Annotated in this window: 53 protein-coding genes (1 of these 53 running past the window's edge); 26 read left to right on the top strand and 27 right to left on the bottom strand. The window is 56.7% G+C overall.

The genetic code is table 11. The features are described 5' to 3' along the window. Nucleotides 1-277 precede the first annotated feature (277 nt). From fadB to ACEN8Q_RS13870, 6 genes are all read left to right on the top strand, one after another. Complete coding sequence (gene fadB, locus ACEN8Q_RS13895) at nt 278-2425, top strand: fatty acid oxidation complex subunit alpha FadB (RefSeq protein WP_413421409.1); 2148 nt, start codon at nt 278-280, stop codon at nt 2423-2425. A gap of 29 nt (nt 2426-2454) precedes the next feature. Beyond that, the gene (gene fadA, locus ACEN8Q_RS13890; protein ID WP_008023006.1) at nt 2455-3630 is read left to right on the top strand and encodes an acetyl-CoA C-acyltransferase FadA; all 1176 of its coding nucleotides are present in this window, start codon (nt 2455-2457) and stop codon (nt 3628-3630) included. 98 nt (nt 3631-3728) lie between these two features. After that, nucleotides 3729-3965, top strand: coding sequence for a DUF1653 domain-containing protein (locus ACEN8Q_RS13885; RefSeq protein ID WP_007986363.1), 237 nt, complete (start codon nt 3729-3731; stop codon nt 3963-3965). A 114-nt stretch (nt 3966-4079) separates the two neighbouring features. Further along, a complete protein-coding gene (topA, locus tag ACEN8Q_RS13880) occupies nt 4080-6707 on the top strand; it encodes a type I DNA topoisomerase (RefSeq protein ID WP_413705359.1) in 2628 nt (875 codons plus the stop codon). A 261-nt stretch (nt 6708-6968) separates the two neighbouring features. After that, nucleotides 6969-7493 carry a DUF6586 family protein gene (locus ACEN8Q_RS13875; RefSeq protein WP_085716758.1) on the top strand — a complete coding sequence of 175 codons (525 nt, stop codon included), beginning with the start codon at nt 6969-6971 and terminating at the stop codon, nt 7491-7493. A gap of 94 nt (nt 7494-7587) precedes the next feature. Continuing rightward, on the top strand, nt 7588-7821 hold the full coding sequence (locus tag ACEN8Q_RS13870) for a hypothetical protein (RefSeq protein ID WP_008023011.1): 234 nt from the start codon (nt 7588-7590) through the stop codon (nt 7819-7821). A 93-nt stretch (nt 7822-7914) separates the two neighbouring features. Here ACEN8Q_RS13870 and sulA read toward each other — a convergent pair whose 3' ends face one another. Together sulA and lexA are read right to left on the bottom strand one after the other, a co-directional pair. Then, nucleotides 7915-8391 (bottom strand): SOS-induced cell division inhibitor SulA, encoded by a 477-nt coding sequence (gene sulA, locus ACEN8Q_RS13865; RefSeq protein WP_413421412.1) that lies wholly within the window; start codon nt 8389-8391, stop codon nt 7915-7917. Between the two features lie 10 nt (nt 8392-8401). Continuing rightward, nucleotides 8402-9010, bottom strand: coding sequence for a transcriptional repressor LexA (gene lexA, locus ACEN8Q_RS13860; RefSeq protein ID WP_007974043.1), 609 nt, complete (start codon nt 9008-9010; stop codon nt 8402-8404). Between the two features lie 229 nt (nt 9011-9239). Between lexA and ACEN8Q_RS13855 the strand changes: the two genes are divergently transcribed. The 3 genes from ACEN8Q_RS13855 to ACEN8Q_RS13845 all read left to right on the top strand — a co-directional run bounded on the left by ACEN8Q_RS13855 (nt 9240) and on the right by ACEN8Q_RS13845 (nt 11866). Continuing rightward, on the top strand, nt 9240-9947 hold the full coding sequence (locus ACEN8Q_RS13855; protein ID WP_413421414.1) for a TetR/AcrR family transcriptional regulator: 708 nt from the start codon (nt 9240-9242) through the stop codon (nt 9945-9947). A 170-nt stretch (nt 9948-10117) separates the two neighbouring features. Beyond that, on the top strand, nt 10118-11116 hold the full coding sequence (nagZ, locus tag ACEN8Q_RS13850) for a beta-N-acetylhexosaminidase (protein ID WP_413705500.1): 999 nt from the start codon (nt 10118-10120) through the stop codon (nt 11114-11116). 12 nt (nt 11117-11128) lie between these two features. After that, the gene (locus ACEN8Q_RS13845) at nt 11129-11866 is read left to right on the top strand and encodes an S-methyl-5'-thioinosine phosphorylase (RefSeq protein WP_057400208.1); all 738 of its coding nucleotides are present in this window, start codon (nt 11129-11131) and stop codon (nt 11864-11866) included. A 144-nt stretch (nt 11867-12010) separates the two neighbouring features. On the opposite strand, the gene ACEN8Q_RS13840 is transcribed toward ACEN8Q_RS13845, so the two are convergent. From ACEN8Q_RS13840 to mfd, 3 genes are read right to left on the bottom strand one after another with little or no spacing between them, the layout of a single operon-like run. Continuing rightward, on the bottom strand, nt 12011-14704 hold the full coding sequence (locus tag ACEN8Q_RS13840; RefSeq protein ID WP_413421417.1) for an SNF2-related protein: 2694 nt from the start codon (nt 14702-14704) through the stop codon (nt 12011-12013). Nucleotides 14705-14715: 11 nt separating this feature from the next. After that, on the bottom strand, nt 14716-15294 hold the full coding sequence (locus ACEN8Q_RS13835) for a CsiV family protein (protein ID WP_413421419.1): 579 nt from the start codon (nt 15292-15294) through the stop codon (nt 14716-14718). Nucleotides 15295-15304: 10 nt separating this feature from the next. Next, nucleotides 15305-18754, bottom strand: a complete 3450-nt coding sequence (mfd, locus tag ACEN8Q_RS13830) for a transcription-repair coupling factor (RefSeq protein WP_413705358.1) — start codon at nt 18752-18754, stop codon at nt 15305-15307. 363 nt (nt 18755-19117) lie between these two features. Here mfd and ACEN8Q_RS13825 point away from each other — a divergent pair, with 363 nt between their 5' ends. From ACEN8Q_RS13825 to sthA, 7 genes are all read left to right on the top strand, one after another. Next, complete coding sequence (locus tag ACEN8Q_RS13825) at nt 19118-20581, top strand: glyceraldehyde-3-phosphate dehydrogenase (RefSeq protein ID WP_413705357.1); 1464 nt, start codon at nt 19118-19120, stop codon at nt 20579-20581. A gap of 301 nt (nt 20582-20882) precedes the next feature. Further along, entirely contained in the window at nt 20883-21029 is a 147-nt protein-coding gene (locus ACEN8Q_RS13820; RefSeq protein ID WP_413705356.1) for a PAAR domain-containing protein, read from the top strand. A 24-nt stretch (nt 21030-21053) separates the two neighbouring features. Beyond that, nucleotides 21054-21974, top strand: coding sequence for a polymorphic toxin type 44 domain-containing protein (locus tag ACEN8Q_RS13815; RefSeq protein ID WP_413705355.1), 921 nt, complete (start codon nt 21054-21056; stop codon nt 21972-21974). 594 nt (nt 21975-22568) lie between these two features. Beyond that, complete coding sequence (locus ACEN8Q_RS13810) at nt 22569-22979, top strand: hypothetical protein (RefSeq protein WP_413421427.1); 411 nt, start codon at nt 22569-22571, stop codon at nt 22977-22979. 122 nt (nt 22980-23101) lie between these two features. Continuing rightward, complete coding sequence (locus ACEN8Q_RS13805; protein ID WP_413421431.1) at nt 23102-23458, top strand: hypothetical protein; 357 nt, start codon at nt 23102-23104, stop codon at nt 23456-23458. Nucleotides 23459-24197: 739 nt separating this feature from the next. Beyond that, nucleotides 24198-25220, top strand: a complete 1023-nt coding sequence (locus ACEN8Q_RS13800) for an FAD:protein FMN transferase (RefSeq protein ID WP_413705354.1) — start codon at nt 24198-24200, stop codon at nt 25218-25220. A 207-nt stretch (nt 25221-25427) separates the two neighbouring features. After that, nucleotides 25428-26822: a Si-specific NAD(P)(+) transhydrogenase gene (sthA, locus tag ACEN8Q_RS13795; protein WP_007984277.1), complete on the top strand. Its 1395-nt coding sequence runs from the start codon at nt 25428-25430 to the stop codon at nt 26820-26822. Nucleotides 26823-26864: 42 nt separating this feature from the next. Here sthA and ACEN8Q_RS13790 read toward each other — a convergent pair whose 3' ends face one another. Both ACEN8Q_RS13790 and ACEN8Q_RS13785 read right to left on the bottom strand, forming a co-directional pair. Continuing rightward, nucleotides 26865-27587 carry a glycerophosphodiester phosphodiesterase gene (locus tag ACEN8Q_RS13790; RefSeq protein WP_007984279.1) on the bottom strand — a complete coding sequence of 241 codons (723 nt, stop codon included), beginning with the start codon at nt 27585-27587 and terminating at the stop codon, nt 26865-26867. A gap of 14 nt (nt 27588-27601) precedes the next feature. Beyond that, entirely contained in the window at nt 27602-28183 is a 582-nt protein-coding gene (locus ACEN8Q_RS13785) for a PilZ domain-containing protein (RefSeq protein WP_413421435.1), read from the bottom strand. Between the two features lie 94 nt (nt 28184-28277). On the opposite strand from ACEN8Q_RS13785, the gene ACEN8Q_RS13780 reads away from it, so the two are divergent. The 3 genes from ACEN8Q_RS13780 (at nt 28278) to ACEN8Q_RS13770 (ending at nt 31527) form a co-directional block, all read left to right on the top strand. Further along, complete coding sequence (locus ACEN8Q_RS13780; protein ID WP_413421437.1) at nt 28278-29528, top strand: lipoprotein-releasing ABC transporter permease subunit; 1251 nt, start codon at nt 28278-28280, stop codon at nt 29526-29528. A 7-nt stretch (nt 29529-29535) separates the two neighbouring features. After that, nucleotides 29536-30219, top strand: coding sequence for a lipoprotein-releasing ABC transporter ATP-binding protein LolD (gene lolD / locus ACEN8Q_RS13775; protein ID WP_178076692.1), 684 nt, complete (start codon nt 29536-29538; stop codon nt 30217-30219). A 63-nt stretch (nt 30220-30282) separates the two neighbouring features. Further along, nucleotides 30283-31527, top strand: a complete 1245-nt coding sequence (locus tag ACEN8Q_RS13770; RefSeq protein WP_413705353.1) for a lipoprotein-releasing ABC transporter permease subunit — start codon at nt 30283-30285, stop codon at nt 31525-31527. Between the two features lie 138 nt (nt 31528-31665). Here the strand turns inward: ACEN8Q_RS13770 and ACEN8Q_RS13765 are convergent, their stop codons facing one another. Then, entirely contained in the window at nt 31666-33015 is a 1350-nt protein-coding gene (locus ACEN8Q_RS13765) for a heavy metal sensor histidine kinase (RefSeq protein WP_413705352.1), read from the bottom strand. Further along, nucleotides 33015-33695, bottom strand: coding sequence for a heavy metal response regulator transcription factor (locus ACEN8Q_RS13760; RefSeq protein WP_413705351.1), 681 nt, complete (start codon nt 33693-33695; stop codon nt 33015-33017). The genes ACEN8Q_RS13765 and ACEN8Q_RS13760 overlap by 1 nt, the downstream gene beginning before the upstream one ends. A gap of 155 nt (nt 33696-33850) precedes the next feature. Here ACEN8Q_RS13760 and ACEN8Q_RS13755 point away from each other — a divergent pair, with 155 nt between their 5' ends. Together ACEN8Q_RS13755 and queF are read left to right on the top strand one after the other, a co-directional pair. After that, on the top strand, nt 33851-34387 hold the full coding sequence (locus ACEN8Q_RS13755) for a plastocyanin/azurin family copper-binding protein (protein WP_413705350.1): 537 nt from the start codon (nt 33851-33853) through the stop codon (nt 34385-34387). A 61-nt stretch (nt 34388-34448) separates the two neighbouring features. Next, nucleotides 34449-35279 carry an NADPH-dependent 7-cyano-7-deazaguanine reductase QueF gene (queF, locus tag ACEN8Q_RS13750; protein WP_413705349.1) on the top strand — a complete coding sequence of 277 codons (831 nt, stop codon included), beginning with the start codon at nt 34449-34451 and terminating at the stop codon, nt 35277-35279. A 178-nt stretch (nt 35280-35457) separates the two neighbouring features. Here queF and ACEN8Q_RS13745 read toward each other — a convergent pair whose 3' ends face one another. Continuing rightward, the gene (locus tag ACEN8Q_RS13745) at nt 35458-35721 is read right to left on the bottom strand and encodes a DUF4404 family protein (RefSeq protein WP_413421449.1); all 264 of its coding nucleotides are present in this window, start codon (nt 35719-35721) and stop codon (nt 35458-35460) included. A gap of 122 nt (nt 35722-35843) precedes the next feature. Then, nucleotides 35844-36464, bottom strand: coding sequence for an HAD family phosphatase (locus tag ACEN8Q_RS13740; protein ID WP_413421451.1), 621 nt, complete (start codon nt 36462-36464; stop codon nt 35844-35846). Between the two features lie 201 nt (nt 36465-36665). On the opposite strand from ACEN8Q_RS13740, the gene ACEN8Q_RS13735 reads away from it, so the two are divergent. The 3 genes from ACEN8Q_RS13735 (at nt 36666) to rssC (ending at nt 39427) form a co-directional block, all read left to right on the top strand. Then, nucleotides 36666-37355: a VacJ family lipoprotein gene (locus tag ACEN8Q_RS13735; protein ID WP_085716738.1), complete on the top strand. Its 690-nt coding sequence runs from the start codon at nt 36666-36668 to the stop codon at nt 37353-37355. Between the two features lie 408 nt (nt 37356-37763). Beyond that, entirely contained in the window at nt 37764-38945 is a 1182-nt protein-coding gene (gene rssB, locus ACEN8Q_RS13730; RefSeq protein ID WP_043302549.1) for a two-component system response regulator RssB, read from the top strand. Beyond that, complete coding sequence (rssC, locus tag ACEN8Q_RS13725; protein ID WP_085716736.1) at nt 38945-39427, top strand: anti-sigma factor antagonist RssC; 483 nt, start codon at nt 38945-38947, stop codon at nt 39425-39427. Before rssB ends, rssC begins: the two co-directional genes overlap by 1 nt. A 112-nt stretch (nt 39428-39539) precedes the next feature. Here the strand turns inward: rssC and tal are convergent, their stop codons facing one another. Then, nucleotides 39540-40466, bottom strand: a complete 927-nt coding sequence (gene tal / locus ACEN8Q_RS13720; protein ID WP_413705348.1) for a transaldolase — start codon at nt 40464-40466, stop codon at nt 39540-39542. Nucleotides 40467-40943: 477 nt separating this feature from the next. Here tal and ACEN8Q_RS13715 point away from each other — a divergent pair, with 477 nt between their 5' ends. Then, nucleotides 40944-41312, top strand: coding sequence for a hypothetical protein (locus ACEN8Q_RS13715; protein WP_085717054.1), 369 nt, complete (start codon nt 40944-40946; stop codon nt 41310-41312). A gap of 71 nt (nt 41313-41383) precedes the next feature. Continuing rightward, nucleotides 41384-42013: a hypothetical protein gene (locus ACEN8Q_RS13710; RefSeq protein ID WP_413705347.1), complete on the top strand. Its 630-nt coding sequence runs from the start codon at nt 41384-41386 to the stop codon at nt 42011-42013. Between the two features lie 35 nt (nt 42014-42048). Here the strand turns inward: ACEN8Q_RS13710 and ACEN8Q_RS13705 are convergent, their stop codons facing one another. The 15 genes from ACEN8Q_RS13705 to wecB form a co-directional block, all read right to left on the bottom strand. Continuing rightward, nucleotides 42049-42507 (bottom strand): mannose-1-phosphate guanylyltransferase, encoded by a 459-nt coding sequence (locus ACEN8Q_RS13705; RefSeq protein ID WP_413705346.1) that lies wholly within the window; start codon nt 42505-42507, stop codon nt 42049-42051. A 219-nt stretch (nt 42508-42726) separates the two neighbouring features. Further along, the gene (locus ACEN8Q_RS13700) at nt 42727-43146 is read right to left on the bottom strand and encodes a VanZ family protein (RefSeq protein ID WP_413421463.1); all 420 of its coding nucleotides are present in this window, start codon (nt 43144-43146) and stop codon (nt 42727-42729) included. Continuing rightward, nucleotides 43143-45227, bottom strand: coding sequence for a YjbH domain-containing protein (locus ACEN8Q_RS13695; RefSeq protein ID WP_413421465.1), 2085 nt, complete (start codon nt 45225-45227; stop codon nt 43143-43145). Before ACEN8Q_RS13695 ends, ACEN8Q_RS13700 begins: the two co-directional genes overlap by 4 nt. Next, nucleotides 45224-45991 carry a capsule biosynthesis GfcC family protein gene (locus ACEN8Q_RS13690; protein WP_413421467.1) on the bottom strand — a complete coding sequence of 256 codons (768 nt, stop codon included), beginning with the start codon at nt 45989-45991 and terminating at the stop codon, nt 45224-45226. Before ACEN8Q_RS13690 ends, ACEN8Q_RS13695 begins: the two co-directional genes overlap by 4 nt. After that, complete coding sequence (locus ACEN8Q_RS13685) at nt 45988-46647, bottom strand: YjbF family lipoprotein (protein WP_413705345.1); 660 nt, start codon at nt 46645-46647, stop codon at nt 45988-45990. The genes ACEN8Q_RS13690 and ACEN8Q_RS13685 overlap by 4 nt, the downstream gene beginning before the upstream one ends. 13 nt (nt 46648-46660) lie before the next feature. Beyond that, nucleotides 46661-47773, bottom strand: a complete 1113-nt coding sequence (locus ACEN8Q_RS13680; RefSeq protein ID WP_413421471.1) for a polysaccharide biosynthesis/export family protein — start codon at nt 47771-47773, stop codon at nt 46661-46663. Nucleotides 47774-47861: 88 nt separating this feature from the next. Further along, nucleotides 47862-48026 carry a hypothetical protein gene (locus ACEN8Q_RS13675; protein ID WP_413421473.1) on the bottom strand — a complete coding sequence of 55 codons (165 nt, stop codon included), beginning with the start codon at nt 48024-48026 and terminating at the stop codon, nt 47862-47864. 392 nt (nt 48027-48418) lie between these two features. Beyond that, nucleotides 48419-49108, bottom strand: coding sequence for a WecB/TagA/CpsF family glycosyltransferase (locus tag ACEN8Q_RS13670; protein ID WP_413421475.1), 690 nt, complete (start codon nt 49106-49108; stop codon nt 48419-48421). 59 nt (nt 49109-49167) lie between these two features. Continuing rightward, complete coding sequence (locus tag ACEN8Q_RS13665; RefSeq protein WP_413705344.1) at nt 49168-50400, bottom strand: DUF6369 family protein; 1233 nt, start codon at nt 50398-50400, stop codon at nt 49168-49170. Between the two features lie 496 nt (nt 50401-50896). Further along, entirely contained in the window at nt 50897-51769 is an 873-nt protein-coding gene (locus tag ACEN8Q_RS13660; protein WP_413705343.1) for a hypothetical protein, read from the bottom strand. A 41-nt stretch (nt 51770-51810) separates the two neighbouring features. After that, on the bottom strand, nt 51811-53007 hold the full coding sequence (locus tag ACEN8Q_RS13655) for a glycosyltransferase family 4 protein (protein ID WP_413705342.1): 1197 nt from the start codon (nt 53005-53007) through the stop codon (nt 51811-51813). 258 nt (nt 53008-53265) lie between these two features. Further along, nucleotides 53266-53760, bottom strand: coding sequence for a DapH/DapD/GlmU-related protein (locus ACEN8Q_RS13650; protein ID WP_413705341.1), 495 nt, complete (start codon nt 53758-53760; stop codon nt 53266-53268). Then, nucleotides 53753-55012: a hypothetical protein gene (locus tag ACEN8Q_RS13645; RefSeq protein WP_413705340.1), complete on the bottom strand. Its 1260-nt coding sequence runs from the start codon at nt 55010-55012 to the stop codon at nt 53753-53755. The genes ACEN8Q_RS13650 and ACEN8Q_RS13645 overlap by 8 nt, the downstream gene beginning before the upstream one ends. Nucleotides 55013-55393: 381 nt before the next feature. Further along, a complete protein-coding gene (wecC, locus tag ACEN8Q_RS13640) occupies nt 55394-56656 on the bottom strand; it encodes a UDP-N-acetyl-D-mannosamine dehydrogenase (protein ID WP_413705339.1) in 1263 nt (420 codons plus the stop codon). Nucleotides 56657-56744: 88 nt separating this feature from the next. Next, nucleotides 56745-57501 carry the 3' portion of a non-hydrolyzing UDP-N-acetylglucosamine 2-epimerase gene (gene wecB / locus ACEN8Q_RS13635; protein ID WP_413705338.1) on the bottom strand. Its footprint extends 362 nt past the window's final position, so the window shows 757 of its 1119 coding nt (coding positions 363-1119); the start codon falls outside the window, past its right edge; it ends in the stop codon at nt 56745-56747.

Genomic DNA, 57501 nt, shown 5'->3' with positions numbered 1-57501 from the left:
TGCAGGCCTTCGTCTTACAGAAATGACCGCAAAGTCGCTTTTCAACCCGCATTCTGGGCGATTGACAATTGGCGGAAATTCCGTGAAGGTGGCGTACCCAAATCAAACGGGCGTATGAATTGAGCGTTTGTTTTCAGATCGCTCCTACAGAATCCCGACTATCGCGTTGGCGGGTGTGCCGGGCAGATTGGCGTAGCATCGACGTTTAACGTCCTGCCAAGCCGGTCGCCTGCTTCCGACGTGTACTGTTCAGCTTCCATATCGTGGAGATCAGTTGATGATTTACGAAGGTAAAGCCATCACGGTTAAGGCTCTTGAAAGTGGCATCGTCGAACTGAAGTTCGACCTCAAGGGTGAGTCCGTCAACAAGTTCAACCGTCTAACCCTGAACGAACTGCGTCAGGCCGTAGACACCATCAAGGCAGATGCTTCGATCAAGGGCGTGATCGTCAGCAGTGGCAAGGACGTGTTCATCGTCGGTGCCGACATCACCGAATTTGTCGACAACTTCAAGCTGCCGGATGCAGAACTTGTTGCTGGCAACCTCGAAGCCAACAAGATTTTCAGCGATTTCGAAGACCTCAACGTCCCGACCGTCGCCGCGATCAACGGCATCGCGCTGGGTGGTGGTCTGGAAATGTGCCTGGCGGCGGACTACCGCGTCATGTCCACTACGGCCAAGATCGGTCTGCCGGAAGTCAAGCTGGGCATCTACCCGGGCTTCGGCGGTACTGTGCGCCTGCCGCGCCTGATCGGTGCCGACAATGCCATCGAGTGGATTGCCGCCGGCAAGGAAAACCGTCCTGAAGACGCGCTGAAAGTTGGCGCTGTCGACGCCGTGGTTGCTCCTGAGCAGCTGCAAGACGCCGCGCTGGAACTGATCAAGCGCGCCATCTCCGGTGAATTCGACTACAAGGCCAAACGCCAGCCGAAGCTGGAAAAGCTGAAGCTGAACGCCATCGAACAAATGATGGCTTTCGAAACCGCCAAAGGTTTCGTGGCCGGCCAGGCTGGCCCGAACTACCCGGCGCCGGTTGAAGCGATCAAGACCATCCAGAAAGCTGCGAACTTCGGTCGCGACAAGGCGCTTGAAGTCGAAGCCGCAGGTTTCGTGAAGCTGGCCAAGACCTCTGCTGCGCAGAGCCTGATCGGTCTGTTCCTGAACGATCAGGAACTCAAGAAAAAGGCCAAGGCCTACGACGAAATCGCCAAGGACGTGAAGCAGGCTGCCGTACTGGGCGCCGGCATCATGGGTGGCGGTATTGCCTATCAGTCGGCTTCCAAAGGCACGCCGATCCTGATGAAGGACATCAACGAGCACGGTATCGAGCAGGGTCTGGCCGAAGCCGCCAAACTGCTGGTCGGCCGCGTTGATAAAGGTCGCATGACCGCCGCGAAAATGGCTGAAGTGCTCAACGGCATTCGTCCAACCCTGTCGTACGGTGATTTCGGTCACGTGGACCTGGTGGTGGAAGCGGTCGTCGAAAACCCCAAGGTCAAGCAGGCTGTACTGGCTGAAGTTGAAGACCAGGTCAAAGAGGACACCATCCTGGCGTCCAACACCTCGACCATTTCCATCACTTTGCTGGCCAAGGCCCTCAAGCGTCCGGAAAACTTCGTCGGCATGCACTTCTTCAACCCGGTGCACATGATGCCGCTGGTGGAAGTGATTCGTGGCGAGAAGTCCAGTGAACTGGCCGTCGCGACTACCGTTGCCTACGCCAAGAAAATGGGCAAGAACCCGATCGTCGTCAATGACTGCCCGGGCTTCCTGGTCAACCGCGTGCTGTTCCCGTACTTCGGCGGTTTCGCCAAGTTGGTCAGCGCCGGTGTGGACTTCGTCCGTATCGACAAGATCATGGAAAAGTTCGGCTGGCCAATGGGCCCGGCCTACCTGATGGACGTGGTCGGCATCGACACTGGCCACCACGGTCGTGACGTGATGGCCGAAGGCTTCCCGGACCGCATGAAAGACGACCGTCGCTCGGCCGTTGACGTGCTCTACGAAGCCAAGCGCCTGGGCCAGAAGAACGGCAAGGGCTTCTACGCCTACGAGACCGACAAGAAAGGCAAGCAGAAGAAAGTCGCCGATCCTTCGGTACTGGAAGTGCTCAAGCCGATCGTTTACGAGCAGCGCGAAGTCACCGACGAAGACATCATCAACTGGATGATGATCCCGCTGTGCCTGGAAACCGTGCGTTGCCTGGAAGACGGCATCGTCGAAACCGCTGCCGAAGCCGACATGGGTCTGGTCTACGGTATTGGTTTCCCTCCATTCCGTGGCGGTGCGCTGCGCTACATCGATTCCATCGGTGTGGCAGAGTTCGTTGCCCTGGCTGACCAGTACGCTGATTTGGGCGCGCTGTACCACCCGACCGCGAAGCTGCGCGAAATGGCCAAGAACGGCCAGAGCTTCTTCGGTTAAGCGCCCCCAACTAGAGTGAGAGTGAACTTATGAGCTTGAATCCTAGAGACGTCGTGATTGTCGACTTCGGTCGTACTCCGATGGGCCGCTCCAAGGGCGGCATGCACCGCAACACCCGCGCCGAAGACATGTCGGCGCACCTGATCAGCAAACTGCTGGAACGTAACGTCAAGGTCGACCCGAACGAAGTCGAAGACGTGATCTGGGGCTGTGTGAACCAGACCCTGGAGCAGGGCTGGAACATCGCGCGCATGGCGTCGCTGATGACCCAGATCCCGCACACGTCGGCCGGCCAGACCGTTAGCCGCCTGTGCGGCTCGTCGATGAGCGCTCTGCACACTGCAGCGCAAGCGATCATGACCGGCAATGGTGACGTATTCGTTGTTGGCGGCGTCGAGCATATGGGTCATGTAAGCATGATGCACGGTGTCGATCCGAACCCGCACATGTCGCTGTACGCGGCGAAAGCCTCGGGCATGATGGGCCTGACCGCGGAAATGCTGGGCAAAATGCACGGCATCACTCGCGAGCAACAGGACGCTTTCGGCGTGCGCTCCCACCAACTCGCCCACAAGGCGACCGTGGAAGGCAAGTTCAAAGACGAAATCATCCCGATGCAGGGCTACGACGAGAACGGTTTCCTGAAAACCTTCGACTACGACGAAACCATTCGTCCGGAAACTACCCTGGAAAGCCTGGCGGCTCTGAAGCCGGCGTTCAATCCGAAGGGTGGCACCGTGACAGCGGGTACTTCGTCGCAGATCACCGATGGTGCTTCGTGCATGATCGTGATGTCGGCACAGCGCGCACAGGACCTGGGTATCCAGCCTCTGGCAGTGATTCGCTCGATGGCAGTGGCAGGTGTGGATCCGGCAATCATGGGCTATGGTCCAGTACCGGCCACACAAAAAGCATTGAAACGCGCGGGTCTGGGTATCTCCGACATCGACTTCTTCGAGCTCAACGAAGCTTTCGCCGCACAGGCCCTGCCAGTGCTGAAAGATCTGAAAGTGCTCGACAAGATGAACGAGAAGGTTAACCTGCACGGTGGCGCCATCGCCCTGGGCCACCCGTTCGGTTGCTCCGGTGCGCGTATCTCCGGCACTTTGCTCAATGTAATGAAGCAGAATGGCGGCACCTTCGGGGTGGCCACCATGTGCATTGGTCTCGGCCAAGGCATCTCCACCGTCTTCGAACGCGTTTAAGCGTCTCGTTGATGGAAGCCGGGGCCAAGTGCCCCGGTTTTTGTTTTTCCGGATTTATTTTGTTTTTTATTTGAAAAAATTTGAGTGAGGGCCAAAGCATGCCGATACAACCTGGGCTCTACCAACATTACAAAGGTCCGCAGTACCGCGTATTCAGTGTTGCGCGGCATTCGGAAACCGAAGAAGAAGTGGTCTTCTATCAAGCCCTGTATGGCGATTACGGCTTTTGGGTACGTCCCTTGAGCATGTTCCTGGAGTCCGTCGAGGTTGACGGTGAACAGGTGCCACGCTTTGCTTTGGTGCAGGCTGAAGAAAGCCTTTTTACCAAGCCATAAGCTGAGTTCGCGCAATACCCTGCGCTTGACCTCACCTTGTTGCCACTATATATAGCGGTGCCGCGTCAGGCGCCAATCGCCTTTCACTTCTCGAATTCAGGAATTTTCTGATCCATGGGCAAATCGCTGGTCATTGTGGAATCCCCGGCTAAGGCCAAGACCATCAACAAGTATTTGGGCAACGAATACGTGGTGAAGTCGAGTATCGGCCATATCCGAGACCTGCCCACCAGCGGTTCGGCTAGCGCCAGCAAAGAGCCAGCCGCCAAGCGCGGCAAGGCTGCTGCGGGTGAAGCGCCGGCACTGTCGCCGAAAGAAAAGGCGCGCAAGCAGCTGGTCGCGCGCATGGGTGTCGATCCCGATCATGGCTGGAAAGCCAAGTACGAGATCCTCCCAGGCAAGGAAAAAGTCATCGAAGAGCTGCGCCGGCTCGCCAAGGATGCTGACACCATCTATCTCGCAACCGACTTGGACCGCGAGGGGGAAGCCATTGCCTGGCACCTGCGCGAAGCCATCGGTGGTGACGACAGCCGCTACAAGCGCGTGGTGTTCAACGAAATCACCAAGAAGGCGATTCAGGAAGCCTTCTCCCAGCCGGGCGAGCTGGATATCGACCGTGTCAACGCCCAGCAGGCACGTCGCTTCCTCGACCGCGTCGTGGGTTACATGGTTTCGCCACTGCTGTGGGCCAAGATCGCTCGTGGTCTGTCCGCCGGTCGCGTGCAGTCGGTTGCCGTGAAGCTGGTGGTTGAGCGTGAGCGTGAAATCCGCGCGTTCATCCCGGAAGAGTACTGGGAAGTTCACGCCGACCTCGGCACCGCCAAAGGCGCGACCGTGCGTTTCGACGTGGCCCGCGAGAAAGGCGAAGCCTTCAAGCCGCTCAATGAAACCCAGGCCATGGCGGCGCTGGAGAAGCTCAAGGCTTCCAGCTACAGCATCGTCAAGCGCGAAGACAAACCGACCAGCAGCAAGCCGTCGGCACCGTTCATCACCTCCACCCTGCAGCAGGCCGCGAGCAACCGCCTGGGCTTCGGTGTGAAGAAAACCATGATGATGGCCCAGCGTTTGTACGAAGCCGGCTACATCACCTACATGCGTACCGACTCCACCAACCTCTCGGTTGATGCCGTGGCGATGGCGCGTACCTATATTGAAGGCGAGTTCGGCAAGAAGTACCTGCCGGAAACCCCGAACGTCTACAGCAGCAAGGAAGGCGCACAGGAGGCTCACGAAGCGATTCGTCCGTCCGACGCCAATACCGAGCCAAGCAAGCTGTCGGGCATGGAGCGTGACGCTGAGCGCCTCTACGAGCTGATCTGGCGCCAGTTCCTCGCTTGCCAGATGCTGCCGGCGCAATACCTGTCGACTACCGTCACTGTGGGTGCCGGTGACTTCGAGCTGCGCGCCAAGGGCCGCATCCTGAAGTTTGACGGTTACACCCGCGTCATGCCGCAAATCGCCAAGCCGGGCGACGACGACGTATTGCCGGACATGGCCCAGGGCGACGCGATGAAGCTGATCAAGCTTGATCCGTCCCAGCATTTCACCAAGCCGCCGGCGCGCTACTCGGAAGCCAGCCTGGTGAAGGAAATGGAAAAGCGCGGTATCGGTCGTCCTTCGACCTACGCGGCGATCATTTCGACCATCCAGGACCGCGGCTACGTGGCGCTGCACAACCGTCGTTTCTACTCGGAAAAGATGGGCGACATCGTCACCGAGCGTCTGGCAGAGAGCTTCTCCAACCTGATGGACTACGGTTTCACTGCGGGCATGGAAGAGCATCTCGATGACGTGGCCCAGGGCGAACGTGACTGGAAAAACGTGCTCGACGAGTTCTACGGCGACTTCAAGAAGAAACTCGAAGTGGCCGAAAGCCCGGAAAGCGGCATGCGTGCCAACCAGCCGGTGATGACCGACATCCCGTGCACCACCTGCGGTCGCCCGATGCAGATCCGTACCGCGTCGACCGGTGTGTTCCTCGGTTGCTCGGGTTACAGCCTGCCACCAAAAGAACGCTGCAAGGCCACCGTGAACCTGGTGCCGGGCGATGAAATCGCTGCGGACGACGAGGGTGAATCGGAGTCGCTGGTGTTGCGTGGCAAGCATCGCTGCCCGATCTGCAGCACGGCGATGGATGCCTACCTGCTCGATGAGAAGCGCAAGTTGCACATCTGCGGTAACAACCCGGATTGCGATGGCTACGAAATCGAAGAGGGCACTTACCGCATCAAGGGCTATGAAGGTCCGAGCCTGGAGTGCGACAAGTGTGGCAGCGAAATGCAACTCAAGACTGGCCGTTTCGGCAAGTTCTTCGGTTGCACCAATGCCACCTGCAAGAACACCCGCAAACTGCTGAAGAGCGGTGATGCGGCGCCGCCGAAGATGGACCCGGTGAAGATGCCTGAGCTGAAGTGCGAAAAGGTCAACGACACCTACATTCTGCGCGACGGTGCATCCGGCCTGTTCCTGGCGGCCAGCCAGTTCCCGAAAAACCGCGAGACTCGTGCTCCGCTGGTGATGGAAATCATCCCGCACAAGGATGAGATCGATCCGAAGTATCACTTCCTCTGCGAAGCGCCGAAGAAAGATCCGGATGGCCTCCCGGCTGTGATTCGTTACAGTCGCAAGACCAAGGAGCAGTACGTACAGACCGAGGTCGACGGTAAGCCGACTGGCTGGAAAGCGTTCTACGACGGCGGCAAGTGGGCGGTCGAAGACAAGCGTCCGGCAGCCAAGGCGTAAAGCCGCCACCCCTGTAGGAGCGAGCTTGCTCGCGATGGACCTGAGAGCAACGCGGGCATCCTGTAGGCCCGCGTCATCGTTGACGACCATCGTCGGAACGCCGCCCGGAGCAAGCTCGCTCCTACAGTCAGTGCGCAAGGCCGCATGAGAACCTTCGGGTTTTCATGCGGCCTTTTTGTTTTGGGCTTGCGGTCGGATCGGGTGATCCACGACACTGTCATACCTGCATGAAGCAATTATTTCGTTGTGGAGGCTGCCGTCATGGCCCACGAACTTTATACCCGCACCAATCAGAAGATTTACTTCGCCGGCTTGTCGCTGGAAGCACTGGCCCGTACTGAAGAAAGTCGGGCAATGAATTCGCTGGCGCTGATCCAGGCCGGACGCGAATCCGCGCTGTTTCACCTGTACGGCGCGCTGTTGGGCCTGTGTCACGAAATCGCCGGTTTCTATCGCTTGCCTCAGGCCAATGCGTCCCGTGCAGAGTTGTTGCTGACTCGCGAGGTGCTGGAAACCATCGCCATTCCGGAAATGGCCGAGATGGTCGAGCTGGCCAATAACCCGGAGACCTGGCTGGCCAGACTGTTGGCCGCCCATGCTGCGCTGTTTCAGCCACCACGCGCGCCGCACAAGCCGAAAGGGGACGTGACTCAGCCACTGATTCAGGCTGTCAATCTGGATGAAGAGGACGCGCCGGAGGAACTGAGTCGGGAGGAGCTGGAGAGCTGGCGTCAGAACCTGAAAGCGTTGGCGATCCGGTTTCGTGAAGGGTTGAACGAGTGCTGACACTCGCCGTCGGGTGATGACATCTGGTCAAGATCCCAAGCGAAGCCCGAGCGATGCCTATATAATCCCCGCCTTTCGTGGAGAACAGTCCTTTATGCCAACGTCCTTTCTAGAAATTGTCGAGTTACCAGACGGCCGAATCGAGCTGCGCAGGGCCGAGGACGAGGGTTCTCTGGTTACTTTGGATTTCTCCGAGGACGCCAAAGCGTTCCTGCAAGGGCAGCACGTGGAAGTCGCCAAGGCGATGTTGAGCGTCGGTGTGCAGATGGCAGGTCGCCTGGTTGAAGGCGAATTCGACAAGGAAGAGGGGACACGGGTTCTGCATTGATCCCCGTCTGTCGTTTTTCTTGATATCGCTACTCATCGGCTTCTCTGTCCTTGGAGAAGCCTCGCGCGGTGAAGCCCGCGTTTTGCCTGTCAGTTAACCCAGTCGAATATTCAGGCTCTGAGCGTCCCCGGTGCGGGCGGCGCTGATCAGTTGTTGCCGCGATTGGGAGCTCAGCGGGTTGATCCAGCTGACCACCGTATGGCTGCGCCCCAGGCGCAACGCTTCGCAGGTCAGTTGCTGGGCGCTCTGGCTGCCCCGCGGTTGCAACAACAGGATGCGCTCGCGGTTGAGGCCGGCATCTCGCAGCCAGGCTTGGGTCAGGCTGGCGGGCGGCGCGATCAGTGTCAGCCAGCGAGCATCCTGGTCCTGGCTCAATTCCCTGAGGATGGGGGCCAGAAGGCTCAGGCAGTTCCCGGCTGCACCACGCAGTGACAGCTCGCTGAAAACGTCAGGTTCGGCGCTCCAGGGGGACTCGACTACGTCTTTCAGAATCGGCGCCAATGGCTGTGCCATGAACGCTTCGAACAACGGCAGTTGGGCTTGCTGTGGTGATGTCTGTGGGAACTGCATGGTGCCTCCTTTAGCGGCGAATGACGCCGACACTCAAGCCTTCGATCACCAGTTCCTGATCTTGAAGGTTCACTTCAATAGGGGCGAACTCGGGGTTCTCGGCGATCAGCCAGACTTTGCTGCCGTCACGCTTGAAGCGCTTGACGGTCACTTCGTCGCCGATTCGCGCAACCACGATCTGGCCGTTGCGGGCTTCGCGGGTGGTGTGGACCGCCAGCAGGTCGCCGTCGAAAATGCCGACATCTTTCATGCTCATCCCATGGACGCGCAGCAGGTAGTCGGCACGCGGATGGAAGAAGGCAGGATTGATGTTGCAGGACTCTTCGATGTGTTGCTGCGCAAGAATCGGGGCACCGGCTGCGACCCGGCCAATGATCGGCAGGGTGGAGTCGTCGGCCTTGGCTTCGAAGCCAGGGATGCGAATGCCACGGGAGGCGCCAGGCGTCATCTCGATGGCACCCTTGCGGGCCAGCGCCTTGAGGTGCTCTTCCGCTGCATTGGGTGACTTGAAACCCAGTTCCTGAGCGATTTCCGCGCGGGTGGGTGGATATCCGTTGTCTTCCAGGCAGCGTTTGATGAAAGCCAGAATCTCTGCTTGTCGTGGCGTCAGCTTTAGCATATTGATCGCTCTGTTTTTTTATACAGTGACTGGGATTATATACAGTAAGGCGGTCTTGGCAATGCTCCTTTTTTCAGTCGCCGCCGGACGGTCAATCAGTCAGTGGATTGAAGCTTTGTCGTTGTGTGGTTAAATGTCTGACCGACCATTCCCAAAACGAACTGCCAGACTTGACAAGGCACAGGCTGAAACGTATGTTTCAAACAAGTGTTTGTCAGGCGGAGTAGCCATGGCCCAGTCGGAAACCGTTGAACGCATTCTTGATGCCGCCGAGCAGTTGTTCGCGGAAAAAGGTTTCGCTGAAACCTCGTTGCGTCTGATCACCAGCAAGGCGGGTGTCAACCTGGCGGCGGTGAACTATCACTTCGGTTCGAAGAAGGCGTTGATCCAGGCGGTTTTCTCGCGGTTCCTCGGGCCGTTCTGCATCAGTCTCGATAAAGAGCTGGAGCGGCGTCAGGCCAAGCCTGAAATCAGGCCGACACTCGAAGAGTTGCTGGAAATCCTCGTCGAGCAGGCACTGGTGGTGCAGCCGCGCAGTGGCAACGACCTGTCTATCTTCATGCGTTTGCTGGGGCTGGCGTTCAGTCAGAGCCAGGGCCACCTGCGTCGTTATCTGGAAGACATGTACGGCAAGGTGTTCCGCCGCTACATGACGCTGGTCAACGAAGCGGCGCCGCGCATTCCCCCCATCGAACTGTTCTGGCGCGTGCACTTCATGCTCGGTGCGGCAGCGTTCAGCATGTCCGGCATCAAGGCCTTGCGGGCGATTGCTGAAACCGACTTTGGCGTGAACACTTCGATCGAGCAGGTCATGCGCCTGATGGTGCCATTCCTGGCCGCCGGCATGCGCGCCGAATCCGGTGTGACGGATGCGGCCATGGCCACAGCCCAGTTGCGTCCGCGCACTAAATCGACGCCGGTTGCCGCCAAGGTTTAACCGTACACGGGTGGGCGCGGCAGCTGACATCCGCTAAGCTAGCCGCCCATGCCGACTCTGTTTCTGAACCCGTTTCCCATTGATACCGCCGACCTGCCGGGCACTGCCCCCGGCGGCGAATTCGTGTGGGGCGGGTTTTCTGTTATCAAGGAAAAACTATGACTGCTGGCTTGCAAGGCTCGTTGATGGTGGACGTCGCCGGTACCTGGCTGACGGCTGAAGATCGCCAATTGTTGCGCCAGCCCGAAGTGGGTGGCTTGATCATCTTTGCCCGTAACATCGAGCATCCGCGTCAAGTGCGCGAGCTGAGTGCAGCCATTCGCGCCATTCGTCCCGATCTGCTGTTGGCGGTGGATCAAGAGGGCGGTCGCGTGCAGCGCCTGCGCCAGGGTTTCGTGCGGTTGCCCGCCATGCGCGCCATTGCCGACAACCCGAACGCCGAATACCTGGCCGAGCAGTGTGGCTGGATCATGGCGACCGAAGTGTTGGCCGTTGGCCTGGACCTGAGTTTCGCCCCGGTGCTCGACCTCGATTACCAACGCAGCGCGGTGGTGGGTACCCGTTCGTTCGAGGGTGACCCGGAGCGCGCCGCCCGGTTGGCCGGTGCTTTCATCCGCGGGATGAACAGCGCAGGCATGGCGGCCACCGGCAAGCACTTCCCCGGTCACGGCTGGGCCGAAGCGGATTCCCACGTCGCGATCCCCAACGACGAACGCAGTCTCGATGAGATCCGCGCCAACGATCTGGTGCCGTTTGCCAGATTGAGCAAGCAACTGGCCGCGGTCATGCCCGCCCATGTGATCTATCCACAAGTCGACGCCCAGCCGGCCGGTTTTTCCCGTCGCTGGTTGCAGGAAATCCTGCGCGGCGAGTTGCAATTCGACGGGGTGATTTTCAGTGATGACTTGTCCATGGCGGGGGCTCACGTGGTCGGCGATGCCGCCAGTCGAATCGAGTCAGCGCTGACTGCCGGCTGCGACATGGGCCTGGTGTGCAACGACCGTGCGGCCGCCGAGCTCGCCCTGAGCGCTGCCCAGCGTCTGAAGGTCAAGCCATCCGAGCGTATTGCGCGGATGCGCGGCCAGTCGTTCGCCAGCACCGAATACCGTCAGGACCCGCGCTGGCTGACCGCTGTCGGCGCGCTCAAAGAAGCTCAATTGATTGATTAAGGACTGTTCGTTATGACGGTTTACGCGATTATCGGTGGCACTGGCCTGACTCAGCTCGAAGGCCTGAGCATTCGTCAGTCACTGACAGTGGACACGCCTTACGGTGCACCTTCGGCCGACGTTCAGATCGGCGAATATGCCGGCAAGGAAGTGCTGTTCCTTGCACGTCACGGTCATCCGCATCGTTTTCCGCCGCATCAGGTCAACTACCGCGCCAACCTCTGGGCGTTGAAGCAGGCCGGGGCGCAGGCGATTCTCGCGGTCAATGCCGTGGGTGGAATTCATTCCGCCATGGGCACAGGGCATTTCTGCGTGCCGCATCAGTTGATCGACTACACCAGCGGTCGTGAACACACTTACTTTGCCGATGATCTGGAGCACGTCACCCATATCGACTTCAGCTACCCCTACAGCGAACCATTGCGCCAGCAACTGATCGCGGCATTGGCGGCGGAAGGCGTGGGCTACAGCAGTCATGGCGTGTATGCGTGCACTCAAGGGCCGCGCCTGGAGACGGTGGCTGAAATCGCCCGGCTGGAGCGCGATGGCTGCGACATCGTCGGTATGACGGGTATGCCCGAAGCAGCCCTGGCCCGCGAACTGGAACTGGATTACGCCTGCCTGGCGCTGGTGGTGAACCCGGCGGCGGGCAAGTCGACGGCCGTAATCACCATGGCCGAGATCGAGCAGGCATTGCATGACGGTATGGGCAAGGTGAAATCGACGTTGGCGCGGGTGCTCAAGGGCTGAGTCAGGCGCTATGCCGAGTCGCCCCCTTCGCGAGCAAGCCCGCTCCCACAGTGGTTTTGTGTTGCCTCCACTGTTGAGGCTAAACACAAATCAAATGTGGGAGCGGGCTTGCTCGCGAAGAGGCCGGTTCAGACGCCGCAAATCTCAGCGTTTTTCGAGGTTTTTCGGCAGCGGCGCAAACAGCGCCTCGATATCATCGTTCTGCAGTTTCCAGTCCCCGGCCTTGCGCCCATCCAGCACGCCGGCCGCGAGGTCGGATTTTTCCTTTTGCAGGTGCTGAATCTTTTCTTCCACCGTGCCGCGGGCAATCATTTTGTAAACGAACACCGGCTTCTCCTGGCCGATGCGATACGCCCGGTCGGTCGCCTGGTTCTCCGTCGCCGGGTTCCACCACGGGTCGTAATGAATCACCGTGTCCGCTTCGGTCAGGTTCAGGCCCACGCCACCTGCCTTCAAGCTGATCAGGAAAATCTGACGCTTGCCGCTCTGGAATTCCTTCACGGGTGTGCGGCGATCACGGGTCTGGCCGGTCAGCAGGGCATAGGCCACGCCGCGTTTGTTCAGTTCGTCTTCGATCAGCGACAGCATTGAAGTGAACTGGGAGAACAGCAGGATCCGCCGACCTTCCTCGAACAATTCCTCGAGCATTTCCATCAGGCTGTCGAGCTTGCCTGACGTGCTGCCACGGCTCGGCAGGGTCGCCTCGTTGACCAGGCGCAAATCGCAGCACACCTGACGCAGCTTGAGCAGTGCTTCCAGAATGATGATCTGGCTGCGGGCCACGCCTTTGCGGGTGATTTCGTCGCGGACTTTCTTGTCCATGGCCAGGCGCATGGTTTCGTAGACGTCGCGTTGGGCCTCGTTGAGCTCGACCCAGTGGATGATCTCGGTTTTCGGTGGCAACTCGGTGGCCACCTGTTCCTTGGTGCGGCGCAGCAGGAACGGCTTGATCCGGCCGTTGAGGTGCTGAAGCCTGACCTCGCTGGTGCGTTTTTCAATCGGCACGCGGTAATCGCGGTTGAAGCTTTTGACGTCGCCCAGCCAGCCGGGCAAGAGAAAGTGAAACAGCGACCACAGTTCACCGAGATGGTTTTCCAGCGGTGTGCCGCTCAGGCACAGGCGCTGCCGGGCGTTGAGCTCGCGGGCAGCCTGGGCCGCCTTGCTGCCGGGGTTCTTGATGTATTGCGCTTCATCCAGCACCAGTATGTGCAAGGGCTGCGCCGCGAGGCGTTCGACATCCTTGGGCAGCAGTGCATAGGTGGTCAGGATCAGATCGTAATCGGCCAACTTGTCGAAGTGCTTTTTGCGGCTGGCACCGTATAGCGCCAGTACTTTGAGCTGGGGCGTAAAGTGCGCCGCTTCGTCGAGCCAGTTGGGGATCAGGCTGGTCGGCATCACGACCATGCACGGCCGATCGAGGCGGCCGGCGTTTTTCTCGCTCAGGACGTGCGCCAGTGTCTGCAGGGTTTTGCCCAGGCCCATGTCGTCCGCGAGAATTCCGCCCACTTCCAGCTGCCGCAGTGATTGCATCCAGCTCAAGCCTTCGAGCTGATACGGACGCAGCGTCGCATTCAGGCCGTCCGGGGCAATGGCCGTGTGGTCCTTGATGTCGCGCAGGCGCTGGGCAAAGGTGCGGATCTGCTCTCCACCCTCCCAGAGCAGTGGCATGTCTTCCAGCGGGTTCAGGCGCGTGGCATCGGCCTTGCTCAGGCGCAGCGTGGTTTCGCCGGGCTCCTGCAGGTAGAACTCGCCAAGGGTTGCCAGCACCGGCTTCAAGCGGCCGAAGGGCAGGGCGACTTGCAGTGGCCCGTGTTCGGAGTTCGGGCGATTGGGAATATTGACCAGGATCAGCTCGTCGTCGCGTCGTCGGGCAAGGCGTTCCGGATTGAGGATTTCGCTGTGGGAGCGCATCAGGTTGAGCAGGATCGGCAACAGGCTCAGGCGTTCGCCGTTGACGATGATCCCCAGCTCCAGATCGAACCAGTCTCGCTCCGGTACCTGTTCGACCGTGGCGTACCAGTCGTCTACCGCCGTCAGGTCGAAACCGAAGTCCTCGTCGATCTGCAATTCCCAGCCCTGGGTGCGCAACTTCGGCAGTTCATTGAGGGTAAAAGTCAGCCAGGCGCTGTCATTGACCATCTCGAACAGCTCGCCGGCACTTTCCGGCAAGGCCTTGCTTTGCCGGGTGGCCACTTTGAAGCCGAGGATTCGCAGTTGTTCCCGGTAGGACTGTTCCACTTCCGGGTGGCGTTTTATCCGCAGCGTCTGGGTCTCCTGACGAATCAGGATGTCGGCGTTTTTCTGACCGGAAACGTACTCGTCCAGATAGCTGAAAGACAGCGCCGCGCGATGCTGAATGTAACGCTGCATTCGACCGTTGCGCGGTTCGAACGCACTGAACTCGATGCTGGCGAGCCACAGGCGCGGGACGGGTTGCACATTGTCCACCAGCACTTGTGGCGGGGCTTTCGGGCTGCGGTTTTCCAGGACTGCCTGGAGTTTTTCCAGGAGTTCGGCGTCTTTGGCGGCGGCTGGGTAGTCGAGGGTTTCCTGCACTTGCAGGAGCACCGCTGCGCAATGTTTGCAGTTGTTGTGGACCGGGCAGGAGCAAGTGGCGTCGACCATCAGCAGGGTGCCCTTGGCTGACTCGCGCAGGCGAATGGTCTGACGGTAAACGTTACCGCCAGAGCCTTCGCACGCGGCGATGATCGTGGCATCGCCGGCTTCAACGATCCTGACGCGATTCTCCAGCGCGTAGCGGCGGCCACGCTCCAGGCTCTGTTCCTTGAATCGGCTGACCCAGGACGGTGCCAGGGGTTTGCTCAGGGTCGCGGACATAGGGACTTCAATCAGTCCGGAATTTCTTCGGGAGCTGGGCGGGGGGCTGGGGCGGTCAGCGAGGTGATCTTGATCAGCAGGCCGAGGTGGCCGTTGTCGAGGAAGTTCAGCTGGCCGTTCTTGGTGTGGCTTTCCTGTTTCAAGCGCTCGCTGGCGGTCACCATGCCATTGGCATCGATCTGATTGACCCAGAAATCGGCGTCGACATCGGTAAAGCGTCCCAGCTTCATGTTCAGCGTGCCCTCGATCGGGAACTGACCATATTGTTCCTTGCCGTCGCTGATCGCCACTTTGCTGCCAGCTTCGCCGAGGGTCTGTTGCCAGGCTTTGTGCAGCAACACCGTGTAGTCGGCGCTGCTGGTGAGTTTTTCCACCTCGCCATTCAGGCTTGGCGTACGCAGGCTGTCGGGGCTGACCGGTTGTGCGCCAGCTGCCCAGTCTTCCGGCGCGGCACGGCTGACAATCGCCGGTACGGCGTTTTGACGGACCAGAATCATTTCGACCTGATACAGGTCATCGGCAAATGCCGTAGGTGCGACCAATGCTGGCATCAACAGGGTCAGCAAGGTCAGTGAGCGAAACAGGCGCATGCGGCGTCCTTCAAGCAGTTTTCGGAACGAGGTGCTCGAAGAGCGCCTCTACAGTATTAAAGCGCTCTTCCGGGCGCTCCATCGGAACCATGAACTTGAACATCGTGGCGCCTTCGAATTTGTAGCGTTTTGGCTGGCTCTGGATCAGCTTGATCAGGGTCAGCGGGTCGACCGGCGTCTGTGCGGCGAACTCGACGCGACCGCCCTGGGGGCCGCCATCGACTTTCTTGATGCCCAGTTGCTCGGCCTGCAACTTCAGTGCAGTGATGCGGATCAGGTTCTTGGTCGGTTCCGGCAACAGGCCGAAACGATCGATCATCTCCACCTGCAAATCCTTGAGACCGTCTTCATCGGTGGCCGAGGCAATGCGCTTGTAGAGAATCAGGCGGGCGTGGACATCCGGCAGGTAGTCTTCCGGAATCAGTGCCGGTACCCGCAAGTTGACTTCCGGGCCACCGCCCAGCGGTTGATCGAGGTTCGGTTGCTCGCCCTTGCGGATCGACTTCACTGCGCGCTCGAGCATTTCCATGTACAGCGTGAAACCGACAGCCTGGATCTGCCCGCTCTGGCCGTCACCGAGCAGTTCGCCGGCGCCACGGATTTCCAGGTCGTTGGTGGCGAGCACGAAGCCCGCGCCGAGGTCCTGGGTGTTGGCAATCGCTTCCAGGCGCTTTTCCGCGTCCGGGGTGATTTGCTGGCGCGGTGGCGTCAGCAGGTAGGCGTACGCCTGGTGGTGGCTACGTCCGACCCGACCGCGCAACTGGTGCAACTGCGCCAGGCCGAACTTGTCGGCGCGCTCGATGATGATGGTGTTGGCGCTCGGTACGTCGATGCCGGTCTCGATGATGGTCGAGGCGATCAGCACGTTGAAGCGCTTGTGGTAGAAGTCGCTCATCACCTGTTCGAGTTCGCGTTCGCGCATCTGCCCGTGACCGATGCCGATTCGGGCTTCCGGTACCAGTTCGGCGAGGTCGGCGGCGCACTTCTCGATGGTCTTCACGTCGTTGTGCAGGTAGTAGACCTGGCCGCCACGCAGCAATTCACGCAGCAAGGCCTCTTTGACCGTGCTCTTGTTCTGCTCCATGACGAAGGTGCGTACCGACAGGCGACGGGCCGGCGGAGTGGCGATGATCGACAGGTCGCGCATGCCCGACACCGCCATGTTCAGCGTGCGCGGAATCGGCGTGGCGGTGAGGGTCAGGATGTCGACTTCGCTGCGCAGCGCCTTGAGCTGTTCTTTCTGGCGCACGCCGAAACGGTGTTCCTCATCGATGATCACAAGGCCCAGGTTTTTGATTTTGACGTCGTCCTGCAGCAGCTTGTGCGTGCCGATGACGATGTCGATCTTGCCTTCGGCCAGGTCCGCGACCGCCGCGTTCACTTCCTTGGCCGACTTGAAGCGGCTCATCACTTCCACGGTCACCGGCCAGTCGGCGAAACGGTCGCGGAAGCTGTTGTAGTGCTGCTGGGCGAGCAGGGTGGTCGGCACCAGGATCGCCACTTGCCTGCCGCCATGCACGGCAATGAACGCGGCGCGCATCGCCACTTCGGTCTTGCCGAAGCCGACGTCGCCGCACACCAGGCGATCCATGGGCTTGGGCGCGAGCATATCGTCGCGCACCGCTTCGATAGTGGTTTGCTGGTCCGGGGTTTCTTCAAACGGGAAACCCGCGCTGAAGGTGGCGTAGTCAGCTTTCGGATCGGCGAAGGCGTAGCCTTCACGGGCCGCACGGCGTGCATAGATGTCGAGCAACTCGGCGGCCACGTCGCGAACCTGTTCGGCGGCCTTGCGCTTGGCTTTCTGCCAGGTCTCGGAGCCGAGGCGGTGCAGCGGGGCCAGGGCGTCGTCGCTGCCGGTGTAGCGGGCGATCAGGTGCAGGTTGGCCACCGGCACATACAGCTTGGCGCCTTCAGCGTATTCCAGGGCGAGGAACTCGGCGGTCTGGTTGTCGATTTCCAGGGTCGCCAGGCCCAGGTAGCGGCCGACACCGTGGTCGATATGCACCACCGGCGCACCTTCGCGCAGCTCGGTGAGGTTCTTGATGACGGCATCGTTGTTGGCATCGGCGCGCTTTTCGCGACGCCGACGCTGCATCACGCGCTGACCGAACAATGGGCTTTCGGCAACCAGGGCCAGGGCCGGGTCGTCGAGCTGCAGGCCTTCATCGAGTGGTGCGATGGTGATGGCCAGACGCTCCTTGCCGGCGACAAAGTCCGGCCAGCTGTCGACGGTTTTCGGTCGCAGCTTCAGGCGTTCCAGCAGTTCCAGCAGCACTTCGCGGCGGCCTGCGGATTCGGCGGTAAACAGCACGCGTCCGGGGAATTCGTCGAGGAAACCAGCCAGTGCCGCCAATGGCTGGGTGGCCTTGGCTTCGATGGCCAGGTTCGGCAGTTCTCGAGCCGGGAAGCGCTCGCGGCCGCCACCGCTTTCAATGTCCTGTTGGCTGGCCACTACGCGCGGCCAGTTCTTCAGGCGCGCGAAGCAGTCTTCCACTGGAAGGAACAGCTCGGCTGGCGGTAATAAAGGGCGGGAAGGATCGACACGGCGTTCTTCATAGCGATTACGCACATCGTTCCAGAAATTCTCGGCGGCCTGTTCGATGCCCGGCAGGGAAAACACTTGCGTGTCCTGTGGCAGGTAATCGAACAGCGTCGAGGTTTCTTCGAAGAACAATGGCAGGTAGTACTCGATACCGGCCGGGGTGATCCCGCTGTTCAAGTCCTGGAAGATCGGGCAGCGACGGAAATCGACATCGAAGCGCTCGCGAAAACGCGCCTTGAAGCGGGTCACGGCTTCTTTCTCCAGCGGGAACTCCTTGGCCGGCAGCAGCTTGACCGAGTCGACCTTGTCGATGGAGCGTTGATTCTCCGGGTCGAAGGTGCGCAGGGTTTCGATTTCGTCGTCGAACAGGTCGATGCGGTATGGCAGTTTGCTGCCCATCGGGAACAGGTCGATCAACGAGCCGCGGACCGTGAACTCGCCATGCTCGTACACGGTATCGACATAGCGATAACCGGTGGCTTCAAGCCGGGTGCGCATTTGCTCGACGTCGAGCTTCTGGCCGACATCCAGCACCAAACTGCTGCCGAGCAGGAATTTGGTGGGCGCCAGGCGGTGCAGGGCCGTGGTGATCGGCACCACCAGCACGCCATGACTCAACTCCGGCAGTCGATAGAGCGCCGAGATACGCTGGGAAATGATGTCCTGGTGCGGTGAGAACAGGTCGTAGGGCAGGGTTTCCCAATCGGGAAAGTGCAGTACGGGCAAATCCGGGGCGAAGAAACCCAGCTCCTGTTCCAGCCGTTCGGCACTTTGGCTGTCGGCGGTCAGCAGCAGGGTAAAGCGCTTGGCAGCGCTGGCGGCCTCGGCAATGGCCAGGCTCAGGGCGGCACCGGGCAGGTTGCCCCAGTGCTGTTTACCTGCCGCGGCAGGGAGAAGCGGTAGACGCAGAACGGGCACGGAAGGTTGAGCTCCAAGCGTTGCGACAAAGTCGGTAATTGTAGCGGTCTACGATGCCGCCTGTCAGTTGCTGACTGTGTCTAAAGCACGGGTTTGGCGAAATGTAGTGGTAAAGACAAAATTCTGCGCTTTTTTACCTAGAATTAATGAATATGTAGTGGCAAAAACAACGAGTGTTACGGAGGGTTACGGACAACGAGACTTTGGCTCCAAAAAATTGACTGTGCTGAAAGCCCCGGTTTTACTGGGCTGGAGCGAGGCGTAATTTTTTTGAACGACGATTTGTTACGTAAAGCACGACGGGCGCGCATTGCTACCGCTGTCACTCGGCGGCATAATGTAGCCCCTTTTTTCTGCCCCTACATGTGGAAGGTTCCCGTGACTCAGAAGCCCGACCAGTGTCTTGGTGAATGGATCGACCGTGAAGCACTCGCAGAAGCGATGATTCCGCTTATCGGTCAGCTCTACCGCAATAACAACGTGGTGAGCTCGATCTATGGCCGCAGCCTGATCAACCGCTCGGTGATTTCGATCCTCAAAGCGCACCGCTTTGCCCGTCATCGCCAGACCGACGAAACCGAACTCTCCGTCCACGAAACATTCCCGCTGCTCAAGGCGATGAGCGAGCTCAAGCTCGGCGCCGCTTCGGTAGACCTGGGCAAGCTGGCGGCCAAATACAAGGCCGAAGGCAATGGCCGTAGTGCCGAGCAGTTCGTCCGTGAAGAGATGGCCGACGTGGTTGGCCAGCAGAACGCTTCCGCCCGCAAAGGCACCGACGTTGTCCTTTACGGCTTCGGTCGTATCGGCCGTCTGCTGGCACGCATCCTGATCGAGAAAACCGGTGGTGGCGACGGCCTGCGACTGCGCGCCATCGTTGTCCGCAAGGGCGCCGAGAACGACCTGGTCAAGCGCGCCAGCCTGCTGCGTCGTGACTCGGTCCATGGTCCGTTCGATGGCACCATCACCATCGATGAAGCCAACAACACCATCACCGCCAACGGCAACCTGATCCAGGTTATCTACGCCAAGAGCCCGAGCGAAGTCGACTACACCCAGTACGGCATCGAAAACGCGCTGATCGTCGACAACACCGGTGTATGGCGTGACGCCGACGGCCTGGGCCAGCACCTGGGCTGCCCGGGCGCTGCTCGCGTGATCCTCACCGCACCTGGCAAGGGCGCGCTGAAGAACATCGTTCACGGCATCAACCATGGCGACATTACCCCTGACGACAAGATCATCTCGGCGGCTTCCTGCACCACCAACGCCATCGTGCCGGTGCTCAAGGCAGTCAACGACAAGTACGGCATCGTCAACGGCCACGTCGAAACCGTTCACTCGTTCACCAACGACCAGAACCTGATCGACAACTTCCACAAGGGCAGCCGTCGTGGCCGCGCCGCGCCGCTGAACATGGTAATCACCGAGACCGGTGCCGCCACCGCAGCCGCCAAGGCGCTGCCAGTGCTCAAGGGCAAGCTGACCGGCAACGCGATTCGCGTTCCTACGCCGAACGTGTCGATGGCTATCCTGAACCTGAACCTGGAAAAGGCCACCACTCGCGAAGAGATCAACGAGTACCTGCGCCAGATGGCCATGCACTCGGACCTGCACAAGCAGATCGACTACGTGAGCTCCCAGGAAGTGGTTTCCACCGACTTCGTTGGCTCGCGCCACGCAGGCGTAGTGGACGCTGAAGCGACCATCACCCAGGATAACCGCGTTGTTCTGTACGTTTGGTACGACAACGAGTTCGGTTACAGCTGCCAGGTGGTTCGCGTGATGGAAGACATGGCCGGTGTAAACCCGCCAGCATTCCCGCGCTAAGCCTTAGCTGCACATGAAAACGCCCCGACCTTGGTCGGGGCGTTTTTGTTTGTGCGCCCCGCATGGGCGCAACGTCCTGTGGGTATGCGTGGTTCGACAGGCCGTTTTTTCATGCCGATTGTTATCGACCCCTCTGACTTTTCTTTCCGAAGAAATCCGCTTTAGAAACACTCTTGTAGGAAATGGATTGTTTCTTTTGGCGAAATTTCCTGATCGTCCTGCAGGCCCTGCCGTTGGGGTCGCGACGCTGTTAGCGTCCACCGCATTATTGCGGACGGCCGAATGATAAGGAGAAGTAACAGTGAGCAAGGGTTATTACATTGGCCTGGACGACAAGACCACCTGTGGCGGCAAGGTCCTGGATGGTGACACCCGGATCATGATGTACGGCATTGCCCATGCCCGCGATGGTGATCGAGTCACCTGTGGCAAGGACGGCAAGACTTAGAAAATTGTCGGCGGCATTTCGCACATGATCAGTCATGGCAAAGCCATGGCGGGCACGCTGGACAGCCATAGTGGTTGCCCCTGTAAAGCGCAACTGATTCCCTCGGTGTTCACCGCCAGCTATCGGAATAAGGCCAGTCCTGCACGGCAAGCCACCAGCGCCGCCGGGTCGCCAACGACTCAAGCGGATAGCGGGTTTACGACGAAATCCGGGGTGGCCGATCCAAAGCTTGCAGAAAAAGTCACTGCCCCACTCGGCAACCTTGATGGAGGCGGAGCCTGTAACCATCCTGATCAAATGGAAGAGCTTGCCGCCTACATTGCCGGCGAGATGAATCGAAACATCACCCATGCTTCGGTGCTGAAAATGAAGGAGTTGAATAGCTATAACCCTGAGGCTGAAACAAGTAAATACATGGAAATTCCATTTTATCTCCGACTCGGCCGTCAACCCAATTTCCACAGCATCGCCCTTGCCAAAAAAGCCGAGGCTTTTGCGCTGTGGGCAGAGCGGGTTGGGCAGAATCGGTCTTGGGATCACAAGCCGAAGATAAAGGCCAACTTTGGAGGTGATGTTCGCCACAAACAGGGAAGGTACGATTATTTTTATGACATTTGGTCGAATATTCATTATGGCTACGTAGGAATGGCTGCAGGTTTTTCCGAGCGGGTGTTGCTGGATGGCGCAGGTGCTGAGCAGATCATTTCCGACGCGGTCCGTAAGCTTCAGGATTGGGAAAATAGGCCCGGCCCTAATCGTTCAGAGGACATAAAGGGATTAAGGGCATGGGATGACATACCGGATAGGAAGTCTATAGCTATTGGTGTAAGCCTTTTCAGAATTTATTCAACCGAAGGGGTCAGTGCCAAGATAATTATGGATGAAGTGCTTGCCGGGGATCCTGCTGATTGGGGGAAAGGTATAAGTGTCCACAAATGCGAATAAAAGGTGCTGCATTTGTTTATGCGTAGACTGCTAGTAATATTGTTTCTGATGTATTTTATCTGGTATGTCTCCGTGCCGAGGGTAAAAATCTATTTCTCAAAGGAGGGAGGCGGGAAGTTGGAGTTTGTTCTAAATACCCAGCACGATATATTTCGAGGGGAAATTTTCCCCGGCCAATCTACAGGAGGCCCCGGCCATCTTGTTGCAAATGATGATTTTTTTATGCGGTTTGACTGGACTGCCTCAGGAAAAAGTCATTGTATAGCTATAAATCCTAAGTGGCCTACGACTAGTATATATATTGGGGCAGATGGATCTCTCGATAGCAGTCACGCTAGCGGAACCGATTCAGATCGATTAAAGGAATGCCCTCAGAAATGAGTGCGATATTAAAAAATATAACGCCCGACCCTCATTTTATGGTCGGTCCTTATGCTGAGTTGCGAGCGTGGGATGATATAGCTGATAGAGTGTCGATAAGCACCGGTATAAAACCCGCCAATCAGCACCCTGATGGCGGGATAATAGCGCAGATGATCATGAATAAAGTGTTAGCAGTTGCTCCAGAGAACTGGGGGGAGGGAATCCGTGTCCATGTCTGCAAGTAAACCGCGAAGATCGCACAAGTGGTGGCTATGGATCCCAGTTGTTTTTCTGGTCATTACCCAATGGGATATTGGGTTGCCTACTGTGACTATCCATTACCCCAAAGATGCTAAAGAGGAACTTAAATACATCTGGAACGTACAGCACCGGATATTCAAAGGGCGGATGCAGCCTGGGGGCGGTACACGTGATTATGGCTTCTTGTTTCCAGATGAGAAATTTTTCATGGAGATTTCCTGGTGGAACGATGGCGCTCTCCGACACTGCGTTAACGTAACCCCTAAGTGGCCCAATACGCACATTTACCTTGACGCCAATGGCGACATTGATCGCAGCGAAGGCAGTGGCACGGATTCGGGTCGCTTGAAACAATGCATCACGGATACCGCGACTCCATGAAGAGGCAAGGTGATAAAAGAAGACTGCACTTTTTGTAGCGCGATTCTGGGGAGATGGAGTCTGTGTCCACGTCTGCAAATAAACCCCGAATACGGCACAATCGATGGCTGTGGATTCTCGCTGTGCTTCTGGCTCTCGACCATTGGGATATCGCACTTCCGACCGTGACCATTCACTACTCCGAAAATGGAAGGGAGGAACTCAGGTACATCTGGAATGTCCAGCACCGGATATACAAGGGCGGGATGCAGCCCGGCGGAGGTACAGTCGATAACGGTTTTCTGTTTCCTGATGACGATTTTTTTATGGAAATATCCTGGTGGAGCAAAAACGTTCGTGCCCACTGCGTCAACATTACTCCGAGGTGGCCGAATACGAACATCTACCTTGATGCCAACGGCGATATTGATCTCAGCGAAGGCAGCGGCACGGATTCGGATCGACTAAAACAATGCACCACAGACACGGCTAGCCCATGAAAGAGGCAAAGGAATAAAAACGACTACACATTTTGTAGCGCGACTTTGGGGATATGAAGTCCGTGTCCACGCCTAAAAAACCTCGGTCGCGTTACATTCGGTGGCTATGGATTCCGTTGCTACCGCTATTACTGCCCCTGCTGGTGCTTTTGCTGATTGTCCTCTGGCGAATTATTGTGTTGCCTACCGCAACCGTCCATTACTCCAAGAACGGCGCTGACGAACTGCGGTTCATCTGGAATGTGCAACACCGGATTTACAAAGGAGGCCTCCCTCCAGGCAGCAGCACACGGGATCATGGGTCCTTGTTTCCAGATGAGAAGTTTTTCATGGAGATCTCTTGGTGGAACGATAAAGATCTCCGACACTGCGTAAATATCACCCCGACATGGTCCTATACGCACATATACCTCGATGCCAGCGGCGACATTGATCTCAGCGAAGGCAGTGGCACGGATTCGGGTCGCTTGAAACAATGCACCACGGATACCGCGACTCCATGAAAAGACCAACATTGGCAGCCAGTACTGTTCGGTTAAGAACTTTGTAGGAGCGAGCTTGCTCGCGATGGAGTCAAGAGCGCTGCGTTTAACCAGTCAGCACGCGTTATCGTTGACGACCATCGCGAGCAAGCTCGCTCCTACACATTGAGCATTTGCAGTCGTCTTTACCGGTAAGCCGGTTCAGGGGTGGTGCATAATGGTCGGCCTTGGGGCTATGTCGGGGCGGGCTGTAAAAGATGGATGTATTGAGCTGGCGCCTGGGCGGTCTGATCGTTTGGATTGGCCTGTTGTCTGGTTGCGGCCATGGCGATTCGATGGAGTCTTTCGGCGGCCCCACCATGGGCAGCACGTATTCGATCAAGTACGTCCGTCACGCCGGTGTTCCCGCGCCGGCAGTCGTCCAGATAGAAGTCGAAAAGATCCTGGCCGAAGTCGACCGGCAAATGTCGACTTACCGCAGCGATTCCGACATCGAGCGCTTCAACGCACTGCCGGCCAACCGCTGTCAGGCGATGCCGGTGTCGATCCTCGAGCTGGTCCGCGTGGGCGAGCAACTGTCGGTGCAAAGCGATGGTTCCTACGATCTGACGGTGGAGCCGTTGCTGAACCTCTGGGGATTTGGTCCGCAGGCCCGTGAGGAAAAAGTCCCGACCGCCGAAGCGCTCGCCGAGGTCCGCCAGCGCGTTGGCCACGAACACTTGCGCATCGATGGCGACCAGTTGTGCAAGGACGCCGCCGTGGAGGTCGATTTCAACAGCATCGCCGCCGGTTATGCGGTGGACACGATTGCCGCAAGACTCGAGGCAATGGGCATTCACGATTATCTCGCCGAAGCGACGGGGGAGCTCAAGGCGTCCGGCAGGAAGGCCGACGGTTCGCCATGGCGGATCGCCCTGGAAGAGCCTCGGGATGACCGGCAAGTCGCCGAGCGCGTCATGTTTGTCGACGGTTATGGCCTATCTACCTCCGGCGACTACCGAAATTATTTCGAGCAGGGCGGTCGGCGTTTTTCCCACACTTTCGATGCGCGTACCGGTGCGCCGGTCTCACATGCCCTGGCATCTGTCACGGTGATTCATCCTTCGGCGTTGATGGCCGATGGCTTATCGACGCTGTTGCTGATTCTCGGCCCGGAGCGCGGTTGGGACTACGCAGAAAAGCACGATATCGGTGCATTTTTTGTGATTCGTGCCGATACAGGTTTCGTCACACGCAGCAGTCACGCTTTTGAACGCCTCAGTGGCGAAAAAACCGAGTGATTGTGGCGATTCGAGCATTGAAAACTGGCGTTGTAGTGCAGGCAAAAGTAGCCTACGACGCGACCAAGGGTTAATGTGCGCGGCGTTGACGCTTCTATAGACTGTGTCCGGGTTCTGCACAGGCCCCAAATTGTTCCTTCATGCCACAGGTTGGCGTGATTTAGCCGCAGGTGCCGAGGGTGCCGCGGCCTGTTCTGAGGAGTACGCATGGCTGTCTACAACTACGACGTGGTGGTGTTGGGTTCCGGCCCGGCGGGGGAAGGCGCGGCAATGAACGCCGCCAAGGCAGGGCGCAAGGTGGCGATGGTCGATAGCCGTCGCCAGGTCGGCGGCAACTGCACTCACTTGGGCACCATCCCGTCCAAGGCACTGCGTCACTCGGTGCGGCAGATCATGCAGTTCAACACCAACCCGATGTTCCGGGCCATTGGTGAGCCGCGCTGGTTCTCGTTCCCGGACGTGCTGAAAAGCGCCGAGAAAGTCATCTCCAAGCAAGTCGCTTCGCGCACCGGCTACTACGCCCGTAACCGTGTCGACGTGTTCTTCGGCACCGGCAGCTTCGCCGACGAGCAAACCATCGAAGTGGTCTGCGCCAACGGTGTGGTCGAAAAACTGGTGGCCAAGCACATCATCATCGCTACCGGTTCGCGCCCTTATCGCCCGGCGGACATCGATTTCCACCACCCGCGTATCTACGATAGCGACACCATCCTCAGCCTCGGCCACACCCCGCGCAAACTCATCGTTTACGGCGCTGGCGTGATCGGCTGCGAATACGCCTCGATCTTCAGCGGCCTGGGTGTGCTGGTCGAGCTGGTGGATAACCGTGGTCAGTTGCTGAGCTTCCTGGATTCGGAAATTTCCCAGGCCCTGAGTTATCACTTCAGCAACAACAACATCACGGTTCGCCATAACGAAGACTATGACCGCGTCGAAGGCGTGGACAATGGCGTGATCCTGCACCTCAAGTCCGGCAAGAAGATCAAGGCCGACGCCTTGCTCTGGTGCAACGGTCGTACCGGCAACACCGACCAGTTGGGTCTGGAAAACATCGGCGTGAAGGTCAACAGCCGTGGCCAGATCGAAGTCGACGAGGCGTACCGCACTTGTGTGCCGAACATCTACGGCGCCGGTGACGTGATCGGCTGGCCAAGCCTGGCCAGTGCCGCCCACGACCAGGGGCGTTCGGCTGCCGGCAGCATCGTGGACAACGGTAGCTGGCGCTTTGTGAATGACGTGCCGACCGGCATCTACACCATTCCTGAGATCAGCTCGATCGGCAAGAACGAGCAGGAGCTGACCCAGGCCAAGGTGCCATACGAAGTCGGCAAGGCGTTCTTCAAGAGCATGGCGCGTGCGCAGATCGCCGGCGAGCCGCAAGGCATGCTGAAGATCCTGTTCCACCGTGAAACCCTGGAAGTGCTGGGCGTTCACTGCTTCGGTTATCAGGCGTCGGAGATCGTGCACATCGGTCAGGCGATCATGAACCAGCCGGGCGAGCTGAACACGCTCAAGTACTTCGTCAACACCACGTTCAACTACCCGACCATGGCTGAAGCCTATCGGGTAGCGGCCTACGACGGCCTCAACCGGCTTTTTTGAGCGGCTCCGGCCGGTGGCCTGAGCCGGCCGGGGAGACCGATTTCAGCAATTCTCGAGCGTGGCGGTGGCCAAACCGGGAAAGTCTGTAATCAGGCTGTCAACGCCGAAGTCGGCGAGTCTGCGCATCAGCGCAGGCTCGTTGACGGTCCACACCGACACATGCAGCCCCTGACGCTGCGCCCTCTGCAGGCGTTCCGGCGTGCACAGGGTCCAGTTCAGCGCCAGAATTTCACAGCCGTAACTGGCCGCGACCTTCAGCGGGTCGAGCCAGGCATATTCGGCCACCAGCCCCCGGGACACATCCGGCACCAACTCCAGCGCGGCCTTGAGCACTTCACGGGAGCTCGAGGTGATGGTCACCTTGTCCATCAGGCCATGACGCTGGACCATCTCGCGAATCGCCAGCACGGTGGTCGCGGCACGCATCCGTGATGCGCTTTTGACTTCCAGCTGCCAGTGATCGAAGTCGCATTTCTCGAACAGTTCTTCCAGGGTCGGAATCGGGCAGGGCTTGATCCAGCCCGGGCCACCCTTGCGTGCGTCATAGGTCACAAGCTCGGCCGCCGTGTGCTCGACGACCTTGCCGCGACGGTCAGTGGTGCGTTTGAGGGTCGGGTCGTGGATGACCATCAGCTCGCCGTCCATGGACAGGTGCAGGTCCAGTTCGCAGCGACGCACGCCGTGCTTGAGACATTCCTGAAAGCTGGTCAGGGTGTTTTCCGGTGCTTCGCCCTTGGCGCCGCGATGGCCGTAGATGAGAGTCACGGTTCTTCCTTAAATTAATTGCCTGATTCGAGTTGTTCGCGGGCCAGGCGTCGTTCCTGGGCCTGCTTTTGCAAGATGTGGCGGGCCAACAGTTGGCGCTGGGCGTCGGTCAGGTGCTCGAACTCGGTGCCGACGTCATAACCATCGCCCTTGCGGTCGCAATGGGTGACGCGAGCACGCAGCAGCAGACCCAGGGCTTGCGGCATCAACACCAGCTTGACCGACAGGCGTGCGCCGGTGGCAATGGGCGATGGATGCTGAAAGTCGACACCGCCTTCGGAGATGATCACCGGCTGCGGTTCGCCGATTTGCCCGAGCGCGGTGATGGCGATCACCTGGCTCAGCAAATCGATGCGTCTGTTCTGGGATTTGAGGAACGCCGCGATGGTCCGGTCGCGTTCGCTGATCTGGCGCAACAGGTGTTGCGACTCGAATTCGCTCAGGTGCAGTTCGCTGAGCAAGTTGAAGAGTGGGGAAGCATCCTGCAACACTTCCTGGCCTGCGGCTTCAGTAGCGGACAGGGGCCGAATTTCCAGTGCGATCGTATCCTCGATACGGTAGTATTCGCGGCGATCTTCTTCATCTAATGTCGACATGGCGAACCCATGGTAGCGGCGGTGGTCTGAGTGTAAAGCTGGTTATCGACCCCCGCCACAAGGACGTTCCTTTTCCCTCCGAACAAGCCCCGACATGTTCAGACCTCTCTTCGTATTTATCGGCACGCGTTACACCCGTGCAAAGCGTCGCAATCATTTTGTGTCATTCATTTCCCTGACTTCGATGATCGGGCTCGCCCTTGGCGTAGTCGTGATGATCGTGGTGCTGTCGGTGATGAACGGCTTCGATCATGAGATGCGCACCCGCGTGCTGGGCATGGTGCCCCACGCGACTATCGAGTCCGGCGAGCCGATCAGCGACTGGCAAAGCCTGGCGGCCAAGGTCAGGCAGAACCCGCAGGTGACGGCCGTGGCGCCGTTTACGCAAATGCAGGGTTTGCTGACCAATAACGGCAAGGTCTCGAAAGTCCTGCTCAATGCCATCGACCCGGTGCAAGAGCGCCAGGTGTCGATCATTGATCACTTCATGACGCAGGGAAAACTCGACGATCTGGTGCCGGGCGAGTTCGGCATCGTCATCGGCGACAAGGCCGCGGCCAAGCTCGGTGCCGCCGTCGGCGACAAGCTGACCTTCGTCGCCCCGGAGGTCACCGTGACCCCGGCCGGGATGTTCCCGCGCATGAAGCGCTTTACCGTGGTCGGCATTTTCCATGTCGGCGCCGGTGAGCTCGATGGCTATCTCGGCGTCACCAACCTGCAGGATCTGGCCCGGCTGCATCGTTGGAAACCGGATCAGGTCCAGGGCCTGCGCCTGAAGTTCGACGACCTGTTCCAGGCACCGCGCACCGCGTGGAGCATCGCCCGCGATCTTGGCGAAGACCGTTTCTATGCCCGCGACTGGACCCGTACCCACGGCAACCTGTACCAGGCGATCCGCATGGAAAAAGCCATGATCGGCCTGTTGCTGCTGCTGATCGTTGCCGTCGCCGCGTTCAACATCATTTCCACTCTGGTGATGGTGGTGAACGACAAGAAGGGCGACATCGCGATCCTGCGCACACTGGGTGCCACGCCGGGCACGATCATGCGCACGTTCATGGTGCAGGGCACTGTGATTGGCGTGGTTGGCACGGCCATCGGCGCCGTGGTCGGCATCTTCGCCGCGCTGAATGTCAGTGCCGCGATCTCGGCCCTCGAAGGCCTGATCGGCCACAAGTTCCTCAACGCCGACGTGTACTTCATCGATTACCTGCCGTCGCAGGTGCAGAGCCAGGACGTCGTGATGGTCTGCTCCGCGGCGTTGGTCCTGAGTTTCCTCGCCACCCTGTATCCAGCCTGGCGTGCCGCGCGCACCCAGCCGGCGGAGGCGCTACGTTATGAGTGAGTCGGGCATGAGTGATAAAGCAATCTTGAGCTGCCGCAACCTGGGCAAATCCTACGAGGAAGGTCCGGAGTCGGTAGAGGTCCTGGCCGGTCTGCAACTGGAAATGCATCCGGGCGAGCGTGTGGCGATTGTCGGCAAGTCGGGCTCGGGTAAAAGTACCTTGCTCAATCTGCTGGGTGGCCTCGATACACCGACCAAGGGCAGCGTCTGGCTCGACGGTGAAGAACTGTCGGCGCTGAGCGAGAAGAAGCGCGGCCTGTTGCGCAATCGCGCCCTCGGCTTCGTGTACCAGTTCCACCACTTGCTGCCGGAATTCACCGCCCTGGAAAATGTCTGCATGCCGTTGCTGATTGGCAAGACGGCGATCCCTGAAGCGCGTCAACGGGCCACGGCGTTGCTGGAGCGGGTAGGCCTGGGCCATCGCCTGGAGCACAAGCCGGCCGAACTGTCCGGTGGTGAGCGTCAGCGTGTGGCCATCGCCCGCGCCCTGGTGAACAAACCGGGCCTGGTGATGCTCGACGAGCCGACTGGCAACCTTGACGCCCACACCGCCCAGGGCATCCAGGACTTGATGCTGGAGCTCAGCACCTCGATGCGCACGGCGTTCCTGGTGGTGACCCACGACATGAACCTGGCCCGCCAGATGGATCGCGTCCTGCACCTGCAGGAAGGCTGTCTAACCCCCATCTGATTGGCTGAAACCCGGTGCCTGAAAGGGCATCGGGTCTTTTATTCTTATACGGTGCCCCAGCGAATGTTCAGACCGTTATCGATCTTTATCGGCACGCGCTATACCCGCGCCAAGCGCCGCAATCGCTTTGTTTCCTTCATCTCGATGACCTCGATGATCGGCCTCGCCCTCGGCGTACTGGCGATGATCGTGGTGTTGTCGGTGATGAACGGCTTTCAGCGCGAAATGAGTTCGCGCATCCTCGGCATGGTGCCTCACGCCACCATCGTCGGCGTCAACCCGATCGATGACTGGCAGCCGGTGGCAGCGGCGGCGATGAAAAACCCGGAGGTGACGGCGGCGGTGCCGTTCACCGAGATGGAAGGCATGCTCTCTTACAAGGGCACGATGCAGCCAATCCAGGTCAGCGGTGTCGACCCGGCGCTGGAAGGCCAGGTGTCGATTGTTGCCAAGCATATCGTCCAGGGCAGTCTCGAAGCCCTGAAGCCGGGCGAGTTCGGCGTGGTGATCGGCGAGATCACGGCGCGCCGCTTCCGCTTGAACGTTGGCGACAAGATCACCCTGATCGTGCCGGAAGTCAGCAATGCGCCGGGCGGCATTACCCCACGCATGCAACGCCTGAATGTGGTCGGCGTGTTCAAGGTCGGCGCCGAACTGGATGGCACGATGGCGCTGATCCACATGGCCGATGCCGCGCAGATGCAGCACTGGGAGCCGAATCAGGTGCAGAGCGTGCGCCTGGCGGTGAAGGACCTGTATGCCGCGCCACAAGTGTCGAGCGACATCGCCACGGGGTTGGGCGCCGCCTACAAGGCTGACGACTGGACCCACACCCAGGGCAGCCTGTTCAGTGCAATGAAAATGGAAAAAACCATGATCGGCCTGCTGTTGCTGATGATCGTCGCGGTGGCGGCGTTCAACATCATCGCGACCCTGATCATGGTGGTGAACGATAAGGGCGCGGACATCGCGATCCTGCGTACCATCGGTGCCACGCCGCGGGAGATCATGGCGATCTTCATGGTGCAGGGCACCGTGATCGGCATCGTCGGCACCTTGATTGGCGGTGTGTTGGGCGTGATCGCCGCATTGAACGTCAGCGAGATGGTCGGCTGGGTCGAACGGGTCAGCGGGCAGCACATCTTCAGTTCCGATGTGTATTTCGTCAGCAACCTGCCGTCCGAGCTGCAAGGCGCCGACGTGGCGCTGATCTGCACGGCGGGCTTCGTCATGAGCTTCCTGGCCACGGTTTACCCGGCATGGCGGGCGGCGAAGATCGAGCCGGCTACCGCTCTGCGGTATTCGTAAGCCGTTACACCGCCAGCTCTTCGTAGGAGCTGGCTTGCCAGCGAAGAGGCCGGGCCTGCTAGCCTCTATGACACTTGCGGAAACCGCTTTCGCTGGCAAGCCAGCTCCTACAGGTGACGCAAGCCGGCCCTGCCGGCCTCAATCCCCCCTTGGCAACTCGATCACAAACCGCGTCCATCCACGCTCCGATTCACAACGAATCTGCCCGCCATGGGCGCGGATGATCGACCGGGTGATCGCCAACCCCAATCCCGCATGTTCACTGCTGCCTTCGCGGCGTGCCGGGTCAGCCCGGTAAAAACGGTCGAACAAGCGCGGCAGCAACTGCGGATCAATGCCGTCTCCCGAGTTTTCCACCCGCAGGCTCAGGCAATCGGCTTGCTCGTCAATCGTGACCTGTACCGTGCCCTGGGCCGGGGTGAAGCGCAGCGCGTTGTCCAGCAGGTTGGACAGTGCCCGTCGTAACATGCTGCGGTCACCTTCCATGCGTCCGAGGCCTTCGCGGCTAAGCCTGACCTGGGCGTCTTCCGCCAGCGGCGCAAAAAACTCCAGCAGCAGGTCTGTCTCTTCCGCCAGTTCCAGCGATTCGCGTTTGGGAATCAACAGGCCATGGTCAGCCTTGGCCAGATAGAGCATGTCGTTGACCAGTTGCGCCATCCACTGCAGCTCCTCGAGGTTGCTGTGCAGGGCTTCGCGGTAGTCCTCGATGGGGCGAGGGCGGGTGAGGGTGACCTGGGTGTGGGTCAGCAGGTTCGACAGTGGCGTGCGCAGTTCATGGGCAATGTCGGCGGAAAACGCCGACAGGCGCTGAAACGAGTCGTCGAGGCGTCCGAGCATGGCGTTGAAGTTGTGGGCCATTTCCGCCAGTTCCGGCGGCATGTTGTCTTCCGGCAACCGCGAGTTCAGCGATTGCGCGCAAACACCGCTGGCGACCGCACTGATCCGCCGCAACGGGCGCAGGCCACTGCGTGCCGCCCAGGCGCCCAGCAGCGCAGTGGCGAGGGCTGACAGGCCGACGGTCAGCCAGATCAAATGTTGCATGCGTTGCAGGAAGTGCTGGTGGTGGGTGATGTCCAGCAGCAGGGTCAGTTGCGGTGATTCGGGTTTGTCCGGGAAAAGCGGCGCATTCAGGACGCGATAATCCGTGCCTTCGTGGCTCACCGTCGACAATCCGGACTGGCTCGGCAATGCCTGCGGAAGGTTTGTCGAGCTGTCATACCAGCGTCGGCCGTCGCTGCCAGTGATTCGCAGGGACAGATCAGCCTGGCGGCTCAGTTGCTCCACCAGCTTCACTTCGCCGTCACTCGACTGAAAGTCGTGCAGGGCCCGACGCAAGCCAATCAACTTGCCGTCCAGCAACTGCTGGTCGAGTTCAATGAAATGCGCCTCACTGGCGCGGCTGAACAGCACCCCGGCGAACAGCGACACCACGGCGGTGCATGCGGCAAACAGCAGCGCCAACCGGCTGCTCAAGGACAGACGGCGCATCAAGCGGGGCGCTCTTCAAGGACATAACCCATGCCGCGCACGGTGTGAATCAGCTTGTTGGGGAATTCATCGTCGATCTTCAGGCGCAGACGACGGATCGCCACCTCGATGACATTGGTGTCGCTGTCGAAGTTCATGTCCCAGACCTGGGACGCAATCAGCGACTTGGGCAGGACTTCGCCCTGGCGGCGCAGGAGCATTTCCAGCAGGGCGAATTCCTTGGCGGTCAGGTCGATACGCTGGCCGCTGCGTTCGACCCGGCGACGGATCAGGTCCAGGCGCAAATCGGCCAGTTGCAGGCTGGTTTCCTGCGGCGTGGCGCTACCGCGGCGCAACAGGCTGCGCACTCGCGCCAGCAACTCGGAGAAGGCAAACGGCTTGACCAGATAATCGTCGGCGCCCAGTTCAAGGCCGTGAACCCTGTCTTCCACGGCGTCACGCGCAGTCAGAAAAAGTACCGGCGTGTCCAGGCCAGCGCTGCGCACCGCTTGAAGAATCTGCCAGCCATCACGACCGGGCAGCATCACATCGAGAATCAGCAGGGCATATTCGCCGCTGAGGGCCAATTGCTGACCGGTGTTGCCGTCGACCACCAGTTCAGTGTTGAACCCGGCCTCGGCCAAGCCCTGGCGCAGGTAATGGCCGGTTTTCGGTTGGTCTTCGACGATCAGCAGTTTCATGGGCGACTCGTGGCAAATGGTACGAACGCTTTATACCGTGGGCAGCGTTCACACAGGTCAACCTGACAAAGTTGTAATCTGGCTGTCAGGTTGCGGGCAGTGGCAGCAGTTTAGAGTTTTGTGCATGCTGAGCCTTATCTTGTTGGAGTACGACGATGTTTTTACGCAAATCCGTGGCGCAAATCGTGTGTTTGCTGGCGCTAGGTTCACCGGTGTGGGCGGACGCCGGGCATACCTACGACTTCGGCCAACCGGCCCCGGCGGCCAAGGCGACCCGCAGTGTCGAGGTGGTCATGGGTGACATGTCCTTCACGCCGCAGGCCATCGACATCAAGGCCGGGGAAACCGTGCGCTTCGTACTGGTCAATAAAGGCCAGTTGTTGCATGAGTTCAATCTCGGGGATGCGGCGATGCATGCCAGGCACCAGCAGGAAATGTTGCAGATGCAACAGAGCGGCATGCTGACGCCGACCGCCATGAAGGCAATGGGCCATGGCGACATGGCCGGCATGGATCACGGCAAAATGGATCACGGCATGAAGCATGACGATCCGAACAGCGTGCTGGTGGAGCCGGGCCAGACCGCCGAGCTGACCTGGACTTTCAGCAAGGCCACCAACCTCGAGTTTGCCTGCAACATCCCCGGCCATTATCAGGCCGGCATGGTCGGTAAACTGACTGTCAGTCAGTAAGCACTCAAAGGCGGGAGCAAAGGCTGATAGAATCCGCTGATTCTTCAGTCAGGTTTCCGCCATGCATCCCGCAGCCGAACACTCGCCGCTGGGCAAGTCCAGCGAATACATCGCCACTTACACGCCGTCCTTGCTGTTCCCGATCCCGCGCACCGCGAAGTGGGCCGAACTGGGCCTGACGGCGCAAACCCTGCCGTATAAAGGCGTGGACTTCTGGAACTGCTTCGAGCTGTCCTGGCTGCTGCCGTCGGGCAAGCCCGTGGTGGCGATCGGCGAATTCAGCATTCCGGCGGATTCGCCGAACATCATCGAATCGAAGTCGTTCAAGCTGTACCTCAACTCCCTGAACCAGACGCCGTTTGCCGATACCGCGAGCCTTGAGGCGACGCTGGCCAGGGATTTGTCGGTGGCTGCCGGCAAGCCGGTGGGTGTGCGCATCCGCAGTCTCAAGGATGTCGAGAGCGAAGGCGTCGTGGCGTTGCCGGGCGTGTGCATCGATGAGCTGGATATCAGCGTCAGCAACTACGAGCATCCACGCCCGGAACTGCTGCGTTGCGATGATTCGCACATTGTCGAGGAGTGCGTGCACAGCCATCTGCTCAAGTCCAACTGCCCGGTCACCAGCCAGCCGGACTGGGGCAGCGTGGCGGTGGAGTACCGTGGTGCGGCGCTGGATCACGCGAGCCTGCTCGAGTACATCGTCAGCTTCCGTCAGCATTCGGATTTCCATGAGCAATGTGTGGAGCGGATCTTCCTTGACCTGCAACGGTTGCTCAAACCCGAGAAACTGACGGTGTATGCGCGTTATGTGCGTCGTGGCGGGCTGGATATCAACCCGTACCGCAGCACTGAAGAAGTGCAGCTGCCGAACCATCGCCTGGTCCGCCAGTAAATTGCCAATGTGGGAGTGGGCTTGCTCGCGAAGGCGGTGTGTCAGTCGAGACTTCATTGGCTGACACTACGCCTTCGCGAGCAAGCCCGCTCCCACAGGGGATTTGTGGGTTGCCAATCGTGGAAATGAAAAAGCCCTGCTATCGCCAGCAGGGCTTTTTTCATTCAGGGAAGGGGTGTCAGACACCCATGCTGACCAAGGCGTTCACGATGTTGCGCAAGGTGCCAGCGATGGCGGGGTGATCGACTTCAAAGCGCTCAACGGCCAGGTTGACGCCGTCGGCGAGGCTGGAGTCCTGGGTTTTGGTTTCAAGCTCAAGCTTCAGTTCAATCTGCTGCATGAGCTCGTACAGTTCGGCGCGTTCTTCTTCAGACAACGGAGGATTCTGTTCCAATTGCTCGCGCAGGGCATTGAGCTGTTCTTGCAGTTCGCGGGCAGGCATGGCGTTCTTCCTTTTCTCGATAGGCACTGGCATAGACCGCAGCGGCACGCCAAGGCGGCACGCCAAAGATCTATGGCTTCCCTTTAGATTAATCCACTCGCGCGCAACCTGCATGATCTCGGTCAGGGCTTTTCGCCCTTGAGCCGACGCAAGCTGATATCGGCCAGGCAGGTGTCGAGTTCACCGAGGTGATCGATCACCGAATGCACGCCCAGGCCGAACAGCTGCATCGTCGCCTTGGCGCGTTTGATGTCGCGGTCCTGCTGGGTCAACGCGTGCCATTCCTGAGGCGTCAACCCGCACAGCGAGCCGCAGGACGCCAGGCCGATGGTCCACAACCCGGCATTGAGCCCCGCTTGCAGCAAGCGGGGCTCACCGCTCACCAGTACACAGCCGTCGAGTCGGTCGACGTTCAGGGCCATCAAGGCCTGCCAGCAGGCATTCGGGGCGGGCCAAGGAATGTATGTTTCTGGATGTTGCGATGGTTTGATCCACTCCGGCAGCGCAGCGGCCAGGGATTGGCTGAGGGCAGGGGGCAGTTCATCGAGCCAGGCGCAGGGGATTTTCTGGCGCTGCAAGCTGCGCAGGCTATCCAGTGCACCGGGCGTGGCCTCGGCGTGTTCGGCCGAATGGCTGCCGTGCCGGCGCGTGTGTGCGCCGAAATCCACCAGGCAGCCACTGAGGCCGAACAGTACGGCGGTAAGGCTGGGGGCAGTTTGGAGCAAGGCTTCGGCGAGTGGCATGAGGACGTCCCTGAAATAGCCTGAAGGCTAGTGGGCGACGGTGACAGTTGAGTGACATGGGTGTGAATCGCTCACATTTGGCACGATTCCGTCGGTGTGGCTTTTGTGCAAAGTGCCTTAAACGGCGTTTACGTCATATACTTACCAACTTATTGCCTGGGCCAAGCGCCCGAGCCGGTACAGACCAAGGAGTTTTTTTCTATGCGCTGGAGCAATCATCTAGCCAGGATTTGTGTATGCGCCAGTGCGATGCTGGTTCCGTTCGTTGCCCAGGCAGCCACGGAAGAGGATCCTTGGGAAAGCGTCAACCGCCCGATCTACAAGTTCAACGATGTGATCGACACCTACGCGCTGAAACCCCTGGCCCAGGGCTACCAGTACGTGACGCCGCAGTTTGTCGAAGACGGCGTTCACAACTTCTTCCGCAACATCGGCGATGTGCGCAACCTGGCCAACGATATCCTGCAGGCCAAACCTCGCGCCGCAGGCGTTGATACCGCACGAATCATCTTCAACACCACCTTCGGCTTGCTGGGCGTCATTGATGTCGGCACCAAGATGGGCCTGCAGCGCAATGATGAAGACTTCGGTCAGACGCTGGGTTACTGGGGTGTCGGCAGCGGCCCTTACGTGATGCTGCCACTGCTGGGGCCAAGCACCTTGCGTGATGCGCCGTCCAAGTACGTCGACAGCTATACCGGTGCTTATCGTTACGTCAACGACGTGCCTGTGCGTAACTCGTTCTTCGCCCTGGACATCATCGATACCCGTGCCAACCTGCTGTCGAGCGAGAAGCTGATCACCGGCGACAAGTACACCTTCATTCGTAACGCGTACTTGCAGAACCGTGAATTCAAGGTGAAAGACGGTCAGGTCGAAGACGATTTTTAACGTCGACCGGTAAATTGAAAAGGCGACCCTCAAGGTCGCCTTTTTTTATTCGCGAAGCGCGGCTTGACCGGAATCGATCCCCATGCGGATGAAATCGGGCTTTTCGCTGTGGTCCCGAGCGGTTTGACTCATGGGTTCGATCCTTCCATTGGGTTACGGATTTGTCTGTTCTTATAACTCTCGGTGATTTGACAAATAAAGACGTCAAGCGACCATCGGCGTGAGCTTGAAACGCCCCGCGGATGGGAGTACCGTCTGCGCCTTAGAAGGGCACCTCTGGTGAACATGTGTGTAGGGCAAATGCCCGAAAGCGGTGCGACAGAGAGGCTAGAAAGCGAATCCAGTAGTCAGTGCCGGGCTGTAGTCCCCGCCTGCTACGCCAACCTAATTCTGGCGCCGTTTGCCCACATGCCAAAAACCAGTGCCACGCTGCTGATAATCGATGATGACGAAGTAGTGCGCGCGAGCCTCGCCGCCTATTTGGAAGACAGTGGATTCAGCGTCTTGCAGGCCAGCAATGGTCAGCAGGGTCTTCAGGTATTCGAGCAAGACAAGCCCGATTTGGTCATCTGCGATCTGCGCATGCCGCAGATGGGCGGACTCGAACTCATCCGCCAGGTCACCGAGCTGTCGCCGCAAACGCCGGTGATTGTGGTTTCGGGTGCGGGCGTGATGAACGACGCGGTCGAAGCCCTGCGCCTGGGCGCAGCGGACTACCTGATCAAGCCTCTCGAAGATCTGGCCGTGCTCGAGCACTCTGTGCGCCGGGCCCTGGATCGTGCGCGCCTGTTGCTGGAGAACCAGCGCTATCGCGAGAAGCTGGAGAAGGCCAACCGCGAGCTCGCCGCCAGCCTTAACCTGCTCCAGGAGGACCAGAACGCCGGTCGCCAGGTGCAGATGAACATGCTGCCGGTCAGCCCGTGGGCCATCGACGAGTTCAAGTTCGCTCACCAGATCATCCCGTCGCTGTACCTGTCGGGTGATTTCGTCGACTACTTTCGGGTCGACGAGCGCCGGGTAGCCTTTTACCTGGCGGACGTTTCCGGTCATGGCGCCTCTTCAGCCTTCGTCACGGTGCTGTTGAAGTTCATGACCACGCGCCTGCTGTTCGAATCCAAGCGCAGCGGCACCTTGCCGGAATTCAAGCCTTCAGAGGTTCTTGGTCATATCAACCGGGGCCTGATCAGTTGTAAGCTGGGTAAACACGTCACAATGGTCGGTGGAGTCATCGACGAGGAGACAGGTTTGTTGACCTATAGCATCGGCGGTCATCTGCCGTTGCCAGTGTTGTACACGCCAGACAGTGTTCGTTATCTGGATGGGCGTGGTCTGCCGGTGGGCCTTTTCAACGAGGCCACTTACGAAGACCACGTGCTGGAACTGCCACCGACGTTCAGCCTGACGCTAATGTCTGATGGCATTCTGGATCTTTTGCCAGAACCCACACTCAAAGAAAAAGAAGCGGCGTTGCCCCAACGGGTCAAGGCTGCGGGCGGCACCCTGGATGGGTTGCGGCAGGTTTTTGGATTGGCCACGCTAGGGGAGATGCCGGATGATATCGCCCTGTTGGTGTTGAGCAGGAATCTTTGATGAGTACTGGTAGAATCCAGTTCGCCGAGCAGGATGGCACCTTCGTCCTGAAGTTCGTCGGTGAAGTTCGCCTGACCTTGTGTTCGGCGTTGGATGCGACTATCGAGCGGATCTTCAACGCGTTGAATTTCAACGCGATCGTGATCGATCTGACCGAAACCCGCAGCATCGACAGCACCACGCTTGGCCTGCTGGCCAAGCTGTCGATCCTGTCGCGGCAGAAAGTCGGCCTGCTGCCGACCGTCGTCACCACCCACGAAGACATCACGCGTCTACTGCAGTCCATGGGCTTCGAGCAGGTGTTCAACATCGTTGACAAGCCTGTACCGTGCCCGGAATGCCTGGACGACCTGCCAGACCAGGATCAGTCCGAAGAAGTGGTGCGGATCAAAGTGCTCGAAGCGCACAAAATCCTCATGGGCCTGAACGACACCAATCGCGAAGCCTTCCATGACCTGGTGAATGCCCTCGAGCGGCACTGATCCCCTGTAGGAGCGAGCTTGCTCGCGATGGCGTCCTGACAGTCACCAGGCACATACAAAAAAAAGGGCGAACCTGTGAGGGTTCGCCCTTTTTGCGTTGGCCTGTCAGCTGTTACAGCTTGGCCTGCAACAACGCCTCGAGCTTCTCCTGATCCCGCGCGAACTGACGAATGCCTTCAGCCAGTTTTTCGGTCGCCATCGCATCTTCGTTGGACAGCCAGCGGAACTGCGATTCGTTGAGGCTCAGGCGCGCTTCACCGGCATTGCCCGGCACCAGCTTGCGCTCCAGCTTGCCGGTATCCGCCGCCAGCTTGTCGATCAGGTCCGGGCTGATGGTCAGGCGGTCGCAGCCGGCCAGTTGTTCGATCTGGCCCAGATTGCGGAAGCTCGCCCCCATGACCACGGTCTTGTAGTCATTGGCCTTGTAGTAGTTGTAGATGCGCGTCACCGACTGCACGCCCGGATCATCCGCGCCGGTGTAGTCGTTGCCGTTGGCTTTCTTGTACCAGTCATAGATACGGCCCACGAACGGCGAAATCAGGAACACTCCGGCGTCGGCACAAGCGGCGGCCTGAGCGAAGGAGAACAGCAGGGTCAGGTTGGTCTGGATGCCTTCCTTTTCCAGGATTTCGGCAGCGCGGATGCCTTCCCAGGTGGATGCGATCTTGATCAGTACGCGGCCACGGCCAATGCCAGCCTTGTCGTACAGCTCGATCAGGCGATGCGCGCGCTTCAACATGGCGTCAGTGTCGAACGACAGACGCGCATCCACTTCGGTGGAAATACGGCCCGGGATCACTTTCAGGATTTCTTGCCCCACGGCCACGCCAAAGCGGTCGCTGGCCAGGCCGACATCGCCCTTGCAGTCATTGACGCTGGCGTTCAGCAACTCGGCATACGCGGGAATGGCCGCGGCCTTGAGCAGCAGTGAAGGGTTGGTGGTGGCGTCCACGGGTTTAACGCGAGCGATAGCTTCGAAGTCGCCGGTGTCGGCAACCACGGTTGTCATTTGTTTGAGTTGTTCCAGCTTGGAAGTCATGGGCGTGCTCTGTCCTATGGGTCTGATGACATTACCCGAGCGCTGACAGCCACTCAAGGGCGTGTACGTGTATCGGCGGCCCCTGCGGCAACAACCTGAAAACGGCTGTTTGAAAGGCGGGGCATGGTATCGATGAATAAGATGCCAAGCGGGCTCACAGGTTCAACTGACCGGACGGTTAACGCCTTGCAACCGGATCACCTGGCCCCTGAATCCTCTGATAACTCACGCATCACCTTGCGCGTAATTATCGATATCGTTGAAGTCTATATAGTTCGAATGCGGGCTCAATAATTGTTATAAAAAGTCAATTAATACCTTGGTCAAGTTAGTCTTTGCGCTAACAAGTGTAATGTTATCTGGCAGAGGTCTTGATCGTTAGAATACGTCCAGTACATATATAAAATAAAGTGTAATGTAATAATTGCGAATATGTGTTTGTAGAAATAACTTCACAACGTGAAGAGGAATATGTTTTTGGATGCATTTGATGATTTGATGCTTGGCTACGCACTAAAAAAACTGACCGGCGTGTTTGAAGAAATCATGGAGGTTTCGAAAGGCACCGCTTCGGACAAGGCGACCTGCGTGCTGAGTATCGGACAATCCAAAAGCGCAAAAAAAATCCCCGTCTGGTTGGGGCGTCTGAGAGTCAACACCCCTTATCAAGTCACGCATGTCCTGATCGATCAGATGCACGCGTCTCGAAAACTCAATCGCGACCTGCGCTTCGCGGCACAGGCTGCCTTGCTGGAAGCCCTGATAGAGGACGGGCTGGCAATGCACATCGCGAGTTATTCGGTGGTTGTCGTAGAGAATCGTCTGAAGTGCTTTTCGGATCGATGAGCATTGTGTCTTCTGAACACGCACCCAGTGTCCATTACTCTGGAAAATTGCACGAGGCGTGAGGAAGTAGATTGGTCTCAAAACTGTACATCACACAATACGCCGGAATCACCGTCATGCTTCCAGCGGCCATGGTCGTCGCTGGTTGGTTATGGTGCACCGCATCGAGAAAACTCGCCCTCTTATGGCTAGGCGTACTGTTCATAGCCTATTTCGTCGTAGGTATCAGTAAAGTACTGTTCAAGGGCTGGGGAATCGGCCTGGAAAGCCTGGATATCGCAGTCATCAGCGGCCACGCAATGAACGCCTGCCTGGTGTCGACCGTTGTGCTGAGTTTGCTGTTGCGCCAACTGGATCATCGTCTTCGCTGGCTGGCACTGGGGGCGGGGCTGCTGTCGACCTGGTGGTTCAGCGTCCAGTATGTCGGGCAGACGATTCATCCCCTGCCGGAAGCCATTGCCGGGGCGGTGGTGGGGTCAGCCGCGGCGTGCGTATTTCTTTTCAGGCTGGAGAGAAAGGAGGTCCGCAAGATTCCCCGGACGGCCCTCATGCTGGGGCTCGCGATTATCATGCTGAGTACGAGCATTCCAAAATATACAGCTGAGAAGCTCTTGAACTCTTTCGCAGTAACTCTTTCGGGGGCAGAAAAGGCATTCATGCAGCCTCACTGGCGCACTGCCGGCGAATCATCAAGGTTGTAGATTTTGCTTCGATTGTGAGTTCTGGCGAAGTGGCGTTACCAGCACTCACTACTATTTTTGTCTTCGATCCGATCCAGCAGCTCTGCAGTCTTTTTCTGCATCAGTGCAACATCGCCTCGACTCTCAACCTTCAGCAGGATCTCGCTCTCCGCTGGGCAGATCTTGAAGCGCCATTGAGCGAACGTCAGGCTTAGGCCGTCACTGTCATCGACATCCAGTGCTTCACCGGCATACAGGGTTCGCAAGTGTTCGAGTACCGCAACGGGATTGCCGACCATGCGCCGAATATCACCCGAGGAAGGAAAGAGCCCGATGCGCTCCACCAACAGCTTTGGCTCCGGGGTGATAGTGGAGGGAGCATTTTCGTAGGTCCGCAACCAGGCCATCAATCCACTGTTGCCCTCGGTGAACTTCTGCCCCAAAACCATATTGCCGGGTGCAAAAGGGTCCAGCGATTTATAGACAGAGTCGATCGGTGATCTGGAAGCGTTCATAGTGGTCTGCCTTGCAAAAGATTGATGGCCGCTCAGAAGCGCGGCACCCAAGAGCTGAAAAAATTCCGTTTACAGGCCTTTCTTGTACAAATTCTCACCAACAGAAATTGGTCGCGTCGATTCAGTGCTTTGATGTTTGCAGGCGTGTTCTCGCTATGCTCACGGACGAAGCCATAGTCTTGAGTGTCCGGGAACTGAGTGGACTGTTTGACTGGCCGCCTAACGGTTTCGCTCTGTAATGCGATGCATTACATCGAGAACTTCTGACTGCTTGCACGACCAATGGCGCATCCAGCGCCACGCCATCAAGCCGATCAGCACACCGACAGTATTCGCCAAGGCGTCGTAAGGTGATGCCGTGCGCAGCGGCATCAGTCCTTGTGCATATTCGATCAGGATCCCCGTCAGCAGACAGCCCAAGGCAATCCAGCGCGCCTTGACCCGAGGGAAGGCCAGCCGGCAACTAAACGACAACGCGAAAAAACCAACCAAGTGATGCAGTTTGTCTTCCTGGGCAAAGGCTTCGGGAATCGGTTGCGCTCGCAATCCGGCTGTCAGCAAGACCACGCCAACACCGATGAAAAACAGCGTTCGTATCCATTGGGGAAGTTGTGTGACACCCAGGAACAACGAACTCATTCGGTAATTTTCTCAAAGTTTTTATAGAACGCGTCTTTGTCGCGGCCATCGGTCATGGTGTGCAGCGAATACTGGCGGTTAAGACGCGCGCCACCATCGCGAGTCAGCGGAGCCCAGACCAAATTGGCGCGACGCATCGTGGACACGCTCATCAGCTCGTCGAAGGGGACCGAGATATAGATACCTTTGTCGAAGCTGCCCTCGCCGAACTCTTCAGACGAGGCCGTGGTGCGGGTGACCCAGCCACCGAACTTCACGCCGTTACTGAATTCATGTGACACATCAAACGTGGCACCCCAATCGCGCGCCAGGTAACGTCCGACACTGACCGCCGCCTGCAAATCGAACGGCAATTCCGTATAGGTAGTGATGTGACCGGTCACGGTCTTGTACCCGCGCAGGCCAAACCCCTGGTCAAACTCACGCTGGCGTACATAGTTCAAGTCAGCACCCAAGGCCCAGCGCTCGCCCATGGGGCGGTACAGCAATTCACCACCGACCCCGGCGAACATTGACTCCAGATAGCCGCCATACACCATGCCATACAAGTCCTGATCCAGTTGCTTGGCATGGTTGAGCTGAAATGTCGGCATCGTTACATCAGAGGTGATGACGTACTTGCGCAAATCGGTCCGTACTCGGGGCAGTTTGCTCGGCGCGTCGTACTTGAACTTGTCGAAGTTGTTCAGGAGATTGGTGCTTATGACCGCGCTTGTCCACGTGCTGCGGGTAAAGCGGTATTCTGCGTCCACATCAGCGGTCAACTGGTACAGCAAGCCGTCAGGGCCGCCAATGTTTTGCTTGTAACCCAAGCCGATACCATAGGTAAAACGCTCAAGGCCCTGGGTGTACAGCGTGTTTTCAATGTGCGGCGTGGCCCGGTTCACTTCGGTGGTGCGGTGCAGGTCCGCAAGGTCTTGCCGGTTGTTCACCACTTCCCGGAAGGTTTCGCGCGGCACACTGGTTTCTTCCACGGGCATGTCGTAACGCTTGTTCACCAGCGTGAACCAGTCGATTTCGTCATTCGCGCTGTTGTCCAGAATCCGGCTGGCCCGGCCAACGCCTTTGGCTGAGTAGAAGTAGCGCGACTGCTCGCCATACACAATCAGCTCGGAATCGCGCTGAGCAATGCGTTCTACCTTGTAACCTGCGTTGTCTTCCAGTCGTTTGGAAACCCCGGCCCAGTCGACCTGATCGAGCGGCATAGTCGGCGCGTGCGCAGGAAGCGCTTCGATAGCAGGGTCGTAGCGCTTGGCCGGTGCCTTGCGGCTGGCGAAATTGGTATGAAAAGTGATGCCGAACAACGCGGTATTGCCGCGCTCCCAACCGGCGGTCAAATCGACAGAGTCACTCAGCTTGAAGACCGCCCCGATGTTGATGGGCGAGTCCTGTTTCTGGCTACTGTCCAGCGGCTCGTGCTTGTAGTCGTTACCGTCGAACTCGAGTTTCAGGCTCAGTGGTGACCAGGGTGTCTGATAGGCCACGCCGCCAAACAACGCGGGCGAGCCTCGAAAATACGAGTTGGTATTGACGTTGCCCGCGTCCGCGCCCGTATTTACCGGGCGTGTATCAAAGCGCTCATCGAGGTACCCCAGCGGGTTCTCGAAATCCCCGCGGTTACCGATGTAGCCCCAAGCAACGCCCAGGCTGAAATCCAGGTCGTAGTAACGTTTGTTCGCAACAAAGTATTCGCTGGAAAACAGGCCGGTACCCCCGACGTCACGAAAACCGAGCGCGACTTCGGGCAGCCAATGGCTTTCTTGCCAGAGGCGGGCTTTGACATCGACCGCCTTGTCTTTATAGGTCTGATCGCCGCTTAATGCCTCGGCCCCGTATTTGTGGTTGCCGATGGAGGTATAACGGAAAGTGCCTTCCAGCCAATCAAGGGGCTGTAGTGAAATGCTATAGCGCGAATAAGGGTCTGTCCGGTTGGCGTTCAAGCTGAACTCACCGGCGGGTGCCATCCGTGCGGTAGGGGTTTGCAACAAACCCACACCACCGAAATCATTCTGGGTAAAACGCGGCTCTCCATGAGCCAGGCTGTAGGGCAACAACACTACGGCGGCAAAACGTAACTTCAAGGGGCCACCTCGGGCAGCGGTTGGGTGGCGAGAAACTGGGCAAGCTGCTCGTTCAAATCGGGTGTGGGCAGATCCGGATCATCGTTTCGCACGGGCACCAGAATTGTGCTGCCGGCGGCGGCAATCACTCTGTCTTCGCGGTTCCAGGCAGCGATACCGACTCGCTGGACCTGGCCATCGGGCTGAATCAACCACAGATAATCGGCATCTGCGTCGATCACCGGCAGGCAGCTTTCGAGATATTCATGGGCTGGCTGGAGGGCGCGATAAGGCAGCGTGCAGGGCTTTTCAACTGCGCCCAGGACAGTGACCGTAGTCGGGCGTTGGGGGTAAATCAGCTGGTCGCCGTCACTGAGCGGGTAATTGCGAGCGAACGCGACCTCCAGCGCCACAGGGTCGAGCACCGCGACTTTTCGGCCGGTGACGGGCAGTCGGCTGACCTCTGCAAACAAGCGCGCAGCCAGGGCCGCAAGGCTGCTTTTTTCTTCCAGCAAGGCGCCACGTTGCAGCAATTTCAGATCGAACAGCACGCCGGCTTTAAGGCGGGTTTGCTGCTCCAACAGTGGCTGATGCAGCCAGGCGGCGGCCAGCCAGTAACTTTCGGCGTTCGGGCGCCCCTGGCTGACGGCATCGAGCAAGCGTGCACCTGGCACGAACGCGAAGGATCCGGCGTTCAGTACATCACCCGTGACGGTGACAGCGGCCTGAGTCATCGCAGAACTTGCCAGCAACAGGCAAGCCGACAGCGTTTTCGAATATCTCACCGAGCCGTCTCCCGATCAGGGCGCAATTGCACAATCTTCAAGAACAGTTCCGGCGTGAGATGTTGTTCGCTCTGCAGGATCAAGCCATCGTCTGGCCTGACCCAAAAACGGTTGGTGGCCTTGAATCCCAGCTCGGGTATGTCGACGCGTTCGTCTATGCGCAGCAGCGCATAGTCCTTGTCGAGGATGGTGACGTTTTCGATGTCTTGTCGGCTGAAGCGACTGTTGACAGCCAGCCCGACCCGCGGACCGTGATAGACATCGATCCAGCGAGTACTGCTGTACCCGTCGGGCAATCGCTGCAAGCCAAGCTTGAACGGCGACTCACCGTCGAAGCGCGTGCCATCGAGATTGATGCCCAGGCCGACAGTGCGCACGACCAGACCATCGCGCATCAACAACACCTGCTTGCCGGAGGCGACCCAGAACTCCAGGTCGTCCTGCTGGCGAAGCTTCGCCAACACACCTTCGCTGGAGTCCGTGGTGACCTTGATCTGCGCATAGGGCACGGCCTCCACTTGCGCAGCAGTCACTGCCAGCGGCTGGACGCCCAATGCGGTGGTTTTAAAGGTGTCCAGGGACGCCTGCATCAACGGATTGCAGCCACACAGCAGTAAACCCACCGCCAGGCATGAGCTGTTACGCAAAGTTTTCAAAGCGGCTCAAACCTTATCGACTGCTGGCTTCACTGAGATTGTTTGTGGCCGCGGCTCCGGTACCCAGGATAGCGGCCGATGGCAGCAATTGGCTGATCAGGCGGTTCCAGCGGGTCACGCCTGCAGGGCCGACGTAGACAATGTCCTGGGGTTGCAGATCGAAGCGGCTGGCGAGAGCAAACGCGGTCGGCGATTCGGCGTCCAGTTGAAAGACTTTTGCCGGCTCGGTTTCAAGGTTTTCGGCGCCTCGAATCACATACAGCGCGTTGCCATTGGACGTGGTCTGGTTCAGACCACCGACCGTGCCGACCGCATCCGCCAGATTCATCCGATTGATTTTGTATGTGAGCGCCCGAGGCTGGTTGACCTCACCCATGACGTAGATCTTCTTGCGGTCGTTGTAGGGCAAGTACAACTGATCGCCGTCTTTCAAATAGACGCTATGCAACTGCGAGCCTTTGCTGTTCAGCGAGTCCAGGTCCAGCGGATACTCACGTCCGTCCCGGGTCAGCGTCAGGCCGGCAAGGTCGGCATTCAATGGGTCGACCGTCGCGATACCCATGGCTTCGACGACGCTGAGCGGCGAAGTGGTAATGGGCTGTTGACCGGCTTTCAAAATCGCACCGGAAATAACGACTTTTTGACTGGCAAACCGCAAGACACTCAAATCAACCTGAGGGCTGTCGACGAATTGCGTCAGGCGCTCGGCAATAAAACCGCGAAGCTCCTCGATGGTTTTACCCGCAGCGTGAATATTGCCGATATAGGGGTAAAACATGGTGCCGTCCGGGCGTACCAGGCGACCGTTCGCATCAATTTGCTGTTGCGCACCCGATGGCGCAGTCAACTCGGGATGGTCCCACACAGTGATGTACAACACATCATTGGCACCAATCCGGTAAGCCCCCGGCCTGTACGCCAACAACTCAGCGGGCACCGAGGCTTGCACTTTTGTCGCCGCGTTCTGGGCAATCAATTTGGGCGTTATCGGAATCAACTCGATCCGACTGCTTTCCGGTGAGCCATCACGGCCGACCTGGCTGGTATCCAGGTGTTGACCGGGTGAGAACATACAGCCTTGCAGGGCTATACCTGCAAGCACAGCGAGCGACAAACTACGAATCATGATTGAGGACACTTGTGGAGGGAACACGTCAGAACGGAACCACCCGGATTGCTCCGGGTGGTAGAAGGCTATCGACCTTGCGGTGCGCTTAGCGTGTACCGGTGGTGCCGGTAGTGCCGGTAGTTCCGCCGCCATTGTTGTTGCTGCTGCCACCACTGGATGACAGAGCAGCAGCACCGGCTACAACCGCCGCGCCGATGCCGAGAGCAGTCCCAGTGGTCAGGCTGCCCACGAGGGGAGTGGACAGGCTCAAAGGAGCGTTTGCTGCGGGTTTTACAGGTGTGCCTGGAGCAGAAGAGGCTGCAGGAGGCTCAGCGGCCAAAACGGAGGCACTTAAAGAAAGCATTAGAGCGGAAGCAAGTAGTTTGGTCATAGTGGATTCCTTTTTGATGCATCGTCGGTATTGGCGGTAAAACTAAGAAGCGAGCGTGCGAGGCCAAAAACTCTGAGCGTCCATTAACGTTAAGGATAGTATTGATTCGAACTCGATGAGAGTGGACCTTTGGGTCATTCCTCAGTGAGATTAATCCTGCAACTATTGCCCTAAGAATACCTTTGTAGGACGCCTGACAGGTCTGACGTTTTATAACGCGCAGCCATCATTTCTAACATTGCTCGGCCACGTCATGAGTAAGGCGATGATATTCAAGACCGCTTGAGCTTTTCTTTGATGAGCAACCAGGCGAACTTGCTGTTGGTGGTCAAGTAGCGCTTCCACATCCTGCCGGGTTCCTGGATAACGCGGTACAGCCATTCCAGCCCGTACTTCTGCATCCATTGCGGCGCGCGCTTTACCTTCCCCGCGACCACATCGAACGTTCCGCCCACCCCCATGACAAAGGTGACCCCCAACTGATCGCGCCAACGGTTGATAAAATTTTCTTTCATCGGCGAGGTGATGGCGACGAACAGCAGCTGCGCACCTGAGGCTCGAACCTTCTCGACCAGTGCGGCTTCGTCATCCCAGAAATAGCCATGGTGATATCCGGCGACTTTCAGCCCAGGGTAAAGCGCCTTCACCTTGCTGGCAGCGGTGGAAACGACGTCGTCCTTGGCACCCAACAAAAACACCGAAAAGTGGTTGGCCGCGCTCATCGCCAGCAATTCATGAAACAGGTCGACGCCCGCGACGCGTTCAGGTACTGAGTGGCCGAGAAAGCGGGCTCCCAACACCACACCCATGCCGTCGATATTGATGATGTCGCAAGAACGAACGGATTCGCTCAACTGAGGGTCGTCGCGCATGTTTACAAGCTTGGCGACATTCACTACTACGTGCTGGGTGAACTGGCCGGCAGTAATCGCGCTACGAATTGTCTCGACGGTGTTGTCCATGGAGGCGACATCCATGGGGCAGTCCAAAATTTCGATTCTTTGCATGTTTAATCTCGTAGTCATATTTTGGCCGCGCTGTCTGAATTTGATTGAAGTATCCTAACTATCATGCAACCAACGATGATTCCCACTGATGCTGACTGGTAGGATATAGCATAAGTAAAGAATACAATAAGTAGATATGCCGAAAGCGAAAGCTTAATCGATTTTGGAGTTAGAGATACAAGTGATATTGAAATTGATGTGAGGTAGAGTATTCCGAGAAGTCCATATTTCGCGAAGAATGTGAGGTAGGTGCTGTCAACGAAGTTGTTCTTGGTGTCTAGTGATCTGTACTCAAACCATGTTATGTCGAATACAGTGCCGAAGCCGTTTCCAAATAAATAGTTAGATGATTCAAAAGAAGATATAACGTCTAAGGCTGGCCCGTACCGAGTTGCGAACTGCTGTAGTAACCCATTCATGGTGAGTCCTTCAGATACCCTTGCGGCACCGAAATACTCGGCCAAAAAAATAAAGGCAAGTATGGCAATGGCAAAAACCATTATTATCTGGATGAGTTTTTTGGGGCTCTTGGCCGAGGCTAAGGTGGCCGCGATAATTGTTGCCAGAGCGAGTATTCTATATCCGGATAATATGACTGAAAGCAATGAGGCAGTGATTGCCAGAGTCTGTCTTAGGTTAAGTGTCAGCTTGCGTTCTGGGTGTTTGATAGGTTTTGTTTTTGAGAAAAAATACATTATGAATAATGCGGATATGTAAGTGCTTGCATCAAAGTACTTAAAACTGTTTGTCGTATAGTATTGGTCTTCTGATGACATTATCCCAGCGATAGAAAGAGCAAGCCAGACCAGGTTTGTTGTTCCGGCTAGAGTGACTATTGTGAGGATTTTGTCGTTTGATAATTTTATTTTTGGTGACTTTAATAATAGCGAGGCTGCAATTAGCTCAAGGGAAAATATGGCTGGTCTGTAATCGCGCAAAAAATATACATCAAGGGGGGTGTTAGAAAAAAGCGAGATGGCCGAATAAGTAATTATTATTAAAAACGAAAGCGTTGCCCATTTTGGTGCTTTCATGGTGCTGGCTTTGTTGGCTATCCCCTTAAGACTAATTGAGATAAGTAGTCCGAAGAAAAAATAATCAAAAGAGTAAAGCCCGTATTGATAGAAATAGAGAGAAAAAGAGTTCGAAAATGGTAAGCAAGAAAGCAGCGCGAGGAAAGCCCAAAGCCCTTTTTCTCTCAGAAGGCCTAAACTAAAAAATAGCAGGGAAAGAACGATGTAAGTCATTATAAGACTGATCCAAGTGCTTGTAGATCTTTGATTTATTCGGCGTCGCCAGTGGCAGAGCGATATAGAGGCGGCGGATACGATGGGGCGCGTTCAGGTTATGCTAGTGGACAAGACCGTCAATGAATGCTCCAGAAGCTAAAGCCGCATCCTGTGGGTACACAGGCTGCTGTCGCGTTTGCGGATCAAGTTGATATTCCTGCGCGGGAGGATGGGCGCGTGGATCCTGCCCTTAATCGTTGAATGGAGGCTGGTGTGCCTCTTCGCACGACCGGTGATGCTGTTTTGGTCTTTATCACAAGTCGGTACCTGTCTTGTCCCGTGGAAATGGGCTAGAAAGTTTGCCTGTATGGCGCTAAGAATAGTTTCAGTAGGCATTTCAAAATGCTCATTCTTGGAGCTTTTGATGCGCGAGCATCGGGTGACGAGGTTGACCGTTCGCAGAAACGGACGCCGTTAGTGATAGCAGGGGGCTACTTGCATTAGCTGGCATGACCTATGGAAGAACTTTATTCATGTTAAAAACATTTGAATTGGAATTTTTTTCTGGTTGTTTTTTTGTACAGTCCTGTCTCAGGTTTTTATCACAAAACCATTGATCCATCAGTTGTTCATTTTGTATGTCGCTGAAAGTGTTAAGTCGGGCTACATTCCTATTTGAGTCGTCACGAACTCGGATGGGTGAGCCGCAAAGATTTGTAAAGCTGTTATGTTGGATTGAGTTGTCGCTTGAATGATGTGCTAAGTAAACAGAGTGTAGTAAATTACAGTCCTGAACATTTTTTATATTCAGGAAAATATTTCCACGAATCTCGTTCGCGCGGGAGTTTACCAGCCGGATCACAGCCGTACTAGGAGGGGAGCTTCGTGAGGTCTGCCCAATATTCTCGAAGCGCATGTTTAGGATTTTGTTCTCGGCATTAAATTTATTTGGGTCTTCTCTATCTCCTTCAATCGATATGGCGGTGACATAGTTTGTTATTTTTAATCCGCTAATAGTAACGCTCGTACCAAATCCGTTTGTGGAGATTATTTTTAGCCAAGTAAGTTGTTGTCGATGTCCGTCGAAACTCGGAAGGTGCTCTCCACTTGATGCGGAAGTGAACTCGTAATGAATCCCATGCTTTGGACGAAGAGTGGCAGCTTGTATGTTGTAAGTGCCTTCATGGATTAAAAATTTAATGGATGTGACGTTTGGTGAAGAAATGGTGTAAGAATAATCAATAGCCTGCTGAAGGGACGAGTGCGTCAGATTTCCTTGAAATGCATATGGCCATATATCAACCTCAGCGACATTACGATTCTCAGAAACCCCGGCATGACAAATGAAGGGGGTGCTCAGGATAAGCATGGAAATAAATTTAACCAATTGGGGGCTTCCGAGATGCATATCAAAAAAAACCAATCTGCTCACAGCATGTTGCGATATAATTCACGATACTTTTCACCGTTTTTCGACCAAAGGCGTTTTTCGGTAACGAATGTGAAACCCTTTCTCACTAAAGCCTGGTGCTTATGCTTGTCTAAATATACCTCAAGCATTGCTTGCGCAAGTAAAGCTGGGCTATCGGGCTGGACGTAAATAGCGTGATCGCCGTCAAGGATTTCTTTATATCCTCCTACGTCTGAACATATAAGAGTTTTTCTATGCAGCAGAGCCTCGAGAGGTTTTAGTGGAGTGACCTTATCGCTTATCTCTCCTGCCTTTCGGTAGTTTATGATAGTGTCTAACTTGTGGTAGATAGTTTTTGCGTCGTCAGGGTGAAATTTTCCATGAAAATGGACTTTGACTCCGAGCGAAGTACTTAAGTTTTCGAGCGACTCCCGAGCGCTACCATCGCCGTATATATGGAATTCAATTATCACACCTTTATCGTATAATATTTTTAATGCTTGGATCACATAATGCAATCCTTCAAGTTCTATAACCGAGCCGATATAGCCAAACCGCTGCCCAATTTCTTCCTGGCATGCTAGTTCGTTGAGTACTATAGAATCATCGTCTATTCCGTTTTTAATCGTTTTCACCGAACGGTTTTTTTTGCTTGGGAGCGCTGCGACATATTCTGCTAAACCGTCAGAGATTGTTACGATGCGTTCGGAACTGTTTAAGCAGTATCTTTCGAGTGCTGCTGCAAATATTCTAGTGAATTTGCTGGCTTTAAAATTTTCATTGTCGAACCAAAGACTCCTCAGTTCGTAAACAACTGGTTTCTTGAAAACCCATCCTAAAATAATTGCTGGCATAGCGCATAGAAAGGTTGCATGCGCATGAAGAATGTCCGGATTTTCTTTTTTAATTATGCAAGCTGTTCGAATAAAAAAATAAGGTAAGGTAGCAGCCTTTTTTATTTTTATGAGAAAGTTGCTTCCCGCACCTACGCTTAAGTTCTTGAAAATATAGCTTCGATACACTTTAACCCCAATACCTGGAAAGTATTCAGCTTTTGTGGCTGCTCTCGGAGAAAAAGGCTCTTGAAATGGTGATGTAATTGCTATGTTTTCAATTCCATGCCCAGATGTCCATTTCAGAATCAAATTGGTTCGGGTAGAGGACCCGCTAATATTAGGGGCAGACTGATGAAGTAGGTGTAATATTTTAAGCATCGTTTTTTCTCAGAAAAAAGCAGTTCAAAACAAAGCAATAATGGTGATCGCAAATCATTCTGGGTCTATGACTCCCGCAGAATGGCTCTTTGAAAAAATCGGCGAGGGTAATAATCCCTAGTGCTATGTAATACGTGTGACCTAGAAAAAAACTGCCGTGATTCCTTGGCTAAACTGCTGCTACCGATACGCCCTATCTAAGTGCCAGAAAATTTTGCCTGCTGCGTCATGGTTTTCGGTAGCAGTGTATAGATGTCCTCAAGACCTTTGCCCGATTACTTTTGCAGGAACACCCGCTACAATGGAATAAGGAGGCATGTTATGGGTTACAACACTCCCAGCGGCTATAACGCAACCGTCTCCTATGGCCACTCCAGGTAGTAACGTCGCATTGCAGGCGATCCAGACATCATTTCCGATTACTACAGATTTTCTTTCATATCCTTGGAGTCGTATATCTATCGACTTTTCTTTATATGCATGATTCTGAGAGTATATAGTTACATTTGGGCCTATTAGCGTTTTACTTCCTATGGAAACCCCTCCGCCAGCATTGATGAGGCAGTTTCTATTAATTGAGACATCATCTCCAATCGTTAATTTTGATGGGGAATCAATGTGAATGCCGTCCCAGATTTTAACATTCACGCCTCGCTTGTAGGGTAATACCGCATTTCTAATTCTGCATCCGATGGCGCCTGGGATAATAGAGGTTAGCTTCATTGTCCACAAAATTATTTCATATTTAATCATGTTGTTTGGAAAGCACCATGTTTGTAAAAATAATTGTTCTAGAAGCCCATAGGACGATAAATAGCATTAGTAGGCTATTTATTGTTATGTCGTTGTCGAGCATGATAAATATTGCGGTGATTGCAATTATAGCGACTGCTGAATAAATGTTTGAAGTCCAGATTTCCTTGGCCGTCGCTCGACTTCCCATTACAGATGAGAATATCGAGTAAATGCACTTGGTGCATACTAAGAAATAGCTTAATGTCATGTTCTGCCATGTGGTTTTTAAATTAATCAGGGGGGATAGAAAATAAACGCACCCGCCAAAAATGACGAACAAGATAGTTATTTTTACAAATAAACTCCATGCTTTTCTTTTGATAAGGTCGGCAGAGAACTTGTTCTTAAAAAATATCGCCTCTCTAAAGCCTACATAGGAAGCAATCATGTTGAATGGAAAAATTAAAATCATAGAAAAATAGACATACTCTGCGAATAAGGTTTGGCCAGAAAGTTTTTCGGCCAGTACTCGATCGAATGTGCCCAGTACCGTCATTATTGCTAAAGAAAAAGAGAACGCCAGCCCGGTACTTATCGTTGAGCTCCGGCCTTTAACTACCACCAAAGAACTAATGTTTTTCTTGATCAAATATATATTCAGAGCGCCTGCGACCACCATGCCGACTAATAAAGCAGTCTGTAAGTTGTCGCTAAGTTTTATGCAGCATACAAAAACACCCAAAAACGCAGCAATTTTCCACATGCCTGAGGAAATTTGAGCCTCTACAAATCCGCTTCTCACTCTGGCTACGTTGTAGTTGATCAGTGTGAGGGAAAAACTGAGCGTTAGGAGTAAAATCCATGGCGCAGCTAAGCTAGAGGGTAAGAGGGTTGTTGTTATTAATGGGGATGCAATGAGCGAAATTATCATTGCGGCAATTATCGAGATTAGTGACGTTTTGTCTATTTCTATTGTGTTGTTCGTATGTTTGCAGTAACGAATTATTAGTTGTTCCATTCCGCCCAGTGCAAATGAGCTTAATATGGTGGTGATTGTAATAAAATAGGATAGGAATAAATAGTCTTGGGGGGAGAGGTATCTTTTGGTCAATAGGTTTGAAAGGAATAGCGCCCCGGAACCTGCGCACATTAACAGGAAGGATGAATGCCCTAAAGCTTTTGATACTATGTTTTTCAATGTTGCTCTATACCTCCCTGAATGTTTGTAAAGGGACTTCTCTTTCCCATGGCCAAAGTTGCTGCCTCCCATAAATCTTTACGCCCTTGCTGTAAGTGTTTATGAAGTAAACTATTACCATCGAATAGCCTGTTCATTTTTTTGCGCTCACACGATGGCTTTCGGGGTGAGATCGGGCAATGTTTTCAAACATCCGGACTCGAGTCGTTTGAAGTAAAGGTTGTTGCACTTTCAATACGGTTTTTCGCCCGAATTCAGTGGGAATACAGAAAAAAACGCACTAATTCGAATATAGCAACATTATATCCAGTACGACGAGAGCTGCCGAGTTGTCGTTTAAGCCCATCCGAACTCGACCACCGTCACACGGTCTGGTGACAGACCTAGTATGGTGATTGAGCCCGGTGTGCTTTTCTGAGGCCAGGGCAACCTTAGTCGCTCACTGGTTCGCCATCAATAGATTCCGCGAGTGTCCACAAATGCGAGTTTCTCGATCTTGGCAATAGGTATTTCTTTGAATTCTTTGTGATCCACAAGCAATACCAACACATCTGTCTCGGACAGAGCGGTCTCGATGTCTGCAAAGTTGAGCTTACCTGCCAGCTTGCTCGGCAGTTCACTGATATTTGGCTCTACTGCCAGTACCCGGCCAGTATGAATTTCCGAGATTTGCTGAGTAATGGCGAGGGCCGGACTTTCACGCAGGTCGTCAATATCCGGTTTGAACGCTAAACCGAAGCAGGCAATAGTCACTTCGCGGGCAGTCTTTTCAGGGTTCGCCTGTAGGAAATGAGTAACGGCCTGTTTGACTTTGTCGATTACCCATTGTGGCTTGCTGTCATTCACTTCCCGGGCACTACGGATCAGGTGTGCCTGTTCCGGTGTTTTGCTGACGATAAACCAGGGGTCTACAGCAATGCAGTGGCCGCCGACGCCTGGGCCGGGTTGCAGGATATTGACCCTTGGGTGACGGTTGGCAAGGCGGATCAGTTCCCAGACGCTGATATCCAGTTTGTCGCAAATCATCGAGAGTTCGTTGGCGAAGGCGATGTTCACGTCGCGAAAGCTGTTCTCGGTGAGTTTGCACATTTCCGCAGTGCGAGCGTTGGTGACGATGCATTCGCCCTGGACGAAGATCTTGTAAAGGCTGATGGCCAATGCGGAGCATTTTGGTGTCATGCCACCGATAACACGGTCGTTCTGCACCAGTTCGTGCAGCACATGGCCGGGCAGTACGCGTTCCGGGCAGTGGGCAATGCGGATGTCGGAGCTTTCACCGTGGGTTTGCGGAAAACTCAGGTCCGGGCGAGCCTCGGCGAGCCAGGCGGCCATCTGTTCGGTGGCGCCGACCGGGGAGGTCGATTCAAGAATGACCAGATCGCCTTTCTTCAACACCGGGGCAATGCTCTTGCTGGCCGATTCGATGTAGCTCAGGTCCGGTTCATGATCACCCTTGAACGGTGTAGGCACTGCAATCAGAAAGGCATCGGCGGGTTCCGGCCGGGTGGAGGCACGCAGGTAGCCTTCAGTCACGGCGGCATGCACCACCATGTCCAGGTCTGGCTCAACGATATGAATCTGACCGCGGTTGATGATATCGACCGCATTTTGATTGACGTCGACGCCGATCACTTGTTTTTTGCGTGAAGCGAAGACAGCCGCAGTGGGCAAGCCGATATACCCGAGGCCAACGACGGAGATGGTTTTGAAAGGCATGGGACGTCCTTGAATGGTGTTGTGTAGATACGTTTTTCAAGCGAGATAACAGCCGGGCAAAGCCACGGCTGTTAAGTAAGGGAGGGGGTTAACGAGCGAGCAGCGCATCGATGATGCGCTGGCAGGCGTTACCGTCGCCGTAAGGGTTATGGGCGCGACTCATTGTTTGGTAGGCGGCCGTATCGGTCAGCAAGCGGTTCAACTCGCGGGCTATATCGGCGGTTTCGGTGCCGACCAGCTTTACGGTGCCTGCGGCAACGGCCTCTGGCCGTTCTGTGGTATCGCGCATTACCAGTACGGGTTTGCCCAGTGACGGCGCTTCCTCCTGGATGCCTCCGGAGTCGGTCAGGATGATATGCGCACGGCTCATCATGTGGACGAAAGGCAGGTAGTCCAGGGGTTCGATCAGGTGAATGTTGTTAATGCCAGTCAGCAGGCGATTGACCGGCTCGCGCACATTGGGATTGAGGTGCACGGGATATACGATATCGACCTCTGGATGTTGCTGGGCAACTTCCATCAGCGCCTGACAAATGCGCTCGAAGCCGTCACCGAAACTTTCCCGGCGATGGCCTGTAACCAGAATCAGTTTTCGAGACGGGTTCAGGAAGGCTGCCGGTGCAGATGCCTGGGCAAGTAGTGCCTGGTCCTGATCGAGACGCTTGACGACATCCAGCAGGGCATCGATCACTGTGTTGCCAGTGACGACGATAGTGTCTGGAGCAACGCCTTCGCGCAGCAGATTGGCTTGCGACGTTTCGGTTGGCGCGAAGTGCAGGTTGGCCAACGCCCCCGTGAGTTTACGATTGCCTTCTTCCGGCCACGGAGAGTAGAGGTTACCTGTG

The organism is Pseudomonas sp. Pseusp16 (genome assembly GCF_047324915.1).
Lineage (GTDB): Bacteria > Pseudomonadota > Gammaproteobacteria > Pseudomonadales > Pseudomonadaceae > Aquipseudomonas > Aquipseudomonas fluorescens_CD.
The sequence above is the reverse complement of the archived record's forward strand: the minus strand, read 5'-3'. Positions and strand labels throughout refer to the sequence as shown.

Coding starts and splice junctions, on each gene's coding strand:
- ACEN8Q_RS13870 (WP_008023011.1), top strand. CDS start 7,588: ATGCCAACGTCCTTTCTAGAAATTGTCGAGTTACCAGACGGCCGAATC.
- ACEN8Q_RS13735 (WP_085716738.1), top strand. CDS start 36,666: ATGCGCTGGAGCAATCATCTAGCCAGGATTTGTGTATGCGCCAGTGCG.
- ACEN8Q_RS13840 (WP_413421417.1), bottom strand. CDS start 14,704: ATGTCCGCGACCCTGAGCAAACCCCTGGCACCGTCCTGGGTCAGCCGA.
- ACEN8Q_RS13740 (WP_413421451.1), bottom strand. CDS start 36,464: ATGCCACTCGCCGAAGCCTTGCTCCAAACTGCCCCCAGCCTTACCGCC.
- ACEN8Q_RS13670 (WP_413421475.1), bottom strand. CDS start 49,108: ATGGACAACACCGTCGAGACAATTCGTAGCGCGATTACTGCCGGCCAG.
- ACEN8Q_RS13765 (WP_413705352.1), bottom strand. CDS start 33,015: ATGCGCCGTCTGTCCTTGAGCAGCCGGTTGGCGCTGCTGTTTGCCGCA.
- lolD (WP_178076692.1), top strand. CDS start 29,536: ATGAGTGATAAAGCAATCTTGAGCTGCCGCAACCTGGGCAAATCCTAC.
- ACEN8Q_RS13835 (WP_413421419.1), bottom strand. CDS start 15,294: ATGCGCCTGTTTCGCTCACTGACCTTGCTGACCCTGTTGATGCCAGCA.
- sulA (WP_413421412.1), bottom strand. CDS start 8,391: ATGCAGTTCCCACAGACATCACCACAGCAAGCCCAACTGCCGTTGTTC.
- wecC (WP_413705339.1), bottom strand. CDS start 56,656: ATGCCTTTCAAAACCATCTCCGTCGTTGGCCTCGGGTATATCGGCTTG.
- ACEN8Q_RS13785 (WP_413421435.1), bottom strand. CDS start 28,183: ATGTCGACATTAGATGAAGAAGATCGCCGCGAATACTACCGTATCGAG.
- ACEN8Q_RS13780 (WP_413421437.1), top strand. CDS start 28,278: ATGTTCAGACCTCTCTTCGTATTTATCGGCACGCGTTACACCCGTGCA.
- ACEN8Q_RS13815 (WP_413705355.1), top strand. CDS start 21,054: ATGATCAGTCATGGCAAAGCCATGGCGGGCACGCTGGACAGCCATAGT.
- ACEN8Q_RS13680 (WP_413421471.1), bottom strand. CDS start 47,773: ATGATTCGTAGTTTGTCGCTCGCTGTGCTTGCAGGTATAGCCCTGCAA.
- ACEN8Q_RS13650 (WP_413705341.1), bottom strand. CDS start 53,760: ATGATTAAATATGAAATAATTTTGTGGACAATGAAGCTAACCTCTATT.
- fadB (WP_413421409.1), top strand. CDS start 278: ATGATTTACGAAGGTAAAGCCATCACGGTTAAGGCTCTTGAAAGTGGC.
- ACEN8Q_RS13770 (WP_413705353.1), top strand. CDS start 30,283: ATGTTCAGACCGTTATCGATCTTTATCGGCACGCGCTATACCCGCGCC.
- lexA (WP_007974043.1), bottom strand. CDS start 9,010: ATGCTAAAGCTGACGCCACGACAAGCAGAGATTCTGGCTTTCATCAAA.
- ACEN8Q_RS13810 (WP_413421427.1), top strand. CDS start 22,569: ATGTCTGCAAGTAAACCGCGAAGATCGCACAAGTGGTGGCTATGGATC.
- ACEN8Q_RS13845 (WP_057400208.1), top strand. CDS start 11,129: ATGACGGTTTACGCGATTATCGGTGGCACTGGCCTGACTCAGCTCGAA.
- rssB (WP_043302549.1), top strand. CDS start 37,764: ATGCCAAAAACCAGTGCCACGCTGCTGATAATCGATGATGACGAAGTA.
- ACEN8Q_RS13705 (WP_413705346.1), bottom strand. CDS start 42,507: ATGAACGCTTCCAGATCACCGATCGACTCTGTCTATAAATCGCTGGAC.
- queF (WP_413705349.1), top strand. CDS start 34,449: ATGCATCCCGCAGCCGAACACTCGCCGCTGGGCAAGTCCAGCGAATAC.
- ACEN8Q_RS13745 (WP_413421449.1), bottom strand. CDS start 35,721: ATGCCTGCCCGCGAACTGCAAGAACAGCTCAATGCCCTGCGCGAGCAA.
- ACEN8Q_RS13665 (WP_413705344.1), bottom strand. CDS start 50,400: ATGACTTACATCGTTCTTTCCCTGCTATTTTTTAGTTTAGGCCTTCTG.
- ACEN8Q_RS13755 (WP_413705350.1), top strand. CDS start 33,851: ATGTTTTTACGCAAATCCGTGGCGCAAATCGTGTGTTTGCTGGCGCTA.
- sthA (WP_007984277.1), top strand. CDS start 25,428: ATGGCTGTCTACAACTACGACGTGGTGGTGTTGGGTTCCGGCCCGGCG.
- fadA (WP_008023006.1), top strand. CDS start 2,455: ATGAGCTTGAATCCTAGAGACGTCGTGATTGTCGACTTCGGTCGTACT.
- ACEN8Q_RS13825 (WP_413705357.1), top strand. CDS start 19,118: ATGTGGAAGGTTCCCGTGACTCAGAAGCCCGACCAGTGTCTTGGTGAA.
- ACEN8Q_RS13655 (WP_413705342.1), bottom strand. CDS start 53,007: ATGCTTAAAATATTACACCTACTTCATCAGTCTGCCCCTAATATTAGC.
- ACEN8Q_RS13645 (WP_413705340.1), bottom strand. CDS start 55,012: ATGGGAGGCAGCAACTTTGGCCATGGGAAAGAGAAGTCCCTTTACAAA.
- ACEN8Q_RS13875 (WP_085716758.1), top strand. CDS start 6,969: ATGGCCCACGAACTTTATACCCGCACCAATCAGAAGATTTACTTCGCC.
- ACEN8Q_RS13700 (WP_413421463.1), bottom strand. CDS start 43,146: ATGAGTTCGTTGTTCCTGGGTGTCACACAACTTCCCCAATGGATACGA.
- topA (WP_413705359.1), top strand. CDS start 4,080: ATGGGCAAATCGCTGGTCATTGTGGAATCCCCGGCTAAGGCCAAGACC.
- rssC (WP_085716736.1), top strand. CDS start 38,945: ATGAGTACTGGTAGAATCCAGTTCGCCGAGCAGGATGGCACCTTCGTC.
- ACEN8Q_RS13855 (WP_413421414.1), top strand. CDS start 9,240: ATGGCCCAGTCGGAAACCGTTGAACGCATTCTTGATGCCGCCGAGCAG.
- ACEN8Q_RS13760 (WP_413705351.1), bottom strand. CDS start 33,695: ATGAAACTGCTGATCGTCGAAGACCAACCGAAAACCGGCCATTACCTG.
- tal (WP_413705348.1), bottom strand. CDS start 40,466: ATGACTTCCAAGCTGGAACAACTCAAACAAATGACAACCGTGGTTGCC.
- ACEN8Q_RS13885 (WP_007986363.1), top strand. CDS start 3,729: ATGCCGATACAACCTGGGCTCTACCAACATTACAAAGGTCCGCAGTAC.
- ACEN8Q_RS13800 (WP_413705354.1), top strand. CDS start 24,198: ATGGATGTATTGAGCTGGCGCCTGGGCGGTCTGATCGTTTGGATTGGC.